This is a genomic window from Mesorhizobium sp. dw_380 (genome assembly GCF_018588885.1).
Taxonomy (GTDB): Bacteria; Pseudomonadota; Alphaproteobacteria; order Rhizobiales; family Rhizobiaceae; genus Mesorhizobium.
In genome coordinates this window covers 1-55,037 of the sequence record NZ_JAFFIW010000035.1, presented here as the reverse complement: position 1 = coordinate 55,037, position 55,037 = coordinate 1, and the positions used below count along the sequence as shown (strand labels likewise).

Annotated in this window: 58 protein-coding genes (1 of these 58 running past the window's edge); 31 read left to right on the top strand and 27 right to left on the bottom strand. The window is 63.4% G+C overall.

Annotation, left to right across the window (positions count from 1 at the left end):
* Positions 1 to 86: the 3' end of an SDR family oxidoreductase gene (locus tag JT360_RS25900; protein WP_214475226.1), read on the top strand. Its footprint begins 799 nt before the window's first position; 86 of the gene's 885 nt are visible here — the last part of the coding sequence; its start codon lies off the left edge, out of view; the stop codon is at positions 84 to 86.
* 18 nt (positions 87 to 104) lie between these two features.
* Here the strand turns inward: JT360_RS25900 and JT360_RS25895 are convergent, their stop codons facing one another.
* The 3 genes from JT360_RS25895 to JT360_RS25885 all read right to left on the bottom strand — a co-directional run bounded on the left by JT360_RS25895 (position 105) and on the right by JT360_RS25885 (position 1,489).
* Complete coding sequence (locus tag JT360_RS25895) at positions 105 to 803, bottom strand: RibD family protein (protein ID WP_214475224.1); 699 nt, start codon at positions 801 to 803, stop codon at positions 105 to 107.
* A 93-nt stretch (positions 804 to 896) separates the two neighbouring features.
* The gene (locus tag JT360_RS25890) at positions 897 to 1,298 is read right to left on the bottom strand and encodes a type II toxin-antitoxin system HicB family antitoxin (protein WP_214475221.1); all 402 of its coding nucleotides are present in this window, start codon (positions 1,296 to 1,298) and stop codon (positions 897 to 899) included.
* A 32-nt stretch (positions 1,299 to 1,330) separates the two neighbouring features.
* The gene (locus tag JT360_RS25885) at positions 1,331 to 1,489 is read right to left on the bottom strand and encodes a type II toxin-antitoxin system HicA family toxin (RefSeq protein WP_214475220.1); all 159 of its coding nucleotides are present in this window, start codon (positions 1,487 to 1,489) and stop codon (positions 1,331 to 1,333) included.
* Positions 1,490 to 1,854: 365 nt separating this feature from the next.
* Here JT360_RS25885 and JT360_RS25880 point away from each other — a divergent pair, with 365 nt between their 5' ends.
* The 3 genes from JT360_RS25880 to JT360_RS25870 all read left to right on the top strand — a co-directional run bounded on the left by JT360_RS25880 (position 1,855) and on the right by JT360_RS25870 (position 5,646).
* A complete protein-coding gene (locus tag JT360_RS25880) occupies positions 1,855 to 2,802 on the top strand; it encodes a substrate-binding domain-containing protein (protein WP_214475217.1) in 948 nt (315 codons plus the stop codon).
* A 235-nt stretch (positions 2,803 to 3,037) separates the two neighbouring features.
* Positions 3,038 to 4,633 carry a sugar ABC transporter ATP-binding protein gene (locus JT360_RS25875; RefSeq protein ID WP_214475216.1) on the top strand — a complete coding sequence of 532 codons (1,596 nt, stop codon included), beginning with the start codon at positions 3,038 to 3,040 and terminating at the stop codon, positions 4,631 to 4,633.
* Positions 4,630 to 5,646 carry an ABC transporter permease gene (locus tag JT360_RS25870; RefSeq protein ID WP_214475214.1) on the top strand — a complete coding sequence of 339 codons (1,017 nt, stop codon included), beginning with the start codon at positions 4,630 to 4,632 and terminating at the stop codon, positions 5,644 to 5,646. Before JT360_RS25875 ends, JT360_RS25870 begins: the two co-directional genes overlap by 4 nt.
* Positions 5,647 to 5,708: 62 nt before the next feature.
* Here the strand turns inward: JT360_RS25870 and JT360_RS25865 are convergent, their stop codons facing one another.
* On the bottom strand, positions 5,709 to 6,071 hold the full coding sequence (locus JT360_RS25865; RefSeq protein WP_250889084.1) for a hypothetical protein: 363 nt from the start codon (positions 6,069 to 6,071) through the stop codon (positions 5,709 to 5,711).
* 164 nt (positions 6,072 to 6,235) lie between these two features.
* Here JT360_RS25865 and JT360_RS25860 point away from each other — a divergent pair, with 164 nt between their 5' ends.
* Positions 6,236 to 6,538, top strand: a complete 303-nt coding sequence (locus tag JT360_RS25860; protein WP_214475210.1) for a hypothetical protein — start codon at positions 6,236 to 6,238, stop codon at positions 6,536 to 6,538.
* 352 nt (positions 6,539 to 6,890) lie between these two features.
* Here the strand turns inward: JT360_RS25860 and JT360_RS25855 are convergent, their stop codons facing one another.
* Positions 6,891 to 7,595 (bottom strand): XRE family transcriptional regulator, encoded by a 705-nt coding sequence (locus JT360_RS25855; RefSeq protein ID WP_214475207.1) that lies wholly within the window; start codon positions 7,593 to 7,595, stop codon positions 6,891 to 6,893.
* A gap of 191 nt (positions 7,596 to 7,786) precedes the next feature.
* On the opposite strand from JT360_RS25855, the gene JT360_RS25850 reads away from it, so the two are divergent.
* Positions 7,787 to 8,017, top strand: a complete 231-nt coding sequence (locus JT360_RS25850) for a hypothetical protein (protein WP_250889083.1) — start codon at positions 7,787 to 7,789, stop codon at positions 8,015 to 8,017.
* Between the two features lie 129 nt (positions 8,018 to 8,146).
* Positions 8,147 to 8,827 (top strand): GcrA cell cycle regulator, encoded by a 681-nt coding sequence (locus tag JT360_RS25845; protein ID WP_214475206.1) that lies wholly within the window; start codon positions 8,147 to 8,149, stop codon positions 8,825 to 8,827.
* 157 nt (positions 8,828 to 8,984) lie between these two features.
* Here the strand turns inward: JT360_RS25845 and JT360_RS25840 are convergent, their stop codons facing one another.
* Both JT360_RS25840 and JT360_RS25835 read right to left on the bottom strand, forming a co-directional pair.
* Positions 8,985 to 9,281, bottom strand: coding sequence for a DUF982 domain-containing protein (locus tag JT360_RS25840; protein WP_502845490.1), 297 nt, complete (start codon positions 9,279 to 9,281; stop codon positions 8,985 to 8,987).
* A 114-nt stretch (positions 9,282 to 9,395) separates the two neighbouring features.
* Positions 9,396 to 9,677 carry a DUF982 domain-containing protein gene (locus tag JT360_RS25835; RefSeq protein WP_214475201.1) on the bottom strand — a complete coding sequence of 94 codons (282 nt, stop codon included), beginning with the start codon at positions 9,675 to 9,677 and terminating at the stop codon, positions 9,396 to 9,398.
* A 110-nt stretch (positions 9,678 to 9,787) separates the two neighbouring features.
* On the opposite strand from JT360_RS25835, the gene JT360_RS25830 reads away from it, so the two are divergent.
* From JT360_RS25830 to JT360_RS25820, 3 genes are all read left to right on the top strand, one after another.
* Positions 9,788 to 10,411 carry a YdaU family protein gene (locus JT360_RS25830; RefSeq protein WP_250889082.1) on the top strand — a complete coding sequence of 208 codons (624 nt, stop codon included), beginning with the start codon at positions 9,788 to 9,790 and terminating at the stop codon, positions 10,409 to 10,411.
* Positions 10,332 to 10,637 carry a hypothetical protein gene (locus JT360_RS25825; RefSeq protein ID WP_214475197.1) on the top strand — a complete coding sequence of 102 codons (306 nt, stop codon included), beginning with the start codon at positions 10,332 to 10,334 and terminating at the stop codon, positions 10,635 to 10,637. Before JT360_RS25830 ends, JT360_RS25825 begins: the two co-directional genes overlap by 80 nt.
* Positions 10,638 to 10,869: 232 nt before the next feature.
* On the top strand, positions 10,870 to 11,463 hold the full coding sequence (locus tag JT360_RS25820; protein ID WP_214475195.1) for a DUF6456 domain-containing protein: 594 nt from the start codon (positions 10,870 to 10,872) through the stop codon (positions 11,461 to 11,463).
* Between the two features lie 59 nt (positions 11,464 to 11,522).
* Here JT360_RS25820 and JT360_RS25815 read toward each other — a convergent pair whose 3' ends face one another.
* A complete protein-coding gene (locus JT360_RS25815) occupies positions 11,523 to 11,849 on the bottom strand; it encodes a hypothetical protein (protein WP_214475193.1) in 327 nt (108 codons plus the stop codon).
* Between the two features lie 162 nt (positions 11,850 to 12,011).
* Here JT360_RS25815 and JT360_RS34130 point away from each other — a divergent pair, with 162 nt between their 5' ends.
* A complete protein-coding gene (locus tag JT360_RS34130) occupies positions 12,012 to 12,947 on the top strand; it encodes an HNH endonuclease (RefSeq protein ID WP_214475191.1) in 936 nt (311 codons plus the stop codon).
* Positions 12,948 to 13,000: 53 nt separating this feature from the next.
* Here JT360_RS34130 and JT360_RS25805 read toward each other — a convergent pair whose 3' ends face one another.
* The gene (locus JT360_RS25805; protein WP_214475189.1) at positions 13,001 to 13,894 is read right to left on the bottom strand and encodes a LysR family transcriptional regulator; all 894 of its coding nucleotides are present in this window, start codon (positions 13,892 to 13,894) and stop codon (positions 13,001 to 13,003) included.
* A gap of 130 nt (positions 13,895 to 14,024) precedes the next feature.
* Here JT360_RS25805 and JT360_RS25800 point away from each other — a divergent pair, with 130 nt between their 5' ends.
* On the top strand, positions 14,025 to 14,774 hold the full coding sequence (locus JT360_RS25800) for an SDR family NAD(P)-dependent oxidoreductase (RefSeq protein WP_214475187.1): 750 nt from the start codon (positions 14,025 to 14,027) through the stop codon (positions 14,772 to 14,774).
* 51 nt (positions 14,775 to 14,825) lie between these two features.
* Here JT360_RS25800 and JT360_RS25795 read toward each other — a convergent pair whose 3' ends face one another.
* The 8 genes from JT360_RS25795 to JT360_RS25765 form a co-directional block, all read right to left on the bottom strand.
* On the bottom strand, positions 14,826 to 16,796 hold the full coding sequence (locus JT360_RS25795) for an acyltransferase family protein (RefSeq protein WP_214475185.1): 1,971 nt from the start codon (positions 16,794 to 16,796) through the stop codon (positions 14,826 to 14,828).
* 750 nt (positions 16,797 to 17,546) lie between these two features.
* Positions 17,547 to 20,129, bottom strand: coding sequence for a hypothetical protein (locus JT360_RS25790; protein ID WP_214475183.1), 2,583 nt, complete (start codon positions 20,127 to 20,129; stop codon positions 17,547 to 17,549).
* The gene (locus JT360_RS25785) at positions 20,122 to 21,690 is read right to left on the bottom strand and encodes a patatin-like phospholipase family protein (RefSeq protein ID WP_214475182.1); all 1,569 of its coding nucleotides are present in this window, start codon (positions 21,688 to 21,690) and stop codon (positions 20,122 to 20,124) included. The genes JT360_RS25790 and JT360_RS25785 overlap by 8 nt, the downstream gene beginning before the upstream one ends.
* 378 nt (positions 21,691 to 22,068) lie before the next feature.
* Positions 22,069 to 22,395 (bottom strand): DUF2306 domain-containing protein, encoded by a 327-nt coding sequence (locus tag JT360_RS33705; protein WP_250889080.1) that lies wholly within the window; start codon positions 22,393 to 22,395, stop codon positions 22,069 to 22,071.
* Positions 22,347 to 22,592 (bottom strand): DUF2306 domain-containing protein, encoded by a 246-nt coding sequence (locus tag JT360_RS33700; protein ID WP_250889079.1) that lies wholly within the window; start codon positions 22,590 to 22,592, stop codon positions 22,347 to 22,349. Before JT360_RS33700 ends, JT360_RS33705 begins: the two co-directional genes overlap by 49 nt.
* Positions 22,593 to 22,718: 126 nt before the next feature.
* A complete protein-coding gene (locus JT360_RS25775) occupies positions 22,719 to 23,024 on the bottom strand; it encodes a hypothetical protein (protein ID WP_214475180.1) in 306 nt (101 codons plus the stop codon).
* Positions 23,025 to 23,278: 254 nt separating this feature from the next.
* Positions 23,279 to 23,950, bottom strand: a complete 672-nt coding sequence (locus JT360_RS25770; protein ID WP_214475178.1) for a GntR family transcriptional regulator — start codon at positions 23,948 to 23,950, stop codon at positions 23,279 to 23,281.
* A gap of 674 nt (positions 23,951 to 24,624) precedes the next feature.
* The gene (locus JT360_RS25765; RefSeq protein WP_214475176.1) at positions 24,625 to 25,656 is read right to left on the bottom strand and encodes a hydroxyacid dehydrogenase; all 1,032 of its coding nucleotides are present in this window, start codon (positions 25,654 to 25,656) and stop codon (positions 24,625 to 24,627) included.
* On the opposite strand from JT360_RS25765, the gene JT360_RS25760 reads away from it, so the two are divergent.
* The gene (locus JT360_RS25760; protein WP_214475174.1) at positions 25,628 to 25,933 is read left to right on the top strand and encodes a hypothetical protein; all 306 of its coding nucleotides are present in this window, start codon (positions 25,628 to 25,630) and stop codon (positions 25,931 to 25,933) included. The two genes, JT360_RS25765 and JT360_RS25760, sit on opposite strands and share 29 nt — an antisense overlap.
* A 145-nt stretch (positions 25,934 to 26,078) precedes the next feature.
* Here JT360_RS25760 and JT360_RS25755 read toward each other — a convergent pair whose 3' ends face one another.
* Positions 26,079 to 27,293, bottom strand: coding sequence for an FAD-dependent oxidoreductase (locus tag JT360_RS25755; protein ID WP_214475172.1), 1,215 nt, complete (start codon positions 27,291 to 27,293; stop codon positions 26,079 to 26,081).
* 91 nt (positions 27,294 to 27,384) lie between these two features.
* On the bottom strand, positions 27,385 to 28,908 hold the full coding sequence (locus JT360_RS25750; RefSeq protein ID WP_214475170.1) for a glucosamine inositolphosphorylceramide transferase family protein: 1,524 nt from the start codon (positions 28,906 to 28,908) through the stop codon (positions 27,385 to 27,387).
* A gap of 20 nt (positions 28,909 to 28,928) precedes the next feature.
* Here JT360_RS25750 and JT360_RS25745 point away from each other — a divergent pair, with 20 nt between their 5' ends.
* The 4 genes from JT360_RS25745 (at position 28,929) to JT360_RS25730 (ending at position 33,113) form a co-directional block, all read left to right on the top strand.
* Positions 28,929 to 29,111, top strand: coding sequence for a hypothetical protein (locus JT360_RS25745; RefSeq protein WP_214475168.1), 183 nt, complete (start codon positions 28,929 to 28,931; stop codon positions 29,109 to 29,111).
* Positions 29,112 to 29,263: 152 nt separating this feature from the next.
* Positions 29,264 to 31,321 carry a GumC family protein gene (locus tag JT360_RS25740; protein WP_352128393.1) on the top strand — a complete coding sequence of 686 codons (2,058 nt, stop codon included), beginning with the start codon at positions 29,264 to 29,266 and terminating at the stop codon, positions 31,319 to 31,321.
* Between the two features lies 1 nt (position 31,322).
* Positions 31,323 to 32,678: a VpsF family polysaccharide biosynthesis protein gene (locus tag JT360_RS25735; protein ID WP_214475163.1), complete on the top strand. Its 1,356-nt coding sequence runs from the start codon at positions 31,323 to 31,325 to the stop codon at positions 32,676 to 32,678.
* A 147-nt stretch (positions 32,679 to 32,825) separates the two neighbouring features.
* Positions 32,826 to 33,113: a GIY-YIG nuclease family protein gene (locus tag JT360_RS25730; RefSeq protein ID WP_214475161.1), complete on the top strand. Its 288-nt coding sequence runs from the start codon at positions 32,826 to 32,828 to the stop codon at positions 33,111 to 33,113.
* A gap of 134 nt (positions 33,114 to 33,247) precedes the next feature.
* On the opposite strand, the gene JT360_RS25725 is transcribed toward JT360_RS25730, so the two are convergent.
* Positions 33,248 to 33,415: a hypothetical protein gene (locus JT360_RS25725; RefSeq protein WP_214475159.1), complete on the bottom strand. Its 168-nt coding sequence runs from the start codon at positions 33,413 to 33,415 to the stop codon at positions 33,248 to 33,250.
* Positions 33,387 to 34,550, bottom strand: coding sequence for a DUF1972 domain-containing protein (locus JT360_RS25720; RefSeq protein ID WP_214475157.1), 1,164 nt, complete (start codon positions 34,548 to 34,550; stop codon positions 33,387 to 33,389). The genes JT360_RS25725 and JT360_RS25720 overlap by 29 nt, the downstream gene beginning before the upstream one ends.
* A 320-nt stretch (positions 34,551 to 34,870) precedes the next feature.
* Here JT360_RS25720 and JT360_RS25715 point away from each other — a divergent pair, with 320 nt between their 5' ends.
* The 4 genes from JT360_RS25715 to JT360_RS25700 are packed head-to-tail and all read left to right on the top strand — an operon-like array spanning position 34,871 to position 39,826.
* Complete coding sequence (locus JT360_RS25715; RefSeq protein WP_214475155.1) at positions 34,871 to 36,034, top strand: glycosyltransferase; 1,164 nt, start codon at positions 34,871 to 34,873, stop codon at positions 36,032 to 36,034.
* Positions 36,031 to 37,338 (top strand): polysaccharide biosynthesis protein, encoded by a 1,308-nt coding sequence (locus JT360_RS25710; RefSeq protein ID WP_250889078.1) that lies wholly within the window; start codon positions 36,031 to 36,033, stop codon positions 37,336 to 37,338. Before JT360_RS25715 ends, JT360_RS25710 begins: the two co-directional genes overlap by 4 nt.
* 9 nt (positions 37,339 to 37,347) lie before the next feature.
* Entirely contained in the window at positions 37,348 to 38,565 is a 1,218-nt protein-coding gene (locus JT360_RS25705) for a GNAT family N-acetyltransferase (RefSeq protein ID WP_214475153.1), read from the top strand.
* A 37-nt stretch (positions 38,566 to 38,602) separates the two neighbouring features.
* Positions 38,603 to 39,826: a GNAT family N-acetyltransferase gene (locus JT360_RS25700; RefSeq protein WP_502845489.1), complete on the top strand. Its 1,224-nt coding sequence runs from the start codon at positions 38,603 to 38,605 to the stop codon at positions 39,824 to 39,826.
* Between the two features lie 70 nt (positions 39,827 to 39,896).
* On the opposite strand, the gene JT360_RS25695 is transcribed toward JT360_RS25700, so the two are convergent.
* On the bottom strand, positions 39,897 to 40,211 hold the full coding sequence (locus JT360_RS25695; RefSeq protein ID WP_214475246.1) for an EthD family reductase: 315 nt from the start codon (positions 40,209 to 40,211) through the stop codon (positions 39,897 to 39,899).
* Positions 40,212 to 40,478: 267 nt separating this feature from the next.
* On the opposite strand from JT360_RS25695, the gene JT360_RS25690 reads away from it, so the two are divergent.
* Both JT360_RS25690 and ligD read left to right on the top strand, forming a co-directional pair.
* Positions 40,479 to 40,703, top strand: coding sequence for a hypothetical protein (locus JT360_RS25690; protein WP_214475151.1), 225 nt, complete (start codon positions 40,479 to 40,481; stop codon positions 40,701 to 40,703).
* Between the two features lie 250 nt (positions 40,704 to 40,953).
* The gene (gene ligD / locus JT360_RS25685) at positions 40,954 to 43,452 is read left to right on the top strand and encodes a DNA ligase D (protein ID WP_214475149.1); all 2,499 of its coding nucleotides are present in this window, start codon (positions 40,954 to 40,956) and stop codon (positions 43,450 to 43,452) included.
* A gap of 81 nt (positions 43,453 to 43,533) precedes the next feature.
* Here ligD and JT360_RS25680 read toward each other — a convergent pair whose 3' ends face one another.
* Positions 43,534 to 43,821 (bottom strand): GIY-YIG nuclease family protein, encoded by a 288-nt coding sequence (locus tag JT360_RS25680; RefSeq protein WP_023767193.1) that lies wholly within the window; start codon positions 43,819 to 43,821, stop codon positions 43,534 to 43,536.
* 313 nt (positions 43,822 to 44,134) lie between these two features.
* Between JT360_RS25680 and ku the strand changes: the two genes are divergently transcribed.
* The 6 genes from ku (at position 44,135) to JT360_RS25650 (ending at position 50,625) form a co-directional block, all read left to right on the top strand.
* Entirely contained in the window at positions 44,135 to 45,040 is a 906-nt protein-coding gene (gene ku, locus JT360_RS25675; RefSeq protein ID WP_214475147.1) for a non-homologous end joining protein Ku, read from the top strand.
* The gene (locus tag JT360_RS25670) at positions 45,037 to 46,164 is read left to right on the top strand and encodes a tetratricopeptide repeat protein (RefSeq protein WP_214475145.1); all 1,128 of its coding nucleotides are present in this window, start codon (positions 45,037 to 45,039) and stop codon (positions 46,162 to 46,164) included. The genes ku and JT360_RS25670 overlap by 4 nt, the downstream gene beginning before the upstream one ends.
* Entirely contained in the window at positions 46,161 to 46,847 is a 687-nt protein-coding gene (locus JT360_RS25665) for a hypothetical protein (protein WP_214475143.1), read from the top strand. Before JT360_RS25670 ends, JT360_RS25665 begins: the two co-directional genes overlap by 4 nt.
* A gap of 55 nt (positions 46,848 to 46,902) precedes the next feature.
* Positions 46,903 to 47,556, top strand: a complete 654-nt coding sequence (locus JT360_RS25660) for an alpha/beta hydrolase family protein (RefSeq protein WP_214475141.1) — start codon at positions 46,903 to 46,905, stop codon at positions 47,554 to 47,556.
* Between the two features lie 152 nt (positions 47,557 to 47,708).
* Positions 47,709 to 48,479, top strand: coding sequence for an exodeoxyribonuclease III (locus JT360_RS25655; RefSeq protein ID WP_214475139.1), 771 nt, complete (start codon positions 47,709 to 47,711; stop codon positions 48,477 to 48,479).
* A gap of 451 nt (positions 48,480 to 48,930) precedes the next feature.
* A complete protein-coding gene (locus tag JT360_RS25650; RefSeq protein ID WP_214475137.1) occupies positions 48,931 to 50,625 on the top strand; it encodes a peroxidase family protein in 1,695 nt (564 codons plus the stop codon).
* A 291-nt stretch (positions 50,626 to 50,916) separates the two neighbouring features.
* On the opposite strand, the gene JT360_RS25645 is transcribed toward JT360_RS25650, so the two are convergent.
* Together JT360_RS25645 and JT360_RS25640 are read right to left on the bottom strand one after the other, a co-directional pair.
* Positions 50,917 to 51,129, bottom strand: a complete 213-nt coding sequence (locus JT360_RS25645) for a hypothetical protein (RefSeq protein ID WP_214475136.1) — start codon at positions 51,127 to 51,129, stop codon at positions 50,917 to 50,919.
* Between the two features lie 763 nt (positions 51,130 to 51,892).
* A complete protein-coding gene (locus JT360_RS25640; protein ID WP_214475134.1) occupies positions 51,893 to 52,216 on the bottom strand; it encodes a hypothetical protein in 324 nt (107 codons plus the stop codon).
* A gap of 292 nt (positions 52,217 to 52,508) precedes the next feature.
* Between JT360_RS25640 and JT360_RS25635 the strand changes: the two genes are divergently transcribed.
* Positions 52,509 to 52,754, top strand: a complete 246-nt coding sequence (locus tag JT360_RS25635) for an exopolysaccharide production repressor protein (protein ID WP_214475244.1) — start codon at positions 52,509 to 52,511, stop codon at positions 52,752 to 52,754.
* Between the two features lie 64 nt (positions 52,755 to 52,818).
* Here the strand turns inward: JT360_RS25635 and JT360_RS25630 are convergent, their stop codons facing one another.
* Positions 52,819 to 53,094 (bottom strand): hypothetical protein, encoded by a 276-nt coding sequence (locus JT360_RS25630; RefSeq protein ID WP_214475132.1) that lies wholly within the window; start codon positions 53,092 to 53,094, stop codon positions 52,819 to 52,821.
* Between the two features lie 563 nt (positions 53,095 to 53,657).
* Between JT360_RS25630 and JT360_RS25625 the strand changes: the two genes are divergently transcribed.
* Positions 53,658 to 53,960, top strand: a complete 303-nt coding sequence (locus JT360_RS25625; protein ID WP_214475131.1) for a DUF1236 domain-containing protein — start codon at positions 53,658 to 53,660, stop codon at positions 53,958 to 53,960.
* A 106-nt stretch (positions 53,961 to 54,066) separates the two neighbouring features.
* Here JT360_RS25625 and yghU read toward each other — a convergent pair whose 3' ends face one another.
* Positions 54,067 to 54,933 (bottom strand): glutathione-dependent disulfide-bond oxidoreductase, encoded by an 867-nt coding sequence (yghU, locus tag JT360_RS25620; protein ID WP_214475129.1) that lies wholly within the window; start codon positions 54,931 to 54,933, stop codon positions 54,067 to 54,069.
* Positions 54,934 to 55,037 lie beyond the last annotated feature (104 nt).

The following is a 55,037-nucleotide window of genomic DNA, read 5'->3' as shown; positions in this document are numbered from 1 at the left end:
CCTCCAGCGCGCTGACCCAGGCTCGGCTCGGCTGGCACCCGACCGGCCCGACGCTGATCGCCGACCTCGACGCCATGCGATACTGATGCACGTGCAAAGCGGCTTCAGCCAGGGCTGACCGCATAGCGCAAGTGGACGAGCCCATGCGTCAGGGCTTCGCAGCTCTTGAGAGACAACTGCATCTTGCCCGCCAGGCCGCTTTCGCCGAACTCGACAAACCCCTGGTTTGCCGCTCGTCCGTCAAGCGCGGGGGCAACGAGAAGACTCAGCTCATCGACGAGGCCGGCCGCGAAGAAGGAACCGTTGATGCCGGCACCGCCCTCGAGCAGCAGCCGGCGGATGCCGAGTTCGCGGCCGAGCACCTCGAGCATGGCGGCGAGATCGATATCAGTCGTTTCCGCGACGATATAGGACACGCCGTCGGCGGCGAGCTCGGCCAGGTGGCTGTCGGCAACGTCGCGGGCGAGCAGCACCACGACATGATCGCCGCCGATGTCGGGTTTGGCAAAGTGGAGCTTGCCCGAGGCATCGAGGGCAACCGCATAGGTAGCTGCGCCGCCTTGCGCAAAGTGATACGGCCGGTCGACCTTGCCGGCATTGGCCGGTGGGTGCGCGCCGGCCTTGCTCATCTCGGCCATGGTGACGCGTCCGACGATCCAGGCATCGCCCGCCAGCTCATTGTGAATGTGCTCGTAGAGGCTCGACCATTCGGCCCGGGTTCCGTCCGGGCTTGTGGTGTAGCGGCTCGGATGGAGACTGCCGTCGAGCGACGCCAGCATGTGGCAGATGACTTGTGGCTTCATGGTTATCTCCGGCTCATCGGCTTGGAAGGTTCAGGCCCCATTCCTGCGCATGCCGTCTTCTCTCAAAACAGAGGTCACTTTGTTCGACCTGCATCAGGCCGTTTCAAGCTCCATCACCTTTTCAGCCGCCTTCGCGAGAAACCCGGATCGAGTATAGCCATGGGCTTCGGCAAAGGCATCGATCCGTTGGAGAACGTCGTCCGGCAGCGTCACGTTGATACGCACAGTTTTCCTGGCCTCGGTCTTCACCGCGACCAGGATTGCAACACCGTCACGGTTGTCAGCGTCCGCCATCACAGCCTCTAAACTGGAAGGCTCCGGAACGGCATCGCCATCCTCGACCAACCCTTCGATGTGGAGGGCGAGGGCCTCTTCAGCCATGGACCGGGCGTCATCGAGATCCTTGCCGGCGGTGATCACGCCGGGGAAATCAGGGAAAGACACACCGAAGTCGCTGCCGGCATCCTTATGGATAAGTCCGATATACTGCTTCATGTCCGTCACCTCAGTTTCAGTCCAGATTGCTTTTAGCTGCTGCGTAGAGTGCCTATCGGGATATCGCGCCTGGGATGAGGCACGGTGACCCGTCCTGGCTTGCCGCGGTGTTTGAATTGCGCATGACCCTTTCGGGCAACCTCGAACCAGCCGTCAGCTTCCAGCAGGCGAATAATGTCGGCGCTACTCATGTGTATTTATACACATTGACGGGCAGGCTTTCAACAGAAATGGGAAAGCCAGCGAAAGCCGACAAGTCCGTCAGGCTGGCGCAGCGTCGCGTCTCTCAGGCAGGGCAGGACGCCCCAATCAAAAATCCGGCAATTCCGATAATGGGCCGCCCAACTCTGTTATATCGATGTTGCACAAATGGTTGACCCTGGGTTAGCATCCCAATGCTGATGCCGATGGGAGGCAGGTTTGCAACGGCGATCAGCTGGAGCGGCATGCGTGTCGAACGCAAGGAGGATGCTCCAACACTTTGAACTGACGCATGATCCTTCCTGAAACCGTCCCGGTTTCCGGGGCCGTGCGTTCTTGTGGAGGAGGATCAACCATGAACAGACGTGAATTCCTGCTGTCGTCCGCGGCCTTCGGCGCCATGATGCTTGCCGCACCCTCGGTGTTTGCGCAGGACAAGCTCACCATCCTCGGATCGGTGCCCAATCTCGGCTTTCCGTTCTTCGTGCACATGCTGAACGAGATCAAGGCCGAGGCCCAGGCCCAGGGCGTCAATTTGACCGAGAGCGACGGCCAGAACTCGGCCACCAAGCAGACCGCCGACATCGAGGCCGCACTTGTGCAGAAGGTCAACGCTATCGTCATCTCGCCGCTTGACGTCAACGCGCTGGCGCCGGCGATCGAGGAAGCGGTCAAGGCGGGCGTTCCCGTGGTGACGATCGACCGCCGCGTCGAGGGTGTCGCGGGAATCCTGGCCCATGTCGGCGCCGACAATGTCAAGGGCGGCGAGGCGGAGGCCAAGGCCATGGTGGCGGCGTTTCCCAACGGCGCCAAGCTGTTCCACCTGCAGGGCCAGCCCGGCGCCGGCCCCGCGATCGACCGCAACAAGGGCGTCCACAATGTGCTCGATCCGTTGAAGGACAAATATCAGATCATCTTCGAGCAGACCGCCAATTTCGCTCGCGCCGAGGCGCTGTCGGTGACGGAAGCCGGCCTTGCCGCCAACGGCAAGCCGGACGCCATCATCTGCGCCAATGACGACATGGCGCTCGGCGCGCTCGAAGCGTGCGCCGCGCGCAACTTCACCGACGTCAAGATCTATGGCTTCGACGCGCTGCCGGAAGCGCTGGTCGCGGTCCGCGACGGCAAGCTCGCCGGCACGGTCGAACAGTTCCCCGGCCAGCAGTCGCGCACCGCCGTGCAGATCGCCGTCGCCTACGCCAAGAACAAGACCGAGCCGAAAGAGAAGCTGGTGCTTTTGACGCCGATCGTCATCGGCAAGGACAATCTCGACAAGGCGGAGAGGCTGAGCGAGACGAAGTAGAACTTGGCGGGGAAAAGCTCATTGGCAAGGCTGGCGGGACAGCGCCCCCCTCTGGCCTGCCGGCCATCTCCCCTTCAAGGGGGGAGATCGGCCGTTGTCTCCGCTTTCGCCAATTACCAGCCCTGCAGAAAAGGCGCTGCCGGCAAAACTGCCAATCTCCCCCCTCGTGGGGGAGATGTCCGGCAGGACAGAGGGGGGCGCTGTCCCGCGACTTACTACAATCCGGGAGCCACCCTTGCCAGCTGAAGCCGCACCCGTCCTGCTTGCCGTCGAGGGGCTCACCAAGCATTTCGCCGGCGTGACCGCGCTCAGCGATGTCTCGCTCGATATCCACCCCGGCGAAATCCTCGGCCTGCTCGGCGAGAATGGCGCCGGCAAGTCGACGCTGCTCAAAATCCTGTCGGGGGTCATGCCGCCGTCCAGTGGGCACATCGTTTTCGACGGCACCGATTACCAGCCGTCGAGCCCGCAGGATGCCAAGCGGCTCGGTATCGTCACCATCTACCAGGAACTCAGCCTGATCCCGACGCTGACGGTGGCGGAGAATATTTTCATCGGCCGCGCGCCGACCGGGCCGCTCGGGCTGGTGAGCTGGCGGCGCATGGAGCGGGACTCCCGCGACATCATCGCCCGCGTCGGCCTTTCCATCGATCCGATGACGCCGGTCTCGGCGCTGTCGGTGGCCGAACAGCAGCTGGTCGAGATCGCCCGCGCGCTGTCGCTGAAAAGCCGGCTGATCATCATGGACGAGCCGACTTCGGCGCTGACCGAGACCGAGGTGCAGCGGCTTTTGTCTATCATGGACCGGCTGCGCCGGGACAAGGTCGCCGTCATGTTCGTCACCCACCGGCTGGAGGAGGCCGTCGCCATCTGCGACCGCATGACCGTGCTGCGCGACGGCCGGCTGGCCGGGCATCTCGACCGCCAAGGCGGGCCGATACAATTGCCGCGGATCATCGAGAAGATGGTCGGCCGCGCCGCCTCCGAGCTCTATGCGCGGCCTGTGCTGCGCGCGGTCGCCGGCGATGTCGTGCTGTCGGTGCGCGGCTTGCGCACCGTGCGTGATCCCGAGGCGCCGCATGCCATCGTGCTCGACGGCGTCGACATCGATCTCAAGGCGGGTGAAATCCTCGGCGTCGCCGGCCTTGTCGGCTCCGGCCGCACTGAACTGGCGCGCGCCATTTTCGGCGCCGACCGCATCGCGGCGGGCACCATCACGCTCGACGGCAGGCAAATCGCGCCGGCCTCGCCGGCCGATGCCATCGCGCTCGGCATCGGCCTGGTGCCGGAGGACCGCAAGCACCAGGCGATCTTTGCGGCACTCGGCATCCTGCCGAATTTCTCGGTCGCTTCTCTAGGCCGCTTCAGCAACGGCTTCGGCTTCATGGCCGAGCGGCGCGAGCGCGACGCGCTTGCCGGTTTCAGGAAGATGCTGTCGATCCGCATGGCTTCGGCCGAGCAGGCGATCGAGGGCCTGTCTGGCGGCAACCAGCAGAAGGTGATCCTGGCCCGCTGGCTGGCGCGCGATCCGAAAGTGCTGATCGTCGACGAGCCGACGCGCGGCGTCGATGTCGGCGCCAAGGCTGAGGTGCACCAGATCCTGGTGCAGCTCGCGGCGCGCGGCATAGCGGTGATGATGATCTCGTCCGAACTGCCCGAAGTGCTGGCGGTGTCGGACCGCATCGTCACCATGCGCCGGGGCCGCATCACCGGCGAGATGCCGGGCGTCGAGGCAAACGAGGAAAAACTGATGGAACTGATGGCGCTCGACAAGCAGGATACCGAGCGGCAGGATTCAGGGCGGCAGGACGCAGAGGGGCAGGCACGATGAGCATCGCCGAGGAGCAGAACCAGCGCGGCGGCGCGACGATCGCAAGGCTCTTGATGAGTTTCGGGCCGCTCATGTTCCTGGCGGCCCTGGTCGTCGTCTTCACCGTGCTGAAGCCGAGCTTCATCGACCCGATCAACCTGTTCAACATCACGCGGCAGATCTCGATCACCGGGCTGATCGCGCTCGGCATGACCTTCGTCATCCTGACCGCCGGCATCGATCTGTCGGTCGGCTCGCTGCTCGCCTTCTGCGGCATGGTCGCGGCCGTCGTCGCCAAGGGCGGTGCGGCCAACACGCTGTCGCTGTCGACCTCAGGCACGCAGGGCTATGGCTGGTTCGCGGCACTGCTCGCCGCCGTCATGGTGGGGGCGGCGGCCGGCGGCGTGCAGGGGCTCGCCATCACTAGGCTGAAAGTGCCGCCCTTCGTCGTCACGCTGGGCGGGCTGACGGTGTTTCGCGGGCTGACGCTGACCATCTCCAATGGCGGCCCGATCTCGGGCTTCGACGCCTCCATGCGCTGGTTCGGCACGGGGCTGATCGGCCCGGTGCCGGTGCCGGCGATCATCTTCGCCATTGCCGCGATCCTGTGCCACATCGTGCTGCGCTACACCCGCTATGGCCGTGCCGTCTACGCCGTCGGCGGCAATGCCGAGGCGGCACGGCTGTCTGGCCTGCGCGTCGACCGCATCCTGATCTCGGTCTATGTCATCGTCGGCTTCTTCGCCGGGCTCGCCGCCTTCGTGCTGTCGGCCAGGCTCAACTCCTCGGAAGCGGTCGCCGGCATCGGCTACGAGCTGACGGTCATCTCGGCCGTCGTCATCGGCGGCACCTCGCTGTTCGGCGGCATCGGCTCGGTCGGCGGAACGGTGGTGGGCGCGGCCCTCATCGGCGTGCTGCAGAACGGTCTGCAGTTCAACAATGTCTCGTCCTACACGCAAAGCATCGTCATCGGCCTGATCCTGATCCTGGCGGTGGCTTTTGATCGGTGGCTGAAGTCGCGGGTGAGAAGGTGAGTTCTTCCTTCCCCACAAGGGGGAAGATCACCCGCAACGCCGTTTGCCAGAAGCCGCCCGCCTCAGGCTGCTTCGAGCGCCCACAGACGATGGCCGTAGCGGCGCAGGAAGCGCGCCAGGAGCCGTTGCTGCCTGGCCCTGACGAGGTCGGGCAGGCGCCGCTCCTGGCGCCAGCGCGGCATGTTGCGCCAGCAGGCGATGAAGCGGGCGGTATCCTCGATGGCCTCCTCCGCCGACAGCGCCGGGCCGATCGCTGCCAGGAACAGCGGCTCTGACTGCTTCAGTTCATCGATGACGGCCTTGCGCCTGAAATGGTCGTGGCGGGCCTGCGCGATGCCGCTGCTGCGGATCGCCTCGAAGGCTTCGAGCAAAGCGGGGCTGTCGCCGGTGTAACCGCAGGCGCGGGCGAAATCGGCGGCATCCATCGTTGCTCCCGGATCTGATGACTCATGCTTGCGAGTACATATAAGCATAACTCAAAAATATAGAGAAGAGAAACTTTTGGCAGAGTGTTGAAACTGCGACTCGACTCCCGGGCCAAAACACAGGAATATACGAACAAATCAGGAACAAAGAGCGAGGAGGGGCGATGGCATTGCCGGGCAGGGAATCAGTGATCGCGCAGGTCGCATCGATCTCCGTCGAATGCGCCGATTGCGGCCGCAACAGATGGTGGCGGCCCGATCAGCTGAAGCGGTTCGGGGTGAATGGCAACACGCCGCTGGCGGCGCTTTCGGGCCGCATCGTCTGCTCGGCCTGCCGCGCCGACGGGCTGCCGGGCACGGCGATCTCGATCCAGGCGGCGTTCATCGACGAGCGCCAGCGTGTGCGCAGCGAGGCGCAAATGCTGAGCGACCGGGCGGTGCCGCTGGAGGGGGCGCGGCGGGCTTGATCAAAAGGACGTGCTGTCGCGGATGGTTTTCGCTGACATCGCGACCCCAGCCCCTTCTCCCCGTCACTATACGGGGAGAAGGTGCCGGCAGGCGGATGAGGGGCAGCGCTGATTCGGCAGAATTGAACTTCTATTCTGATGGTCTGGGAGAGAGTTACCAATTTTAGTTATTTTCTGCGAAGTGTGGCATTCGAGACGCTACTTACCGAAATCTTAGCGCTGCCCCTCATTGTCCTACCGGACATTTCTCCCCGTATAGAGACGGGGAGAAAGTAGGCTGTCCCGGATGGTTTCGTCAGCTATCAATGTTGTAAGAACGCCGGCGGGGCGCTGCATCGGGAAAAGCGCTCCCTCAATACCCCAGCAGTTCCTTCAGCGGAATCACCCGCCAGACGTGCTTGATCGCGTAGCGGTTGAAGGTCAGCGTCTTGGGCGGATTGTACTGTTCGACCACCAGTTCGGCCGCCGTGCGCTTGACCAGCTTCTTGATGAAGGCCTTGCCGTTGCGCTCGTTTTCTTCCGGGAAGGTCTCGATCACCACATGGTCGCCGGGCACGGCGTCGCGGCCGCCGCAATAGATCAGGTCGCCGGGTTCGTAGCGCGGCACCATGGAATCGCTGAGCACATGCAGCGCGAACACTTTCGGCAGGTTGCGGACGCCAGGCGGGCGCTGGACATAGCCGGCGGGCTCGCCGTTGAAGGTGAAGTCGCCGTCGTCGCCGCCGACCGCGGCGCCCAGCACCTCGACATCCATTGATCCTGCGGGCAAGGGGCCGGCATCGGTGACGATCTCGGCATCGGCGACCGGACCGGCATCGTCGAGGAAGACGACCTCGCCCCTGCCGAGCGCGACCGGGTCGACGCGCAGGAAGGCGGCGGTCTTCAGCAGGTTCTCGGTCTTGGGCAGGTTGCGGCCGGTTTCCCAATTGCCGACGGCGGCGACATCGGTGTCGTTGTGCTCGGCGATGTGGCGCATGACCAGGCCGCGCTGCTTGCGCGCCTGGCGGATCGCCGCGCCGACCTTGATCGACAGTTCCGTTTTTGCCATGGCGCCCATGTGAGCGATGAAAGCTGCTCTCGTCTATGAAAGAATGGCTTGCATCTATTTTTGAGTTATGCTTATATCTGGCCATGCAGAACCTGTCCAGCCTTGATGGCGCGGTAGCGCCGGCCTCCTGTGAGGCGTCCCATTCCCTTCCGTCCCGGTCGTCCTCCTCCCCGGCCGGGACGAAGCCCGAGGCTCCGTGCTTGACCGCACCAGCCCCGGGTCCGGTCCGCCCGTCACCGGCGACCGGAACGGCCGGAGCCGCCGCTCCCCTCGGCTCCGGCCCCCAATTCGACCGGTGCATCCGCACGCAGGACGGCACCGTCATCTTGTTCGAGCCTGCAACGGGCAGGGCGGTTTCCGCCCCCGACAGGAAGTCGGCGCAGGAGCGGCTTGCGCGCCTCGCCGCCGGGCAATCGATCCGCTCCGGCTGATTGCGGCGAGAAGCCGGACTCCGAAACACACTACCTCGACGGCGGCCCGGTGGCCGCGCCCTGACGCATGGCCGACGGCGCGCGCTCTCGAAGCGCGGCCGAAGGCGCACCCTTGGATGGAGCCTGGACATGGCGGGATATAGCGACGCCGAATTGCAGGAGATCGCCCGCTGGCTGAGGGACGGGCTTTCGGCCTCGAGGATCGCGGCGGCGTTCAGCGCGCTGCGTGGCAGCCCGGTCTCGCGCAACGCCATCATCGGCATCGTTCACCGCAACGCCATGCTGGGCGCGATCGGCTTTGCCAATGGCAAGGGAGGACCGCCGGCCACCGCCAAGCGGGTGAAGAGCAAGCGACAAGGCCGAAGGCGGACGAAGAGCAGCGCCAATGGCAAGGCTGCCGCCGGAAAGCTCCTCGAAGCGGGTGCTGCCGAGGGCATCGTCGCCGCTCGCAAGAACAAGGCCCGGCCCAAGCGCGATTCGTCGCCGGCCTGGCTGCCGCCGCGCCTGTTCGTGCGCGAGATGGGCGTGCTGGTCGCCGACGGCGAAGCCTATCGTTTCAAAGTGCCGGCGCCGCAGCGCGGGCCGATCGGCCGCCAGCCGCATGGCGTGGCGATGCGCTTCATCGACTGCCTGTTTTCCCGCTGCCGCGCGCCGCTCGACCTGGCGCTGGAGGAAGATTCCGAGAACGATGCGCCGGGCGGGCGGCCTGATGCCGACATGCTGTGCTGCGGCATGCGCACCAGGGCGCTGAAAAGTTATTGCAGCTACCACCAGGCGCGCTTTCAGCGCCGGGTTTTCGAGGCGGTATAGACGAGAGCTCCCTTCTCCCCGTTCACGGGGAGAAGGTGCCGGCAGGCGGATGAGGGGCAGCGCGAGTTAACAGGATTAAACGTCGGGGATGGACTTGGACAGGCAAATGCCATTTACCGAGACGCAGGCGAAACGGGGAGAAAGGACCCTCACATCCCTATTTCGGCGCCTGCCGGCCCTCTTTGGGCATGCGGCTGTGCGTCGTCCTTTTCTCGAGCCTCATGGCCGGGCCTCCGGCCTCGACCAGAATGCCGGCGACGCGGGCAAAGCCGGTGAAGACTTTGATCGCGTCGGATTCCGATATCTGCGCCGCGATCGCCGCGCTGCAGGCGTTGAGCGCGCTACGGTAGACGTGGCCGCGCCGCTCGATCGGCCAGCGCTGCAGGAAATCGGCGGCGTCACTGACGCTGTCGATCTCCTCGACTTGCTCGTCCAGGCATACTTTGAGCGGCACTCCGGTTTTCATCGTACCCACTGCGTTCACCTTCGGTCGGGGCGCGGCTTTCAAGCCGACGCTCATAAACGCGCGAGGCCGGCCGGCGGTTGCATCGCCGTCGTCGCGCCCGCTTTACGGGCTGGCGGCGGCGTCCAGCCAGTCATGCGCGCGGCTTCTCGGCTTGACCACCAATATGCCCTGTTGCCGGGCGGCCTTGCTGAATGCTTCGAAGGCGGTGCGCGGACAGCAACTGCCCTCGATCGCAAGCCTGACCAGCCGGGCGGCATGGAGATAGCTGGGCGCGGTCTTGTCGGGCCATTGCTGCCGCAGCGCCGTCTCGGCTTCGGCCACGGAGCCGACCAGCATCGTCTTGTTGTCGCAAAAGCGCAGCGTCACCGGCATGAAGGCCGTCATCGGCGAACCTCCCTTTTGCATCGACGCGTCATAACGTGCGGGCGTGCGGCTGGTTCCATCAACCCGCCCGTGGGCGCGGCGCGGAGCGTGGCATGAGCGAGCGGCCCTTCATGCAGCTCTACGTCTCCGATTTCGTCGGCGACACGCTGCAGCTCTCCACCGAGCAGATCGGCGCCTACATGCTGCTTTTGATGGCGATGTGGAACGCCGGCGGCCGGCTGCCCGACGACGATGCCAAGCTCGCGCGCGTGGCGCGGCTTTCACTCAAAAAGTGGCGCGCCATCGGCCCTGATCTCCTGACCTTCTTCGAGCGCGAGGCGGGCGAGATCGGCCACAAGAGGCTGACCAGGGAACTCAACAAGGCGCGGGTCAAAAGCGAGGCGAGGGCGGCCGCCGGCTCGCGCGGCGGCGCCGCCACCGCGTTGAAAACAAAGGCGCATTCCCAGGCAAATGCCGGCACTTTGCCGCGGCATTTTCCAGACTCCAGAAACCAGAGTGAAAAAGCTTCCGCTTTTTCCCGGGAAAATGCTCAGCATTTGTCCCTCGCGGGTAAAAACAGAACAGACCCCATTTTTTCGGGGAAAAAACCCGGCTGGCAGCGGCCGAAAACCCACCTGGACGCCGCCAATGCCATCATCGAGGAGATCCGCACCCATGACCGCAGCCGAACTGCAGCAGGCGACCAAGGCGCTGGCAGCGATGTTCTCATGCTTCCCGCAATCCGCCCTGACTGATGTCGAGATGCAGATACGCGGCTATCTCAGCGCCGTGCGGGAGGCCGAGCTCTGCGACCTGCAGGCCGCCATCCAGCGCTTCGTGCGCGGCGAGGTGAGGAGCGGCAACGCCCAGTTCTGCCCGTCGAGCGCCCAGCTCTGCATCGAAGTGCGCGAGAGGCGCACGATGCGCGAGCTGCTGGCGAGGCGCGCTGCCAGTGCAACTGTGAGGCAGATGACGGGATGATCATCTCCGACAGGTCGGCAGGACAGCGCCCCCCTCTGGCCTGCCGGCCATCTCCCCCTCAAGGGGGGAGATTGGCAGCTTGGCCGCCACGCTTCTCCTACGACGTCTGCGATTGGCGAAGGCCGCGATCCCTCGATCTCCCCCCAAGAGGGGGAGATGCCCGGGCAGGGCAGAGGGGGGCGCGAAGGATCGCCAGCCTCTCCACCAACACCCCAACCCAAGGAGCCGCTCCATGCCCAAAAAAACCAAAGCCGCCAAGCCACAGGCGCCGAAGCTGCCGAAGGGCGAGGCCGAGCAGGTGCGCATCCGCCGCGAGATCGGCCATGATTTCGCGCTCAGGGATGACGCCTTCGGCCGCAAGCGGCTCGCCGCCGGCACGCTGGAAGCGCGGCGCGTCTACGAGGTGTCGAATGACGGCTACACATCCACCGGCGGCATTGTGCGGGTGCGCAATGTTGACCCGCTGCTGGGCATCACCTCGCTGTCGCGCCAGCAGCGCGAGGCCGGCCAGCGCTACCGCGAGGATTTCCAGTGCAGCCAGCAGGCGAGCGTCAAGCCGATGCGCTGGACCGAGCGCGTCGACGGCAGCCGGATGGGCGGCGGCATCGCCGACAGCGTGCTCGACGCCGGCCGCGCCTACGCCGCCGCCACCAGGGCGCTCGGCCACTGGGAGGTCGCCGCCGTGGTGCAGAAGGTCTGCTGCGCGGGCGGGTCGATCAAGAGCCTGGCCGAACAGACCGGCGAGGGCAGGGATGTGGTGACGAAGCTGCTGAAGGTCGGGCTGGATCTGCTGGCGGTGCACTATGGAATGATGATGGGGCGGTGAGAGCGCGGCGCAACGATCCGACCGGCAGATGCCGGCCGGATCAGTTTCACAAGGTCAGGTCAGCCGCAGACGCGGATTTCCTCAGTTACTCTGTGGTGATAGCGCCAGTGCGTGACCAGTTCGACGCGGCAACGGTGGTGCCGGTGGTACCGGTGGTACCGGTGGTAATAATACGGCCTGTAGCCGTTGTCGTAGTAGTCTTCGTCGTAGGGGCTATAGATGTAGCGACTGCGATAGCCACCATAACCATCGTAATAGTCGTTGCCGTAATAGTCATTGTAGCCGCCGCCGATGCCGATAAAAACATGGCTGCGTGCGTCAGCGGGGGCGATCATCGCCGCCGCCGAAGCAATGGCGATAACCGAGACAAGTAGGAGCTTCTTCATCGCTACCTCCTTTTCAAGGTTGACCTAATATAACTCCCGAGATGCGGCCTCGTTCCATGGAGTTGCAAGGTGCGGCGTAGCGTGCGGACATCGGGAGGCGACGGCTCGCGCGTCGTCCAAAGTATCGCTAAGCTGATCTCTTTGCATTTCCGGGATGGAATCGTGAAAGCCGTTTTCGATGTGAAGCCGGGCTCTGGCTATGACGATGACATCACTCGCCGCTATCATTTTCCCGCGCGCAGCAACTATCTGGAAGCGGCGCGGAATGCGGTTGGCGATTGGGTGCTGTTTCGCGAGCCCCAGCGCAATGGCGGCCGCCGCGCCTATATCGCGACTGCGCGTGTGACCGGTGTCGTGCCAGACCCTGAACGAGCAGACCACTACTATGCCAATGTCGCAGACTATCTCGAATTTCCGACGCCAGTGCCCTTCATCCGGGATGGCCGCTATGCGGAGGCATTGTTGCGCGAGGTTCTCGACCCCACCCGCGTAGGTCAGGCAGTGCAAGGCAAGTCGATGCGTCCGATCTTGAGCGAGGATTTCGACGACATCGTCTTAACCGGCCTTAGCGAACCGCTGGATCCTGCCAACGCCAGAAGAGTCAGTCCCGATATGTTGCCGTTCGATATTCCGTTGCTGATGCAGCCTGACTCTGCTGGACAGTCCGGTTTTGCCGAAAAGGTGGATCGTCAGGTCGAGCAGATCCTGCTGAACCGCAAAGTTCGTGACGCAACTTTCCGGCTGGAGGTTTGTCGTGCCTATGAAGACAAATGCGCCGTCACCGGCCTGCGCATGATCAATGGCGGCGGTCGAGCCGAGGTTCAGGCAGCCCATATCAAGCCAGTCGCGGTCGGCGGACCAGACATTGTCCAGAACGGCATCGCGCTGTCGGCGACCGTCCATTGGCTGTTCGACCGGCACCTGATTTCGATAGACGAGAACCATCGGCTGCTGGTCGCGCATAACCGGGTGCCTAGCGAATTGAGAAATCTGTTTCGACCGGAATCGCAAGGATTGCACCTTCCGTCGGATCGGAAACTGTGGCCACATCCGGCATTCTTGGCCCATCATCGAGAGCAATTCGCTGGCGTGCACTGATCCGCGAGCGCCGCTATCCGGACCACCTCTCCGTGAACGGAGAAGGGGGAGTTCTACCTCCCCAACCTCCCCATCTGCTTCGCCAGAAACTCCACGAACAGCCTTGCCCGCACCGGCAGCTGCCGGCCGAAGGCATGGACGATGTGGACCGGCATGGCCGGCATCGGCACTTCGGGCAAGACGAGAACCAGGCGTCCGGCGTCGAGGTCTTCCTGCACGGCGAAGCGCATGAGGTGGGCGATGCCGGTGCCGGCAAGGGCGGCATGGCGGATGGCGCCGCCGTCATCGGTGTCGAGGCGGCCGTCGGGTACGATTCCGCTGCCGTCGGCGAAGGTGACGGGCAGCGGGCGACCGGCGGAGACATAGCGGATGAAATCATGGGCGCGCAAATCCTCGATCGAGGCTGGAAAGCCTCGACGCTGGAGATAGGCAGGGGCGGCCACCAGCACGATCGGCAGGCTGGCGATGCGGCGCGCGGTCAGCCCGGTATCCGCCAGCACGCCCATGCGCACCGCCACATCGTAGTTCTCGCGGATGAGATCGGCGTGGCGGTCGGTGACGCTGAGCTCCAGCTTCACATCGGGCTGTTCGGCCAGGAAGCGCTCGGCCCATGACGCGATCAGGCTCCGGCCGAGTTCGACAGGGGCGGTGACGCGCAGCAGGCCGCGCGCCGTGCCGGTGCCCTGCACGATATCCTCGGCATCGTCGAGCGCCCGCAGCAGCGGCGCCACGCGCTCGTAGTAGGCAATGCCTTCGCTGGTCAGCCCCAGCCGGCGCGTCGAGCGCTGGATCAGTTTTGCGCCGAGCCGACGCTCCAGCTTGGCGACGCTCTTCGATACGGCCGATGGGCTGGAGCCGATCAGCCGGCTGGCGGCCTGGAAGGAGCCGGCATCCACCGTGCGCACGAAGGCGACGAGGCCGGAGGTCTTTTCAAGGATGGTGGTCATGACGTCGACATCGCATGTTGAGGCGGACCGATTACGGAATTCCAGGCAAAAAAGAACGGCCTGAAGTCAGGCTAACACGCTTTTTCGGCAAGCTTAAATACCGCTCATCATCATCACACGGAGAAAATGGATGAGCAGTTTGAACGGCAAGGTCGCTATCGTCACCGGCGCGTCGAAGGGCATCGGCGCGGCTATCGCCAAAGGGTTGGCGGTGGCGGGGGCAGCCGTGGTGGTCAATTACGTCTCGTCACGGGAGGGGGCCGAGCGCGTCGTCGCGGCCATCGAAGCAGCCGGCGGCCGGTCCGTCGCAGTGCAGGGCGATGTCGCACGGGCGGCCGATGTGCGCGGCCTGTTCGAAGCGGCGAAGGCCTCGTTCGGCGGCGTCGACATCCTGGTCAACAATGCCGGCGTGTTCCGCTTCGAGCCGCTGGAAGCGGTCAGCGAGGCCGAATTCCACCGGCAATTCGATACCAATGTGCTCGGCATTGTGCTGGCCACCCAGGCGGCGGCCAGGCATTTTGGGCCGGAAGGCGGCAGCATCGTCAACATCAGCTCGGTCGCCAGCTTCAATCCGCAGCCCAATTCGCTGGTCTATGCCGCCACCAAGGCGGCAGTGGATTCGATCACGCTGTCGATGGCGCGGGAACTCGGCCGCCGCAATATCCGCGTCAACTCAATCGCGCCGGGCGGTGTCGACACCGAAGGGCTGCAGCGCGTCGGCATCGTCGGCAGCGAGGCCGAAAAGGCATTGGTCGCGATCACTCCGCTCGGCCGCTTCGGCCAGCCGGAGGATGTCGCGAAGGTGGCGGTGTTTTTGGCGTCGGACGAGGCGGCGTGGGTGAGCGGAGAGCGGATCACGGCGTCTGGCGGGTGGCGATAGAGGCGTGGTTCTCCTTCTCTCCAACCGGGTAAGAAGGTAAGCTAAACCCTCCTAAAACAGCGCCTTCTCCAGCGGTTCTTCCAGCGTCTGCGCAAAGGATGTCGCCAGATGGTGGCGGTCGCGGAAGGCGAGTTTGCCTGAGATGAAGACGTGGCATTCTGTCGGGCCGCAGAAGCGGTCGGTGAGGTCGACATAGAGCGTGTCGGGCACGCTTTTCACCACGGCGCGTTCGGTGGCGGCGACATCGTCATTGGCGGCCTCGACCCTTGGCGTGTCGCAGCGCGAGGGCGCCTCGCGCCACCAGAGCGCGCGCGCCACGCAGGAATCGGCAAAACTGTCGCTGATCGGCGTGTCGCGGATGACGGCGGTCTCGACGCCGGCGTGGCTGAAGGCCTGCAAGGTGGAACGCAGGCCGGCCTGCCAGCGCGCGACCTCGGCCTTGCGGACGGCGGCGGGCATGTCGCGCGTCAGATTGCCGATCGAGAATTCCGAGATCACAACCAGGCGCGGCTTGCGGCGGATGATTTCCGCTATCGCCTGCTCGCGCCAGGCGTCGCATTCGGTGTAGTCGCGCTTCAGCACCGTGTTGAAGGTCGAGAGCCGCGAGGCGCGGCATGAGGATTTGAGATAGGTGACCACTTTGGTGTCGTTGCGCCTGGCCGCCTCGACCAGCGGCGTCGACCAGTGGTCGGCATGCGAATCGCCGAACAGAACGATGGTGCGGGCGGCCTCGGCCGGGCCGAACATGCAGGGTTTCGGCTTCACCGTATGGAAGTCGAGCAGGCAGTTCTTGTCGATGGCGCGCGCGGTGGAGGGCTGCTCGGCGGCCTCTTCGATGCCGCGCTGGGCAGGGTCGATGTTGCGCGTGGCCAGATGCGCGTTGGCATAGGCCGCCGCCACGCCCATACCCGTCAGCCCCAGCGCGGGGGCCAGCGCGCGGGCGCCCGCCGTCAGCCAGCCGAAACGCCGTCCAGGATTCTCGATCAGGTGATAGCTGAGCACCGACAGCGCCAGCGCCAGCGCGCCACAGCCGAAGCGCTGCGAGGCGCTGAGATCCGGCACCAGCATTTGCGCGTAGACGATCACCGGCCAGTGCCAGAGATAGAGCGAATAGGAGAGCGCGCCGATCCATTGCAGGGGCGGCAGCGAGAGCGCGGCGGCGGGCCTCAAGGTCTGCCAGCCGATCGGGCTGGCTTCGTCGTTGTGCTCGCCGGCGCCGCTCAGCAGCACCAGCACCGTGCCGGCAACCGGCAGAGCCGCATACCAGCCGGGAAAGGGCAGGTCTTCGCTGAGCCAGATGTAAGCAGCCGCGATCAGCGCCAGGCCGAGCCAGCCCTGAGCGGCACGCAGCCACGAACGCTGGTGCCGCCAGGCCACCGGCACCAGCGTCGCCAGGCCGCCGGCGGCGAACTCCCAAGCGCGCAGCGGCGAGAAGTAGAAGGCCCAGGCCGGCGACAGGCTGGTCAGCCACAGGCAAGCCGCGAAGGAGGCGAGGCCGGCCACGCCGATCACCGTCGCGGCCATGCGCCGGCCCGGCCGCAGCCAGGCGGCGAGCAGCAGCAGCGCCGGCCAGACGAGGTAGAATTGCTCCTCGACCGACAACGACCAGAAGTGGATGAAGGGATTGCTTAAGGCGTCGCTGGCGAAATAGTCGAACGACCAGCGCAGCAGCCACAGATTGATGGCGTAGGCCGAGGCATACATGGCGCCGCGCGAATAGAGCGCCTGTTCCTGCGGCGCCAGGATGAAATAGCCGGCGGCGAGCGTCGCCAGGATGACGAACAGGGCCGCCGGCAAAAGGCGCCGGGCGCGGCGGGCGTAGAAGCGCCAGAGGTCGAGCCGGCCGGTCTCGGCGATTTCGCGCATGAGGTGCGTCGAGATCAGCCAGCCGGAAATGACGAAGAAGATGTCGACGCCGGCAAAGCCGCCGGGGAGTGCTGCGAGGCCGAAATGGTAGGCAACGACGCCGCCGACTGCCAGCGCGCGCAACCCCTGTATGTCTGGCCGGAACGATGCCGCCACGAGGCCTCCTTCGTGCAAGCCCAGCCCGCCAGCCCAGCCCGATGCAGTGTCGGCCGGGTCGGTCGATATCGCAATGCAACAAAATTATCGCAATGCAACATGGCCAGAAAAAGGAAGCGGTCGGGAAGGCGGATGCGCTCGACGCGCTCGGTGGGACGGTGATGCCGGCGGGCGATCACGGAACCTTGTTCAGTCGTGGCTTGACACGCAAAGGCTTCCGTAGCGAGTTGCGCGCGGGGCAATCTTGGGCATTTGGGGGCATTCCATGAAGAAGATTTACGAAAAGCCGGTTCTGGTGAAGCGCGAGAGGCTGTCCAGCGTCGTCGCGATCGTGGCCTCCGGCCCGTTCTGAGCCGGCGCAACTCGGCACTTTCGCCGGTGCCTGTGCATCGGCGTGCGGTGACAATGCAACACGGCGACGTTTCCAGGCGCGGTCACCACATCGGGGTCGCGGCTTGACGCGATGCGGCCATGGTGCAATCTCGGCGCTGGGCAAGGGGATATCATGAAGAAGACCTACGAAAAGCCGACGCTCAGCAAGCGCGATCAGCTTTCCCGCGTCACCGCGGTCCCCGCTTTGTCGGGAACCTGAGCCGGCGGGAAGTGCCCTGATCGACGTCAAGTTGGCAAAACCGTCGCCTTTCGGCGTCGGGCTGGCCGATTCCATCGATTTTGATCGCCATAATCGGACTGAGCATTGCAGCGACCAGTCAGGGCAGCGAGGACCGCCAGTTTCCGCGGCGGCGGGCGCTAGCCGGCCTTGGGGCGACGGCATTGCTCTGGCAATTCGCCGTCAATGGTGACAGCGGCGGCACGCGCCAAAAAGTCTATTGGCACCGGTTTGCCAGCTTTCAAGAGCTGCGCATGCCTGTTCACAAGGCCTGCTGCCATCGCACCATAGGTTTTGAACAGGAAATTATCGCGCACCGTGTCGGCCTTCACCTGCGCCCAATTGCCGAGTGTCTTTGGCCCCGGCCTGTTCTCGATGTCAATCAACGCGGGATCGACATCGAGCGCATTGATGGCGGCGATACGCCGGCCTTCCGCCAGGAAGAGGTTCAAATTCTGCCTTTCCTCATTCGTGTGTGCCGCCAGCCAATCTTCGCTCGCATAGCCTTCGACGCTCAGCTTCAATCTGGGTGCGCCGGCGGCTATTGCGGGTTTCATGCAGCTTGCGAGGTAGGCGCCATAATTGTGCAGTGTGTCTCGCCACGTCCCAGTGCCGAGCGGGTCGTTCAGGCCGCTGGCGCCGAAGTAGAAAGCCTTCTCCACCGTATCGATGCCATTTTTGCCCCAAAACGCAGTGTCATTGCTGCCGGTAACCGGATGGAGGAACGGAACGTTTATCCCGCCATTGCTAATGTCGTAGAGCATCGTGACGATAGTGGGGCCGGCCTGCGTTTCGGGCGAAACGTAGACGGCAATGACAACGGGCGCCGCCGAGGCGCTAGGGCCTGGATTGGCCGGCAAGGCAGGAATGTGCTCAGCGACAGCTTGCAGCCCCAGCTTGAGGCTATCTGCTAGGTTGTTGGTGGCGGTAGCCAGACCGGCGAGGGATGCCGGATCAATCTGCCCGGCGCCAAGCTTGCCGGCGAAGGCGTCGAGCCCGGTCTTGATGTTTTCGGCCAGTGTGTTGGTGGCGTGTACCCATGCCGTCTGATCCTGCGGCTTCGGTTCCGGGCGCCGTTCGTCGCAGCGTGGAAGCTCCGGCTTCGCGGCTGCTTCCGACGGCTCGATGCGCAACACCAGAGACTTGGCGATCTCGGTCACCGGGTTGCCATCACGGGTCTCGACAAAGTAGCTGCCGCCGGTCGCCATAAGGACACGACCGTGTTCGAGCACGCAGGAGCCGAGTTCGTCGCTTCGCGAGATGAAGGCGAAGGACTGGTTTCTGCCAAAGTCCAGTGTGCGCGAACAATAGGATAAAAGCACCGGAATAGCGGCTATCGCCAAGAATACTATGGTATTGTTGAAGCGCATCCGGCTTATGTGTTTCGGCCATTTTTTCTCGCTGACGCTGGCAAGATCGTTGCCGAGCGAAGCCTGCCCACTGCCACCAGGTTTTGCGGAGTTCTTAGTGTCAAACCGGTCCCATGCAATCTTGCTGAACTTGAAATAGTCGTCGGACCCGCGACCTGTCGCCTTGGCAACCGGCTCGTCATACCGCCCTGATCCTGGCGGCACTTCGTCCGCCTTTTCCAGTACGCTGCTATAAAGCGTCGCCCGTAGATCGCTCATGATGGACGCGCGAGCGGTGTTTCCGAACCTGATCGAAAACAGATAGGCGACCACGGCGGCAACGGCGGCGGCGGGAATTACCCAGTTTTTGAGGGCCAGGTTGTTGTCGAACAGGATCAGGATGATGGCGACTGCTAGCGCCGCCACGACACCCATGAAAAGGATCTGAGGGCTGGCGAACAACCCTTGCTTCTCGATGCGCTGCGCATGGGGCCGGGTGGCATCCTTGTAAGCATCGACGGACGCCTCGGTGTAGAACTCGCGCCCTACTCGTCCAGCATATCGCTGGGCATAGTCAAGGAAATTCCAATAGCGGCGAAGGAACTTTTCGGCGTTATCGAGCAGGCTGATGTCTCCGAGCGGCGGCTGCAAATCCGAAGCGACTGGCTTGTCCCTGCCTTTTGTCGTGGACAGAGTTCCGCGCCACTCTCCCTGTGTCGATCTGAATTCCTTGATCGCCTCCAGCATCTCGTCGATTTCATTCTGGTCCTTATCGAACAGCCGGGAAGCCTCGTTGAATTCGGCCCTGACCCGATCGAAAAGGCGCGCGGCGTTGGAGTGATAGGTAACGATATCCATCTCCTCGGCGATGCGCTTGGCGCTAGTATGGTCGAGCAGGCGGTTAACCTCCTTAACGGTATCACCGCTGGAAATGCCGACCATCTTGATATTGGCCAGAGCTGTCCATTCGCTCTTCAGATCGTACTTGCCGGTGGCCTGCGGTGCCGCCAGCGAGTTCGCCTGTTCGTCGTAGAAGATGGCGGGATTTTCCTGTCGGCTGGCCAGTTTATACACGGTGTGGAAAAGCTTGCCGGCGGCCTCCTCGAATTCCATAATTTTTTTCGCAAGTTCTTCATCGGCCTTCTTCAAGTCGGCGTTCGCGTTCTTCAGCCGCTGCTCCATGGCATCGGATCCAAGATCGTCATTGGCCTGTTCGCCTTGGCCCTGTGGGTCCGGCGGCCGACGGAGAGACTGAACCGTGTTTGCCTCTTTTCTGTATTTGGCAAGCAACGGCTCCGCCGCGACAACAATCTGATGCAGCAGTTCCAAGGGGGTGGGGTCTTTCTTTGAATTGGTTTCTGTGGTGTCAGCCATTCTTGTTCTTCCCCTTCAGGTCTTTCTCCAGGAAATCCCGGGCTCGTTCCAGGCCCATCACGAACAGGTCCATCATGTCCTTCTCGTCCATGACGAAGTTGAGCCAGTTGCTGTCCTTGACGTTGATGGCCGCGAGGCGGAACGGGAATGACGGCGGCATCGAGTAGCGCTCGCTGCCTGGGCTCGTCTGGCGCTTCTCGAACAGTTCCTTGCGGCGTTCGAGCGTCTCGATGGCGTCGCGATCGCGCTGGTTGCGGACCATGAATGCCACCACGCTGATATCGTCGGCCAGGCTGCTCAGCCGGGCACGGCGGCGATAGGGTTTTGCCGGGGCGGTGTTCATCAGCGGTACTGCAATGGTCGGCACGTTGAGAAGGATGGTGCTGAAGGCATCGACGGGCAGGTTGGAAAAGATGCCGCCGTCAAGAAATGCGACCTCGTCGATATGGGACAATTCTCGCTGTTTGCTCGCGTCGGCAAGGTTGTCGAACTTCTCCTCGATGAATTTCTCCCATTTCTCACCCTTATTGACAGTAAAGACAGCTGGCTCGAAGAAGAACGGGATCGACATCGACGCACGCACCAAGGCTGCCGGCGAATTGGCGCCGGTCTGGGCCGACAGATATTTGATGTCGTCAGGAAACTGGAACTTGACGCCGATCGGCGTGCAGGCTGCCATAATCTGCAGCAGATCTCGTCCTCCCAGAGTAACTTCTTCTAGCGACGACAGTGGCGTTTTTTCTCCTTGGGTCTTTTGCTTGGCGTTCTTTATCGCTTTGTTCAGCTGCTCGGCAATATTTCTCAGCCGGTCGAAGAGATCGTTGACCGTCCGCAATCCACGTTCGGCCAGTACGCTCCGCAACCAGTCCTCAAAGGCGTTGCCGGAGTTGAGGCCGCGTGTATGCAGGATCTGCCGAAATGCGCCGAGCCAGCCCGACCAGGACGAGGGCAAATAGGAATACCGTTTGAGCAATATCTGCTTGATCAGCCGGCGGGTCCGATAAGGCCCGTCGATGAAGGTGGCCATCGGCATGGCGCCGACGATCTCCACCACCTTCTTGTGGGTCGGGCTGAGCAGGTCATCGCCGCGCACGGCGGCCATGCCCATGGCCATGATGGCGCCGGCCGAAGCACCGGCGATGCCGACGAAGCGGACACCAGCTTGTTCCAAACCGGTGACGAAGCCGGCATGGGCAAGCCCCAGGACACCGCCACCCTGCAGGACGATGTTGGCGATTCTGAAGACCTTCCCGGCATTGGATTGGCCGGCGGGCATTTCACCAACGGCAAGGTCCCCGACGCCATCAGGCGCCTTGGCGGCCTCAAAGAGGTTCAACCCATCGGCATCACTGGGCGCCTTGTTTTCGGTGGCGGCCGCTCTTAGCCAGAAAAAGTCGTCCACTTCCGGTTGCCGAGCGAGATTTTCTATCTCACCCAACAATCGCATGACGTCCGGATGATGCCAGACATCCAAGGTCATTGGTTTCGCCCCCGCGAACCCCGCGACTGTCGCGCTGCGTTGCCGAAGACCCCAACCTTCGGAACTCACGCCGGGGCGCACCATCATGGTGCCGTCATCCCCTGCTGGTTCAGCCTTCCAATTCAGTATTTTGTTTAGGCTGAGCTTTATTAGGGCGCCATATTGTTTTCGCCGTCAAGTTGTTTCTGACGTCGACTTGGACATTGCATGAAAAGCATCGCGCGCGCGTGCATTCATTCCACGCGCTGGAGATGTCCCGGTGGCTATTAGCCGGTAATTGTAGCGCGCAGGCAGATATGGTCGCCATCACATGGTCAGCTTCCGTCTGGCGTAGCCGATACTGCAAGCAAAGCCTGAATTGAACAGTATTGATCCGATACAAAGGGTCCGCCCCGGTCGCCGGTTCGCGAGCCGATCAGGGCTGCAAAATTACATTGCGGCGCAACGAGTTTCGCGGGGTCAGGCGCTACGGAATGCTTTCGAGCGCGCGATCGCGGTCCTTGCGCTGCGCGCGGCGTAGAGGCCTGCGCCTGCCGCCACGACGACCAGGGCGGCGAAGATCGCGAGTTTCCATGGCGTCGCGCCCTGCGGGCCGAAGGCGACAAAATACATGGTGCGACCGGGAATGAAGGTCAAAAGCCCGGTGATGACGAGACCGAACATGTAGGTGCCCTGCATGATGCGGCGGTGTGCGGCAATGTTGCCGCCGCGCGCGGTCCGCACGCCGCGCCACAGCATCACCAGCACCAACAGCGACAGAAGGTGGATCGGGCTGAACGGCCCCACAGCCGGATCGTCCAGATGAACAGGCCGGAGACCGCGACCGTCGCCATCAGCGCCACCCAGGCGCGGCCGAGCGCCCGGTGCAGCCGGTCGCCCTTGCTGCGCCAAAGCTGCGCGGCGCCGAGTAGCAGCGCGGCGACGGCGATCACCGCATGGAGCTGGATGACGGGCGAGGCGTGGAGCAAAGGGCTGAGCGACATCGGTGTTCTCCGCGAAGTCGCGGATTATGGCCGACGGGGCGCTGGAGCGGCAAGAAGGGCCGGCCGCACCAGCCGCAAAAAACAGCCCCGAATAGGGCTGTTTTCATGGACGTGGCGATGACGCGTTTACTTGCTGCCGCCATTCGCCTTCACGCTGCTGCAGAATTCCGGATGGCTGTTGGCGGCATTGGCGTTCTTGGCCTCGTCGGCACAAGCTGTCATCATCATCTTCTGGTCTTCGGGCGTCAGCGCCTTCCAGGCTCTGATGAACTCGTCATTGCCGCGCATCTTCTTCATGGTGGAGTCCGTGTAGAAGGGTTGCATCTTGGCCGGGTCGTCGAGAGCGGATGTGCCAGTGCTGCCGGCGGCGAGAGCCGAGCCGGCGGCTATCGAAAGCGCAATTGCGCCCAAGCAGATCATCTTGGTTTTCATGATAGGATCCTTCCCTGTTTTTTTGACCGCCGAAGCAAACGATCAGCTTTTGAACGGCCCAGAGTCGGGGAAGTTCCAGTTTATCATCCCAAGAAAGGTGGGACCGGCAGAAATATATTCTCGTGAAACCTTGAAACTTTCCACGAAGCTCTTCGTTGCCTTGATGGTGCCCTCGCGAGTCGCGCGAGGGGAGCCTTTTGTTGGCAATCGTTGCAGAGGACAGCGCGGTGGCGTTGTCCGCGCGGCATCCGGGTTTAGCCGCCCGCGCCAGCCGCCGTTCCTATCTCCTGGAGATAGAAATCCTTGCTCGGCTGCAGATGGTCGACGCAGAGTTGCGCCAGCACCCAATTGTCCCTGCGCTTCAGCGCCTCGATCATCATCCAATGGTGTTGCCGCGAGACGTCGAGCTTATCCCTGTCGGCCAGCGAATTGGCCCGCACCGGCAGGCTGAGGCGCATGTAGTGTTCGATCGAGGAGACGAGATAGGCGTTGCCGCAGGCCGAGAACATTGTGAGGTGGAAACGGTCGTTGGCCTCGTGGATGCCCCTGAGATAGCCGCGGTCGACATGACCGCTGTAGACGCGGTGAATGTCAGTCAGTTCGGCGATCAGCGCGTCGCTGACCGGCAGGGGGATCATCAGCGCCGCCTGGCGTTGCAGCATTTCGCGCACTTCGTAGATCTGCCGCACCTCCTCTGGGGAGAGCCGGCGCACCATGGCGCCCTTGTTGCGTTCGCGCGTGACGATGCCGAGTTTTTCCAACTGGTAGAGCGCCTGGCGGATGGTGTGGCGCGAAACCGGAAAGCGGGCGAGCAGCACGTCCTCGACCAGGCGCGTGCCGGGCGCCAGCCGGCCGAAGATGATGTCCTCCTCCAGCGCATGCACAGTGTCGGCTTCCTTGCCGCCATAGTCGAAGGTGTTGAGCATCGCGAACCCTTGTTGCTCTCAGTCCAATTTCATGTCGGCAGGCCGATCTTTATTGCGAGGAATGCCACTCTAGCGCTCGCACAAGGCTGGCCACAAGCTGGTCGAGGCGCGGGTCGTCGAGGCTGACGACACCGGACATCTGCAGGCCGCATGGCCGCTGACCGGCCGTCTGAGATTCGCGCCGCGCGCAGGCCGACACGGAAAGGCCCGCCACCGACGCGACTCGTGACGGGCCTTCTGGAGTACGCCGGGCTTAAGACCGTCCGGCCATTTTCAAAACTTTTCAGAGGGATGGTTGTTCCATCACACCACCTCAGAAAAGCGGGCTGGTCAGGCTATCACCATGCGGTTCAGTCCGCGCACTGCGAGATCGGACACGCAATTGCGGTAATCGACGACAGTTTCTGGCGCTTCAGAAGCGACGGCTTCACATAGCTTTTCTTCATTTTATTCCCCTTGCCCCATACATTGGCCAGTGCACGTGACGCCAGGGAATGCCTGTTGTCAAAGCGTTTCGGTCCCTGAAATCCCCAGCTATTCGCTGTTTTAGGACAAGCTGATGCCTAAATCCCACAAGATGGGGTCCAGAGCCGGATTGCACGACGCAAGGGGCGGATCAACGGTTGCGCCCTATCGTTGTGCCGCAGCCAAAACGCCGCCAAGGTTCCGTGGCCTCAATTCCTGTCGGCCGGCTTCGAGCGCATGCGCGAGACCGTCTCGCGCTCTGCCCGCTTGGAGCGCAGCGGCGGCAGGCCGCGGTCGATCAGGTCCATGTCCTCCAGCACCATGTCGCCCATGCGCTTGAAGGCGATGTCGAGCGCGCCGGCGCGGTGGGCCGAGCGCAGGAAGCCGGGCAGGGTGCGCACGGGATGGTCCAGCGCCAGCGGCTCCTCGGGGAAAACGTCGCTGGCGGCGACGACGTGGCCGCTTTTCACCGCCGCCATCAAAGCGGGGAAGTCGACCACGCCGGCGCGGCTGAGCAGGATGAAGGCGGCGCCCTTGCGCATCTTCGCGAACGCGTCCGCGCCGAGAAAGCCCTGGTTCTCAGAGGTCACCGAGGCGACGACGAAGACGAAATCACTTGAGGTCAGCACCTCGTCGAGCGAAGCCGGCTCGACGCCATTGTCGATCAGGATCGACGGCGGCAGCCAGGGATCGAAGACTTTCGTGCGGGTGCGAAAACCGGTCAGCAGCCGGTTCAGCGCGCGGCCGAGATCGCCGAAGCCGATGATGCCGACATCGGCGCCCGACAAGAGCCGCGCCGTCTGGTTGCCGTCGCCGCCCCACAACTCCTTGCCCTGGCGGAAGGCGAGGTCGGCATCGACGATGTCGCGGGCAAGGTTGAGCGCCATGGCAAGGCCAAGCTCTGCCACCGGCTCGGCGAACACGAGGCCGGTGGTGACGACATGGATGCCCCGCGCAAACAGCGTCTCATAGGGCATGTTGTTGACGAGGTTGGTCTCGACATTGAAGACACAGCGCAGCGCCTTCATCTTGTCCAGCGTTTCCGGCGAGATCGGCGGCTGGCCGATGATATAGCGGGCTTCAGTCAACACATCTTCCGGCAGTTCCGCGACGCCGTCAGCCGTCGTCTCGACGATGCGGTAGTGGGCCTTGAGGCGCGCCAGTTGCGGTGGGGTGAAGATCAGCTCGAGCGTGCGTGGTTCCGGCGCGCTGATGACCAGCGGCAAGGCATTGTTCGACATGATGCTTCCTCCCGGCGCGATCTTCATCGCGTTTCTCGGCAACGATTTATTACTGAAGGGGCCCGGCATTGGCCAGTTCGAAATTCCGGCCGCATCCTGCGCGAGGAGGCGAGGAAGGCGGGACTGCAGCTGGGGTCATGGGCTTTTAAGCTGCGCAGCCGGACGTTGCACACTTTTAAGCTGTGCAGCCGGACGTCGCACAATTGACATATGGCAGCAAATTGGCTCTTTTAGCCCGGTATTCAACGAGGAGGGCATGTACATTGAAGAAATATGAGAAGCCAACATTGCAGAAGCGGGACAAGCTTTCGTCCGTCGTGGCGGCTCCGTCGTCATTCCAGACGCCAAGTTGAGCGGTTGAACGTCTGACGGGTTCGCCCGGTGAGGCAAAAGCAATAAGGCGCGGTCGGTTGATCGCGCCTTTATTGCATCTCGGCCACTGTCGCTGGCCGTTGTCCGAAATTGCGCATCTTGCGGCCGATGATCATCAGCTGGCGCGCCGTGTTGTTGCGCAGGCGGCGCACGCGCCATTCCAGTCCGGTGCCGATGGTGATCGCCCTGGCATACTGGCTCGCTCGCATGCCGTCCTCGTCCGTGGCCGCCTTGACCGGGTCGTCATAGAAGGCGCTGATCTTGTCGGCCGCCATGCCTGGTGTTTCGAACCAGCGCGGGATGTGAACCGAGTGGAGCTGATCGACATCGGTCATCACCCGCGCGATGCCGACGCCCGGCGTCGGGCACGTCGTGCAGAAGGCGTCGCCGATGAAGACGACGCCGTCACGGCGATGCCCTTCCGTCCTCGTCAGGTCGATCGGCCTGATCTCGACAGGTCCGCTGATCTTGAAGTTTCCGCACTGCGCCGCGATCTCGGGCATCATTTCGCAAAGCATTTTCTGTGGATCCTGACGGAACGCCTTGGTCCATGCCTCGCCAGCCTGCCGGTATCCGAACATGTTCGCACGCATGGTGCCTTTGATTGGAAATACGCTGATGTAGGCGATGCGGTCTTCGGGGCGCCTGGCGAAACAGGTCACGGTCTGGTAGGTGCATTCGCTTGGCGAGACGGCAAGATCGAAGCCGATCGAAAGTGAGTGGGCCTTGGAAATCTCGACGCGGCGGACGCCGATGGCGCGACGCACCGCCTCGCTATGGCCGGTGGCCACCACAAGCAGCCGCGCTTCGATGATGGCGCCGGTGTTGAGGACAAGCCGCTGCTTGTCCGGCCCGGTCGTGATCTCTGCGACCTTGCCCACGGTGACCGGTACCTGGGGCGGCAGGGCCGCGCGCAGACCGTTGATCAGGGCGCCATAGGAGAATCCATATTCGACGCGCCGATCGCGTGAGAACAACTGGCCAAGGCGAAAGACATGGATGTCGTCCATCGGCGTCAGGAGAGGCAGGACGATCGAGTTCAGGCCCAGTTTCTCGAACAGGCGGCCCTGGCCCGTGCCAATCTTCTCGGCCCTGAACTCGTCGGGATGGGTCTGGTGCGGATCGATCAGCGCGACCTTGCGGCCCGCCCTGGCCAGCAGGGTGGCCAATGTCGTGCCGGCCAGTCCCGCACCAACAATCGCCACGTCGACTTCGGCCTGCCCGGCCTCGGCGCCGGTCATCTCGCTATCCTTTATGCTGGTCATCTTTCTTCTCACGATCCGTTGTTGAAATATCTTCCTCCCAATCCTTATCAACCTGAAGCAACCAGTGCGGGTGGCTGATGGTAAGCGTTGTTTAGGTTAATGACGGCCGCCTCTTCTTCCAGCGCGGCGCGATGCCCGAGCCATCGATGAATTCCAGGCCACCCGCCTCGTTGAGCGTGTGCAGCTTGCGCCCACTCCATAGCGCACCAGGGGTTAAGATCGTCTCGACGACCTGCTCCATGCCGTTCAAATCAAGGTGAACAACGCGTGCGATGCCAAGGGCCGCGCCATAACTCCTGCGGCAATCCTGCACCGGACGTAGCAGCTGGCCGTCGTGCTCGACCATGCGGCCGGCCGGTCGCGCCGAGGCGATGTCGATCAATACGGGATTTCTGGGGTGCGGCGTCCATGGCCCGCGAAAGTCCGGCGCCGACCACAGATGCAGCGCGTCGGAGAACGCGCCGCCACCGTCCCTGACCGTGGCGAACAGCCACCAGCGACCGCCATGCTCGACCAGGGTGGCGTCGCTGGCGACAACACCGGACAGCAGCGTCGCTTCCTTGACCCATCCGCCGGGGAAGGCGGTGGCGCGGTAGAGGTCGACCGTACCGTTGGCGCAGCTTTCCGGCACCATCCACACCTCGCCGTCGCGCTCGAAGACGAAGGGATAGGAGAGATGATAGGGCAGGTCGAGCACCGGCTCCGGGCGGCCAATCGGTCCCGACGGGCCGAAAGGTACGGCCGATATGATGGCCCGGCCCAGCCGGTGGATATAGTCCTCCACGAACAGCGTTACCTTCCCTTGATAAAGGATTGGAAACGGATCGGCATAGAAGCGGCTGCCGTCGTCGCGCAGTTCCTGCCAGCCCGATGCCGGATGCGCGCGCAGGTCGTAAAGGTCGCGGCCATCGGTTCGGCGCCAGCCGACTTTCCAGTGCGGGGCGTTGTAGCAGAGATGGTAGATTTTCTGGACGATCCGCCGCGCCAGCGCCTTGCCGGCCCTGACGCCAAGCTTGGTTGTGGAGGGCATTGCCGGCGGGGCGACGGCTTGCGCCGGCTCTGGCAGGACGGGCAAGGCGGCGCGCGCCGCGCGTGTCATTGCCGGGAGGATCGGGGCCGCCAGGATCAGGCTTGCCGTGCGCGCCAGCATGTCCTGGAAGGAGGCAAGCGCGATGCCGCCATATTCGGTGCCCAGGCGTCCTTCGGCAATGGCGGCGCCGTTCTCCTCGATGCGGGCAATCGGCGTGCGGCCGTCGAGGATCAGTGCCAGCAAGACAGCTTCGCCAGCGGCGCCGTCATAGGTCACGCGCCAGACGCGCGTTCCGTCCAGGCTCACGTCGCCGCAGAGGTCGATCACCAGATCCGGTGAGGCGGCCGGCCGCGTTGGGTAGGGCGCCAGCGCCGAAAGCGGCAGGCGCTTGGCCACCCCGTTTGCGGGCAGGCCATGGATGGCCGTTTCAAGTTGGAACAGGGCCACGGCGCTGCCTGGAATGCCGCCATCAGCCGGCCTGGCGTCGACGCTGAGCTCGACATGCGGCAGTGCTGCCAGGCGCTGCAGCAGCATCAGGTGAAAAGCACGGAGGCATTCGCTGTCCAGGCGTAGGCTCACTTGCATGTCGCATCCCTTGCGTTCTGATGTTCGGCATCCTGCCGGTGTTCGAATTCTGGACACGGCTGAAGCGCGGACGGATGGGCCGGCGTGAAGTGCTGCCTCATTTCGGTCCGTCTCCTGCCCGCCCGCGCCGCGCCGACACCCCTCATGCGTTTTTACTACGCAAAGTCCGTGCCAAAAATCAGAAGAGCTCCGAACATAATTAACAGTGTTTTAACAGTTGGAGGAATAGCTAGGATGAAGCCGCGATTTAGACTTGCGGACAGATGGAGTGTTGTCGGAGCGACCTTTGCAATCATCCCTGCTCTCGTTGCCGCAACAACATGCTCCGGAGGTGGTCCAATATGCCCCGGAGCCAGTGCCGACGGCGTCCTATGCATCCTCGACCGTCGAGCTGGGTGACCTGAAGCGCATATTGGTGCGCCGCCGTTTCCTGATCTTCGCCACCGCCGCGCTGCTGACGCTTGTGACGCTGCTCTATGGGCTGTTCACCCCGGCGCTCTACAGCTCGGTGGCGGAAATCATCATCGACCCGCAGGACCTGCAGGTGGTCAACAACGACGTCAATCCGAGCCGGGTGCCACCCGATGGCGGCATCACCATGGTGGAAAGCCAGGTCAGCGTCGTCCAGTCGAGCGGCGTGCTGCTCAGGGCTATCAAGGCGACGAACCTGACCGAGGATCCGGAATTCAACGGGCAGGGCCTGGTTGGCCGCCTGCTCGGCGGACTGCTGGGCCCGCGATCGGACGAGAGCGACAAGACGGTGAAGACGCTCGACGCGCTGCGCAGGCAGCTGGCGGTGAAGCGGGCCGACAAGGTGCTGGTGATCGACGTCATCATCACGGCCAAGAGCGCCGACAAGGCCGCACTTCTGGCCAATGCGATCGCGCAGGCCTATCTGGCCGACCAGGCGGACGCGCGCGCCAGGATGGCCAGGGACGCCTCCGATTCCATCACCGCGCGGCTCGATGAGCAGCGCAAGCGCGTCCAGCAGGCCGAAAATGCCGTTGAGGCCTACAAGTCCGCCAACAACATGGTGATGGCGGCGGGCAATCTGGTCAGCGACCAGGAACTGACCGAGATCAACACGCAGCTCTCGGCCGCGCAGAGCCGCACCGCCGCGCTGAAGGCGCAGGTCGACCAACTGCGCCGGTCGGGCGGCGCGCCGGACGCGACCTCGGAAGCGATGCGCTCGTCGGTGATATCGAGCCTGCGGGCGCAGGAGGCGACGCTTGTCGACCAGGTCTCGCAGCTCGGCACCGAACTCGGGCCGCGCCATCCCTCGATGATCGCGGCCCAGCAGCAGCTGCGCGACACGCGCGCGCTCATCGCGCGCGAACTCGGCCGCATCGGCGCCGCCGCCGAGACCGACTACGAGCGGGCGCTGGCCAACCAGCAGGCGCTGGAGGCCAAGGTCGCCGGCATGAAGAGTAAGTCGCTCGACACCGACCAGGCGTCGGTCAGGCTGCGCGAATTGCAGCGCGATCTCGAGGCGGTGCGCTCCGTCTACGCCACCTATCTGCAGCGGGCGCAGGAGACGCGCGAGCAGATCACCGTCAACAGCACCAATGCGCGTGTCATCTCGGATGCCATGCCGGCCCTGAAGAAGAGCTGGCCGCCTCTGCCGCTGCTGTTGTTCGGCGCGATATTCGGCGGCCTGGGGCTTGGCACCGGCCTGGCGCTGATCACCGAATATGTCTCGCCGACGGTGCTTTCGAGCGCCCAGATGCAATCGGCCATCGATGCGCCTGTGGTGGGCGTGCTGCCGGCGAAATCGGCGCGCCGCCGCTGGTGGCCTTTTGGCGGCGCGGCTGCCCCGGCCGGACAGAAGACGGATGCGGTCGCGGGCCTGGCGCTGAGGCGCCTTTTCTCGTCCAGCCGGCGTCCGCCGGACTGGCCGCTGGTGCCGTCCATCCTGGTCACGTCGCCACCGCAGGACGCCGCGCAGCGGAGCAGGGTGGCGCGCCTGCTCGCCAATGCCGCGGCCGCCAGGGGCAGCCGTGTCCTGTTCATCGACACCAATGCCGGTAGCGGCAGCAGGGAGCCGCAGCCTGGTCTCCTCGACGTGCTGCGCGGTGAATATGCCTTCGAGGCGCTGAGCCAATACACGGCCGGCAGCAATGTCGCTGTTTTGGGCAGTGGCCGGCCAAAGGCCGTCTTCTCGGAAGCGCAGGGCGTCTATTTCACCCAGCATATGCTGGCCCAAGCGGGCCGCAGCTTCGAACTCGTCGTCGTCGACGGCGGCGCGCTGGCCGATAATCTCAACGCTTCTCCGCTGGTCGCCATGGTCGACGAGATCGTGCTCGTCGCCACGCTGAACGTGACGCCGATGCGCGATGTCACGGCGGCCTCGCAGGCCATTTCCGTCATGGGGCGCCTGCCGACCGCCGCCTTGCTGGTCGACGAGGCGGCCTGAAATGGCCGCCACCTGGGCTGCCGTCCCGGCCGCCTCGGGCCATGGTGGCGTCGCCTCGGGACGCTCCGTCGACCGGGTGACCCGCTTCGGAGTGACCGTGGCGGTGGCGCTGCTGTTCGGCGTCTCGGGCGGCCTGCTGTGGGTTGTGGGTTATAACTACGAAGGCCTGCTCGGCAGCGCGCTGACCAAGATCCATCCCTCCACCTATCTCTTCGTGCTTCTGTTCGCGTGGCGTGCCTGCCTGTTCGGCAACCCCGTCGGTTATGCGGTCGACGTTGCCGACAGGCGGCCGGCCGCGGCGCTCATGATGGTGACCGCCATCGTGCTTCTGTGCGTCGTGGTGCTGCGGCAACGCCCCGGCATGGCCGGCATGATCGACACCTATGTGGCGCCGTCGCTGGTCGTGCTGATGCTTGGCGAGGATGACGAAAGGGCATTCGCGCGGCTGCGGGCCGTCATTCATGTCGTCATGACGGCGAATGCGCTGCTTGCGCTGTTCGAGTTCGCCACCAAGACGCTGATCTTCCCCTACCGGTTCGACGGCGCGGTGTTCGTCAACGACCTGCGCTCGACCGCACTTCAGGGCCATCCGCTCAGCAATGCCACGGTCACCGCGATCTACGTGCTGGCGCTGCTCTCCGGTTCACGCTCCTTGCCAACGTCGCTGCGGCTCGGGCTGATCGGCCTGCAATTCGCGGCGCTCGTCACCTTCGGCGGCCGCTCGGCGATGGTGGTGACGATCGTGCTCGGCGGTTTCTACCTGCTTATTCTGGGTGTCGGCAAATTGCGGCAAGGACGCGTCAACTTGCTGGGTGCGGCGCTGGGCTTCATGCTTGCCGCGCTGCTGCCGGTCGCCATCGTCCTGGCGGCGTCCTACGGCTTCTTCGATGCGTTGCTGGAGCGCTTCGTGTCGGACAATGGCAGCGCCAATGCCCGCGTCGAGATGTTCGAGCTCTTCAAGCACCTGGAACTGCGCGACCTGATCGTCGGGCCGGATATCGACCTGGTCGAAAGCCTGCGCCGCATCAACGGCCTCGAACAGGGCATCGAGAACCCGATCATCCGCATGGTCATCTACCAGGGCATCGTCTTCACCCTGCTGATGGCGTTCGCCTTCGCACTGTTCATGCGCGAGGTGGCGCGCCACTGCCATCCCGGCATCTGGCTGCCGATGCTTGGATGGCTGCTCCTGCTCAACACCTCGGAAAGCATCGCGTCGAAGACGGCGATCCTGACCAAGGTGGTGGTGATGGCGCTGGCGCTGTACCGGCCGGCAAGGGCGGTGGTGGGGCGAGGGGCACAAGCGGGGCGCGGAGCTGCGAATGACAAGCGAAAGGGCCTGCCCCTTCGCCGTTAGCGTCAGGCTCCCCCGCGCTTCGTCATCCTATGGCGAAGCAAGGAGCGAAGCGACGCGGCGCAGACCATAGGATCCATGCCGTGACGTTGGTCGAAGGATGCAGCGGTCAGGAATAGCCGCTCGAACCTACGCGGGTTAAAGTCACGGATGACTGGGTATGTCTACATGACTGCAAGCCAGAAGCGCGGCACGATCTATATAGGCGTTACCAATGACCTCGGCCGCCGCATCCCTGAGCACAAGTCTGGCCAAGGCGCAGGCTTCACCAGTCGCTACGGCGTGCAGCGCCTTGTTTGGTATGAGGAGTACTTCGACATCACTGACGCTATACAGCGCGAGAAGTCGCTGAAGCGTTGGGCACGCCAGTGGAAGATCGACTTGATCGAAAAGACCAATCCTGAGTGGTTCGAGCTTTTTCGCGGCACGGGATGGTGAGCATTCTGCACCGTTGCGGCGCTTCAACGTCCCGGCATGGATCCTAGGGTCTGCGCCGCGTCGCTTCGCTCCTTGCTTCGCCCTAGGATGACGAAGTCGAGGGAGACGCTTAGGCAAATCCGGCGGTAAGCAATCTACTCCACCGGCATAGCCAACCCAAGTGCCTCGGCGCTCTGCGTGACGGCATCGGCGCGCAGCGCGCCGAATTCGCCCATGCGCTCTGAGGCGCCATGCACGCCGCCGTCTTCAGCACCCGCCGGCGCGGCCGGCCACTCATGCGGTGCCGGGCGATGGACGCGCAAGCGCGTCGGCGGCGCTCATGCCGAGCAAGCGGTAGGCTTCACGCTCATAGGCGACCAGGACATCCTCCCAGCGGAAGGCTTCACGGGCCCGGACCCTGGCGGCGGCGCCGCAGGTCCTGACGAGCGCGTCGTCCTCCATCGCCTGCCGCATCCCCTCGGCGCAGCTTTGCGTGTCGGTGAAGTGGATGGCGGCGGCACCCGCGGTCCACCTGTTGTATGGGTTGTCGTGGGCGATCACCATGTTGCCGGCGGCCAGCGCCTCGACCAGCGAAGGGTTGGTGCCGCCGACCGTGTGGCCATGCATATAGGCGCGCGCGTGATACCTGAGCGCCTTCACCGCCGCCTGGTCGTAGATGGCGCCGGGCAGGACCACGGAGGCGTTCGCCGCCTTGCGGACGGCGACATGATAGGGAATCGCGTCGGAAAGCGTGCCAAGCACCACCAGCTTCATGTCGCGTTTCTGGCTGCAGAAGGCTTCGACGATGGGCAGGATGTTGTTGTCGGGCTCGATGCGCGCGATCGAGATCAGGTACTTTCCAGGCTCAAGGCCAAGCGCGCGCACGGGCGCCTCGGGTGCGTCCGTCACCGGATCGGCGCCATAGGCGATGGTGGCGATGGCGCTGCGCGGCCGGCGCGTTGCCAGATGGTCCGCAATGACAGGATGGTCGGCGACCAGGCGGTGCGAGGCCCAGGCGCCGATCCACTCATTGAGCCAGAACCATGTGCGCGCCGCGCGCCCCCATTTGGGGCGGCGCCACTCGATACCGTCCATGTTGGTGATGACCTTGCGCCGCATCAGCCTGAGCCAGGTCAGGAAGACCGCGCCATTATAGCCAAGCACCAGACAGACGCCGGGCCGCCGGGCAGCGTCGAGCACACATTGCCAGTCGAATTCCAGTGTCGCGCGCGGACCTTTCGAGGCGACCTGGATGTGGATGAGATCGATGCCGCGCCAGGTTTCGACGCGCACCCTCTGGCCGACCTGCTCGACCTCCTCCTGGCAGTAGACGCCGACCTTCCAACCGCGTCCGGCCAGAAAAAGCGCCAGCCTTTCCGCGAAGGTTTCAAAGCCGCCATGCGCCGCGGGAATGCCGCGCGTTCCCAGGATCAAAATGGCAGGCGTCTCTGATTTCATGGCCGGTGGCGCTTTCGGATCGGTTCTGTGTGTATATTAGCTATTACTGTATTATCAAAAGAAGACTGGCAACTTCCGTGCCATCCCACGATTTGCGGTGTGCGGGCGGACGATCATCGCGCCGGGTTGTAAAAAAACGGTGTTGAACCGGGCGGTTGTTTCATTATCGGTCAACCCTTCTGTGTGTAGGTGTATCGAAACGAGGCGTTGCCAGGCGTTTGGGGTCCGGCAACGGACGGATCGCTCAGGCATGGTTCTTGCTACGAGGTTAATGCACGCCACCGCCTAGCGCGATGGCTGCAGCACCGGCGGATACAAAGATGCGGATTGCCTGCGTTCATCAGGGCTATGAACTCTATGGTTCGGACCGCAGCTTCGCGGAGAGCGTCGCTGCGCTGCGCGCCGCGTTTCCGTCCGCCGACATCGAAGTGGTGCTGCCGCGCAGTGGGCCGATCGTGCAAATCCTCGAGGCGCATGCCAGCCGGATCGTCTTCGAACCGCTTTGGGTGCTGAGACGCCAGGCCATATTGAGGCTGGCCACGGTCGAGATGGCACGGCTGCCGGTGGCGGTGCTGAGGGCGTGGCGGCGGCTCAGGGATTGCGACCTTACCTATGTCAACACCTCGATCGTCGCCGATTACGCGCTGGCCGCGCGCCTTCTCCCGCATAAGGCGGTGCTGCACATCCACGAAATTCCCGAAGGCGCCATGCGCAGGATCCTCATCGGCCTGATGCGCTGGAGCCATGCCGATCTCATCTTCAATTCGCGCGCCACCCGCGCCGCGTTCGGCGAGCCCAAATCCGCACGTTCCCATGTCGTCTACAATGGCGTTGCCGGTCCGGCGGCGGCAGAGGCGATGACCTATGACGGCAAGCGCCCGCTGCGGGTGCTGCTGCTTGGCCGCGTCAACCGCATCAAGGGCCAGGAGGTGCTGCTGGAGGCGATCGCCTCGATGCCGGCGGAGCTCCAGTCGAGGATCGAGGTGCGGCTGGTCGGCGGCGCCTTCGAAAGCGTCGAGCGCGAGCGCGCGCTGGCCGAACTGGTCGGCAGCATGGGGCTCACCGAACGGGTCAGCGTCCTGCCTTTCATACCGGACCCTTCCGAGCATTATCGCTGGGCCGACATCGTCACCGTGCCCTCGCGGCGCCCGGAATCGCTCGGCCGCGTCGCCATCGAGGCGATGGCTTATGGCCGCCCGCCTTTGGTGTCGGCGATCGGCGGGCTGGTGGAGGTGGTCAGCGACGGCGAGACCGGCTGGCATGTTCCACCAGGCGATGCGGCCGCCCTTGCCGCGAAATTGCAGGAGATCATCCTCGCCCCTGAGGCCTGGCGCGGTATTGTCGCCGCCGGCCGCAAACGCTACGAGACGATCTTCAGTGAGCCGGTCGCCGCGGCCGCGATCGCCGCGATCGCGGCCGACAAGCTGAAAGCCACCATGGCAAGGCCGGGCAGGGCGGCAACCGCCTGCCAGGCGGAGACATGACCGTGAAACTCCCGATCCATTTGGTCCGGCGCCTCGCGTTGATGATCGGCGGCGAAGCGATGCAGAGCGGCTTCCATTTCGCCCTCAACATCATGCTGCTGCACATGCTGTCGGCGCAAGGCTACGGCCTCTTCGCCATCGCGATGGTGATGGGCGGTGTCGGCATATCCTACATCAGGTCGCTCACCGCCGTCCCCGCGTCGATATGGATGGCCAAAAGCGCCAACAGCGCCGGCGTCGATGCCCATGACGTGGCCTTTGGAACGGCGGCGGTGGTCGTGGCGCTGCTGATGGCCGTCGTCACGGCTGTCCTGATGCGCCTGCTGGGCGACCCAAGCGGCATTGCCGCCGGCTGCTTCGTCGGCGCGTGGTCGCTGCGCAGCCATATGCGCACGGCATTCTTCGCGCGCCGCCAGCAGGTGATCGTCTCCATCAGCGACGCCGCCTTCACAATCTTCGGCACCGTCCTGGCCGGTCTGGCGATATGGTTGGCCAAGGATGCGCTGCAGACCATGTTCTGCGTACTTGCCGCGGCGAATCTCGTCGGCATCTTCGTCCTGGCCCGGCTGGCGGGCCGCAGGCTTCGCATCAGCTTCCGCATGCCGACGCGGCGACGCTACACCAAGCTCTGGCGCCAGCTGAGCTGGTCGGCCTTCAGCGCGACCACCACCAACATCCAGGGTCAATGCCTGGCGCTGCTGGTCGCGGGCATTGCCGGGCCTGCCGCCTACGCACCGCTTGCGGCGGTTCTCTTGCTGTTCGCGCCACTGCGCATCATCACCCTCGCCTTCGTCAACATGTTTCAGCCGGAGCTTGCCAAGCTGATGGGCAACAACGAAACACGCCGCGTCTGGGCGCAGGCGAAAATCTGGTCTATCGTCATGGGGCTCGGCAGCCTCGCCTATGGCTGCGCGATCATGTTTGTCCTGCCGATGATAAAATCCCAGGCTCTCCAGGATGCCTCGGTCGGGTTCATCGGGCTTTTCGTGATCGCGAATTTTGTGCCTATCACCGCCTATGTCATGCCTCGCGTCGTTCTCGAGGTGATGGGCGATTTCCGGATCGTCGCGTTCATCACGATGGGCGGCGCGATCGTCGGGCTGGCGCTGATCGCGATCCTGCTTTCAGTCGCGTCTCCGCCCTGGGCGCTGCTGGGCTCCGCGGCCTCCGAGACCTTCGTGCTCGTGGCATCCTGGTATTTCGCGCACCACCGCATGTGGAACATCGAGCACCCGGACCAGCAGCACTCCAGCCGCCTGGGTTCGTGGCGGCGGGCGATCACGTTCGCCGCGGCGAAACGATAGGAGACGCACGTGACAGGCCAGGCAGTGGGAATTGCTGAGGTGACCGGCTTGCCCGACAGGCAGGTCTCTCATCCAGTCGGCGTCGCCGCGAACGACGCCTACACGGCGCGATTGCACACCAGCCTTGAGACGGTCAGGCCGCTGTGGCTGCGCTTGCAGGCGGACGGTGTGTGCACCGGCCATCAGCATTATGCGTGGGCCGAGGGGATCGTCGGGCAACTGATGCCGGACGGTGCCGAACCCCTCATCGTGGAAGTGAACGACGCTGCGACGGGCGAACCCAGGATGCTGGTGCCGCTGATGCGGCGGCCGGCCTTCGGCCATCGGGTGATTGAATGGCTGAGCTGTGGCGTGTGCGATTATTCGGCGCCGCTGCTGGCGGATGCGAGGCCGTGGACCGCACAATCCGCACAGACGGCCTGGGCCGCGGTGCGCTCCGTGCTGCCGCCGGCGGACCGGTTCCATATCACGGGGATTCCGCGACAGATCAGCGGTGTCGCCAATCCGCTTGCCTTGCTCGCGGCCACGCGCGATTCCAAATACACCTCGTTCGGCATCGCCATCGACGGTGACCCGGACACGGTCCTCAAGCGCCTGTGCAGGCCCTCCTTCGTCAAGGAATTCAACAAGGACTGGCGCCGGCTCGAACGGCTCGGCGATGTGGAACTGGTCGAGGCCGGCACGCCGGCCGAGGTGGAGCGTATCTTCGGCGAACTGGTCCGGATGCGGCTCAGCCGCTTTCGCGAGCTTGGCCGCTTCGATCTGCTGGCGCAGGAGAGAGTCGTCAATTTCTACCGGAACGCCGCTGTTCAGGGCCTGTCGGACGGTTCGGTCCGGCTGTTTGGGCTGCGCGTCGGCGAGGCCCTGATCGCGGTCCAATATCTTCTGGCCCATCAAGACACTGTTCATGCTCTCCTGATAGCAATCGACCAGGGTGCGGTGCCCAATGTCTCACCAGGACTTGCAATCATGGGCAGGTTGATGGGCTGGGCGCGCGCGCAAGGCTTTGACTATTTCGACCTGTCGGTCGGCAACCAGGGCTACAAGGGAAATATGGGCGCCACGAGTTCGGTCCTGGTCGAACTCTGCCAAGGATTCACGATGCGGGGCGGTGTCGCGAGTGCCGGCATCGAGTTCCGCGACCGGATCGAGGCTTTCGTGCGCTCGAACCCAAGGCTGCTCAACGCGGTCCAGGGACTGACGCGGGGCTTGCGGCGCTTGCGCTGAGGACGCTCAGGGCGGGCCGAACGAACGGGAGAAGCATGTGTCAAGCCAGGCAATGAGACCGGCCGTGATGTCGAAAGCATCCGGCGGGCCGATCTCGCCGATTGCCGTGGGCGTGGCCGCCGCCGTGCGCTATACGGCGCGGCTGCACACCAGCTTCGACACGGTAAGGCCGCCGTGGCAGCGGATTGAGGCGAATGGCCTGTGTACCGGCCACCAGCGCCTTGCCTGGGTGGAGGGGATCGCCAGGCGGCTGATGCCCGAAAACGCGGACCTGCTCATCGTCGAGGTCGATGACGCCGCCACCGGCGCGCCTGCCATGCTTCTGCCGCTGATGCGCCGCCGCGCTTTGGGTCACTATGTGGTCGAATGGCTGAGCCGCGGCGTGTGTGACTATTCGGCGCCGCTGCTGGCCGATGCGAGACCCTGGACCAGGCAAAGTGCCGATGCCGCCTGGGCGGCGGTCTGCGCGGTGCTGCCGCCGACGGACCGAGTCCACATCGTGGGGATCCCGCAACAGATCCACGGTGTCGCCAATCCGCTGGCGCTGCTTTCGGTGGTGCGCGACTCCATCCAGATCGCCTCGGGCCTGGCCATGGATGGCGAGCCCGAAACGCTGATCAAGCGCATCTGCAAATCGTCCTTCGCCAAGAATTTCCACAAGCATTGCCGACGCTTCGAACAGCTGGGCAAGCTCGATCTGGTCGAAGCCGACACGCCTGCCCTGGTGGAGGCCCATTTCGCCACACTGCTGGAGCTCAGGCTCAACCGCTTCCGCGAGCTCGGGCGTTTCGACCTCCTGACGCAGGCGCTGGTCGTCGACTTCTACCGCAATGCTGCCCTGCAAGGTCTGTCCGACGGCTCGGTGCGGTTGTTCGGGCTGCGTGCCGGTCAAGCCTATCTCGCCGTCATCTATGTGGTAATCATGAAGGGTACCTTGCACGCCTTGCTGCTGGGGATCGACCAGGACGCGGTGCCCAACGTCTCGCCGGGCCTGACGACGATCGGCAAGCTGATGATGTGGGCGCGCGCGCAAGGGCTCGACTATTTCGACCTGTCGGTCGGCAGCCAGGGCTACAAGCAGCACATCGGCGCCTCGAGCGCGGTGCTGGGCGAGTTGTGCCAGGCGATAACGCTGCGCGGCACGGGCGCGACAGCCTATATCAAGCTGCGCGCAAAGACCGAGGTTTTCGTGCGCTCCAGGCCGGGGCTGTACAAGGCCGTGCATAATGTGATGTGCCGATTGCGGCGGTTGAAGAACTGAACGGACCTCCGCGGCCCCCGAAGCAGCTTCGGGAGCAGAGACCCACAGCCGCGCGCGGCGAAACGACCGCTCACAGCGCCTCGGTATCGAAGAGCAGCATCGCCTGGAGGTCGTCATCGCCGGCAAACTTGCGCCGGTCCGCCGCACAGGCCTTGCCGATCTCGCCGGCAAAGGCCGCGCGAATGGCCTCCAGACTGTCGAAATAGAGGGTCGCGACGATATAGGGCACCTCGCTTTGCAAGACGTTCACGATCGGCCGCCGGCTGATCTCATAGCGCTGCAGGCCGGGAAGCGTTTTGGCCAGCGGCACGTGGATCTCGAAATAGTGCCGGTCGAAGGCCGCCGGATCTGCGGGGGTTTTATAGATGACAAGCATCTTGGCCATGATGGTGCTCCCTGTTGTCTGGTGGTCGCGCTTCGTGAGCGCCGCACCAATGTCGTTCGCCGGGAGCGGATTTCGACAGGGTCTCGTGTTTTGATTCAAGTCGAGGCCCAAGACCGTTCAAAAGCCTGGCAAAATTTGTCCGAACCGCGGCCTGTGGTGGCCATCAACTCGGCAAATTGACAGGGCAGCGCGTCTCGGTCATCCTTGGGCCCAGTCGCCGGGCCGCGGAAGCGGCCGTGTTGTGTCAGGGCGACCGAGGGCAGCGTCATGATCAGTCCCGTCATCGGCCAGAATGCCAAGCGCGCCGCGGTGCGCAAGGCGCTCGACCGCCACAAGGTCTACATCACCGCGCAGAGCTTTTCGGACGGCGCCTACCGGGCGCGCGTGCTGGTCGACGGCGAGGCCTACTGGGTCGACGAATTCCGCCTTGCCCAGCTGCAGCAGGGATTGACGCCCGCCGAGCTCGAGCTGACGCCGGCTGCTGACGATTGAGACCACGTGAAAAATCGCGAGTGGTGCAAACGTAGCGCCCTACGGCGCCCCCCTCTGTCCTCCCGGACATCTCCCCCTCCAGGGGGGAGATTGGCAATTTCGCCTACCGCACTATTCCTTCAACGTCCGACATTCGCGAGGGCCGGCGTGAAGTTCGATCTCCCCCCAAGAGGGGGAGATGCCCGGCAGGGCAGAGGGGGGCGCGAAGGAACGAGGCGATTGTTGGTTTCCGCCAGGCTCGGCTTTTGACATGCCGCCCGCCAAGCTCCGCACCTATCGCGCCAAGCGCGAATTCACCAAAACGCCGGAACCCGCCGGCGGATTGATCACCGCCGAAGGCAACCGCTTCGTCGTCCACAAGCATCACGCCACATCAGACCATTACGATCTGCGCCTGCAGGTCGGCGATGTGCTGAAGAGCTGGGCGGTGCCGCGCGGGCCTTCGCTCAATCCGGCCGACAAAAGGCTGGCGGTCGAGACCGAGGACCATCCGCTCGAATATATCGACTTCGAAGGCGTCATTCCCGAGGGCGAGTATGGCGGCGGGCCGATGATCGTCTGGGACACCGGCACCTGGGCGCCGATGGACGATGTCGAGAAGAGCCTGCGCACCGGTGCCTCCAAGTTCCGGCTGGCCGGGGAAAAGCTGAATGGCGGCTGGATGCTGACCCGGCTGAAACCCAAGCCCGGCGAGGACGCGGAGAAGAAGAACTGGCTGCTGTTCAAGGAGCGTGACCTCGCGTCCGACACCAAGCTCGACATCCTTGAAGCGCGCCCGGAAAGCGTGAAATCCGGCCTGCGCATCGAGGACCTGGTGGCGCCACCGAAGCCGGCCGCGAAGTCGGCGCCGAAGCCCGGTTCGCTGAAGCCCGGCGAACTGCCGGGCGCGGCGAAGGCGCCGGCGCTCAGCCGCATCGAGCCGCAACTGGCGACACAGGTGCCGAAGCCGCCCGGCGGCGAAAGCCTTGCCGAGAATACCAACGAGCTCTGGCTGCATGAGATCAAATTCGACGGCTACCGCACCATGGCCCATGTATCCGACGGTGAGGTGCGGCTGATCACCCGTGGCGGCATCGACTGGACGAAGCGCTATGGCGACCTGCCGCACGCCTTCGCCAAGCTGCCGTGCCGCGAGGCGATCGTCGACGGCGAGATCGTCGTGCTCGACGGCCGGGGTATCAGCCGCTTCGCGCTGCTGCAGGACGCGCTGGCCGCGGGCGCCGGCAGCAAGCTGCATTTCTACGCCTTCGACCTCCTGCATCTCGACGGCTGGGACTTGACGAAGACGCCGCTGATCCGGCGCAAGGCGCTGCTGGCACAACTGCTCGCCGGTCTCGGCGCCAACTCCGCCATCCAGTTTTCCGACCATGTCGAAGGCTCGGGGCAAGGGCTCTATAACAAGGCTTCGGAGCTCGGGCTCGAAGGCGTCGTCTCCAAGCGGGCGACGGCGATCTACCAGAGCGGCCGCACCAAGAGCTGGACCAAGACCAAGGCGCTGCAGAATGGCGACTTCGTCATTGCCGGCTACACGGTTTCCGATGCGGCGGAAGGCCTGGCCGCACTCGGCCTTGCCGAGTTCGAGGATGGCGAACTGCACTATCGCGGCAAGGTCGGCACCGGCTTCGATGCCGGAACCGCCGCCGACCTGCTTGCCCGGCTGGGGCCGCTGACATCGGGTGCGACGGCGCCCGAAGGCGTGCCGCGCGAAATCATGCGCGAGATGCATTGGGTGAAGCCGCTGTTTTCGGCCCACATCCACTATGCCAATCGCACGGCGGACAATGCGCTGCGCCACGCGGTGTTCCGGGGGCTCAGGGATGTCGGGCTGTCGACGCCGGTCTCGGCCAAGCGCAAGCGGTTGATCGCGGAAGCGGACCTTGCCACCATCTGGGTGACCAACCCGACGCGGCGGCTGTTCGGCAAGACCGGACCGACCAAGCTCGACATCGCCGTCTATTACGCGCTGGTCGGCGACTTCATGCTGCCGCACATCCTCGGCCGCCCGGTGTCGCTGGTGCGCTGCCCGACCGGCCTGCCGAAGGACTGTTTCTTCCAGCGCCACGCCTTCACCGGCATGCCGCCCTCGGTGGTGACGTTCCAGGCGACCAATTCCGAAGGCGAGACAAAATCCTATCTCTCGGTCGAAGGCGCCAAGGGCTATCTGGCGCTGGCGCAGTTCGGCGTCGTCGAGTTCCACACCTGGGGCACGCATCGCACCAATCTCGACAGACCTGACCAGATCGTCTTCGATCTCGACCCGGGCGAGGGGATTTCCTGGCGCGAGGTGGTGGAGGCCGCCGTCCACATCAAGGGCGAGCTGGAGGGGCTGGGGCTGGTGCCGTTCGCCAAGACCTCCGGCGGCAACGGCATCCACATCACCGTGCCGGTGACACCTAAGCAGAACTGGAAAAAGCTGCATCAGGCGACCAGCGCCATTTCAACCCATCTGGCGGCCACCGCGCCCGACACCTTCACCACCACCATGGGCAAGGAGAACCGCAAGAAGCGCATCTTCATCGACTATCACCGCAACGCGCGCGGCCACACCTCGGCTGCCCCATACTCCCTGCGCGCCCGCACCAACCTGCCGGCCTCGACGCCGGTGAGCTGGAGCGACCTGGAGGCGATCGATGCGCCGCAGGACCTGAACTATTCGTCGCTGCCGGGGTTATTGGAGACGTCGGGGGATCCCTGGGCGGAGATTGAGGAGTTTGCCAGGGATTTGCCTACCCATCTTTCGTCATCCTAGGGCGAAGCAAGGAGCGAAGCGACGCGCGCAGACCCTAGGATCCATGCCGCGACTTAAGGGCGCCGCGACGGTGCAAAACGCTCACCAACCAGTTCCGCGAAAGAGCTCGAACCATTCCGGATTGGTCGTCTCGACCAGTTCGATCTTCCACTGTCGTGGCCAGCGTTTCAGGGACTTCTCACGTTGGATCGCATCAGTGATGTCGAAATACTCCTCGTACCAGACGAGGCGTTGCACGCCGTAGCGGCTGGTGAAACCTGAGCCCTGGCCGGACTTGTGCTCGGGTACGCGGCGGCCGAGGTCGTTGGTGACACCGATATAGATCGTGCCGCGCTTCTGGCTTGCGGTCATGTAGACGTAGCCGGTCATGTGGCCACGATAGCGGGTGGCGCGATCGACGGCTATTCTGATCCGCCGCATTCTTCGATCGATGTCACGGCATGGATCCTAGGGTCTGCGCCGCATCGCTCCGCTCCTTGCTCCGCCCTAGGATGACGAAGAGATATCATCGACGCTTCCGACAATTTGAATTATCCTCCGCCCGCGACCCCTCCGGCGCCCTAAAACATTTCGTCAGGGATTTGCCGGTATTGTGCTGGGTCGGTGTAGGATTTGCGCAGCCTTGTTCGTCCTGCGGACGAAGAGCGCTGCACGACAGTGCATGGCCGCGTAGGAGTGTATCATGGCGCCCAGGGCAAGTTGGAAAGGTTACCTCAAGCTCAGCCTCGTCAGCTGTCCGGTGCGGCTATATCCCGCCACCAGCGCCAGCGAGCGCATATCGTTCAACCAGCTGCACAAGAAGACCCACAACCGCATCAACATGAAGCCGGTCGACCCCGAACTCGGGCTGGTCGAGCGCACGGATCTGGTCAAGGGCTACGAGTACGAGGACAAGCAGTACATCATCATCGATGATGCCGACCTCGATGCGGTCAGGATCGAATCCAACCATACGATGAACATCGAGGCCTTCGTCGACGAGGGCGAGGTCGATGTCATCTATCAGGACGCGCCGTATTACCTGGCGCCGGATGGCGCGATGGCGGAGGAGACCTTCGCCGTGCTGCGCGAAGCCATGCGCAAGTCCGGCAAGCTCGCCATCGCGCGGCTGGTGCTGTCCAGCCGCGAGCGCGTGGTGACGATCGGCGCACGCGAGAACGGCATGTTCGTGTGCACGTTGAGGAACCCGAACGAAGTGCGCGGCACGGCTGAATATTTCGGCAACATCCCGGCCGGCAAGCCCGACCCGGAAATGCTCGAACTGGCCGAAGCGCTGATCAAGCAGAAGGAAACCACCTTCGACCCGAAGAATTACGAGGACCGCTACGAGATCGCGCTGATGGCAATGATCCGCGAGAAGCTCAAGGGCCACAAGCCGATCATAGCGGCCGCACCGGAGCGCGGCAATGTCATCAATTTGATGGATGCGCTGAAGGCTAGCCTGTCGCAGTCGAAGCCGCCGGCCAAGTCGAAGAGCAAGGCCGACGAGGCGCCCGCCAAGCCCGCCAAGAAGGCGGCAGCGGGTGGTGCACCTGAGAATCCGCTGAAGGCCAATCTGCTGAAGGCGGTCGGCAAGAGCAAGAAATGACGGCACGAGCCGTCCTGATCCAGGGCGCCGTGTTCGGCACGATCGGCGCGCTGGCGGCGTTTCCGCTGCGGCTCGCCGCGCGCGAGGTCGAGCGCCAGCACGGCCAGCTCAGGCGCGGCATCACCAGGCGCACAACGCATGTCGTGTTCGGCCGGACAATTTTGGCCAGGGCCGGGGTCGGTAAAAACGGCGATGCCGAGATCGAGCGCCGCGTTGCCGCCGAGCGCGCCGCCGGGCGTACGCTGATCAGCGAGAACGGCTTTTTGCGCCTGCTCGGGCTGATGAAGGCGCCGGAAGCATCGTCACTGTCGCGGCAATCGCTGATCGAGCAATCGCGGCTCTCCGGCGCCGACCTCGACCTGCTGTCGCTGTTCGATGCTTTCGAGCATGACGGGGAACCCTATTCCTTCCGCGACCTGATCCTGGCGCGCAAATATGCGGGCCTGGTGGCCGGCGGTGCGACATGGGGGGCGATCGCGCGCTCGGTGCACCGCTCCGGCCCGGTTGCCTCGCTGACCGCCAAATCGCTCAATGTCGGTTCCCAGCACGGCCGGCCCGACGCCATCTATCTCGAAGGCGGCCAAAGCGAGCTCGACGGTCAGTTGCTGTTCGATCTGGGTGCCGCCGCCCATGGCGACGACACGCTGGAAGACTTGTTCGCCGAGGCGGAAGCGGCGGAGGAGGGCGGCGACCATGATGGGGCGGCCGCGCTCTACCAGCGCTGCCTGGCCATCGACCCGACCGACGCCATCGCCGCCTTCAACCGCGCCAACTGCCTGCGCGCCGGCGGCCACGCGGCGGATGCCGCGCACGACTATATCAGCGCCTTAAAACTCGACCCGGCCTTCGTCGAAGCCTGGTTCAACCTTGCCGGACTGATGAGCGAACAGGGCCGCGACGCCTCGGCGCGACGGCATTTGCAGAAGGCGATCGGGCTCGACAAGACCTATGCCGATCCGGTGTTCAACCTCGCCCGGCTGGAATTCGACGCCGGACACCTGCTGGAGGCGCGCCGGCTCTGGGCGCGGTATCTGGAACTCGATGCGGAATCGGAATGGGCTGGCGTGGCGGCCAGGGGCGTGCAGTTCGTGGATATGCAACTGGCTCAGAAATCAGCATCGTGACTGACATGCTGGATGCAAAAACCATTCGAAGGAGGGTGGTGGAAGAGTTGCATGCTCGCCTTGGCGAAAGGTGGCTCAAGCCGGACGGCGCCAAGTTGCTCATCGCGTCCACGGACAACCTGACCGATTTCAGCGTAGAACTGGAGTGTTACACGGACCGCCGGTACGGCGAATATGATTGCTCGCTTGTGGCGGTGTTCACGTGGAAGAAGTTCGCGAAGTCCGACAAGGATTTCTTTGCCTGGTACGAGATCAAGGATCCGAGCTCGACACAATTCAGGACGCAAAGCTCCCGGCGATTGAGCAAATCGTTTCTGAGAGTAGGATTCGATGCCATCGACGGGGATTTCGTCAGGGGTCGTGGCACTTTCTGGGTGGCTAACGAAGCCGATCTCGCCATGTTCGTAACCCAGTGCGTCAACGATTTCGACGGTAAGGTCGGCGCATGGATCAGGCGATGGTTCACCTGGGCGTCGGCGCTCGACGTGATGGACGGCAATTCGCAATTGTGCGGCGCGTGGCGAGACACCGCCTATTTCTGCTTGCTCGAACAGGCTCACGGGCGTGAAGCTGCTTGCAAGTGGATAGGCGGTATCGACGCGACGGGCTGGCCCGGATTGCTCGCCGCGCGCGTGGAATATCTGCAATCGCAGGTTTGCGGCGCGGGTGCCGCGCAAGCATAATCTGGCGGCATGATTCAAGAAGGATTGGTAGGCTCATGCTTCGAAAGGCCGTCCCATGACCACCTTCCTCTTCGACGGTCCCGACACCGCCCAATCAACTATCCTGCTCGCCCACGGCGCCGGCGCGTCGATGGACTCTCCCTCGATGACCGCCACCGCCAAGGCTCTTGCCGCCGCCGGTTTCCAGGTCGTGCGCTTCGAATTCCACTACATGGCCGCCCGCCGCTATGGCCACCGCAAGCCGCCGCCGCGCGCCGAGACGGTGAACCCGGAATATGTCAAGGCAATCGCCGACCTCCGGGCGAAAGGCGTGACCGGCCAACTGATCATCGGCGGCAAGTCGATGGGCGGGCGGGTCGCCTCGATGGTCGCGGACGAGATGTTCGCCAAGGGCGAGATTTCGGGGCTGGTCTGCCTCGGCTATCCCTTCCATCCGCCTGGCAAGCCTGACCAACTGCGCACCAAGCATCTGGCCGGGCTGAAGACGCCGACGCTGATCTTCCAGGGCACGCGCGACGAGTTCGGCACCAGGGACGAGGTGGCGGGCTATGGGCTGTCCGATGCGATCGAGGTGATCTGGCTGGAGGATGGCGACCATGATCTCAAGCCGCGCAAGGGCGTTTCGGGGTTCTCGGCAGCCGATCATTTGAAGACACTGGCGGAGACGGTGAGGGCCAAGCTGACGCAACCATCGACTTCGTCATCCTAGGGCGAAGCATGGAGCGAAGCGACGCGCGCAGACCCTGGGATCCATGCCGTGACTTTCGAGAGCAGCAACGGGGCAAAAATCTGCACCGCTGCCTTCCATCGCAGGCGTCACGGCATGGATCCTCGGGTCAAGCCCGAGGATGACGACGCGCAATGAAGATCGCCACCTTCAACATCAACAACATCAACAGCCGGCTGGAAAACCTTTTGGCGTGGCTGGCGGTGGCAAAACCCGATGTCGTCTGCCTGCAGGAACTCAAGGCGCGCGATATGCAATTTCCGCGCTCGGCGCTCGCGGCGGCCGGCTATGGCGCGGTGTGGAGGGGCGAGCCGACCTGGAACGGCGTTGCCATACTCGCGCGCGGCGCCGAACCCGTCCTGACCCGCGATGCCTTGCCCGGCGACGATGCCGACAGGCAGAGCCGCTACATCGAGGCGGCGGTCAACGGCATCGTGATCGCTTGTCTTTATGCGCCGAACGGCAACCCGCAGCCGGGGCCGAAATTCACCTATAAGCTCGCCTGGCACGCGCGGCTGGAGGCGCATGCCGAACAGCTCCTCGACACCGGCCTGCCGGTGGTGCTGGCCGGCGACTACAACATCGTGCCCGAGCCGCGCGATATCTACCCCACCCGCTCCTATGACGACAATGCGCTGGTGCAGCCGGAAAGCCGGGCCGCCTTTGCCGCGCTCATCGAGCAGGGCTGGACCGACGCGCTGCGCAAGACGCACCCGAAGGAGACGCTCTACACCTTCTGGGATTATCGCCGGAACCGCTGGCCGCGCGACGCGGGCCTGCGGCTCGATCACATATTGCTGTCGAAGACGCTCGCCCGCCGGCTGACCGCGGCCGGCATCGATCGCGACGTGCGCGGGCAGGACGGCGCCAGCGACCATGCACCGGTCTGGGTGGAGTTGAGGTGACTCTGCACGAATGTCCGCCTGCGGCACAGCTCCGTCGCAGGCAAGAGAACACCACATTGCTTGTACCGGCATGACAGCTTGAACTGAATGGCGCCTTCAGCTGTTTGCCTGCCGAAGACAGGCTTTGAGAGCCCTTCCGCGGGAGCTGCCGGGAATTCAGCGTTGTTGGCAATGTTGACAAAAAACAATGATTTCTAGCGGTTGGAGAAATCATTGGATTTGTTCAGTGTGGTTCTCTTGTTTATTTGTTTTAGCGATAGCTTGACATTTGTCTTTGTTTACAGTTTTGTAAATATAGGTGAAATCCAACTCTTCAACTTCTATTTAAAAGCACGCCCGAATTGTCTATTTGGGAATTCATCAAATACTATCGTCAGGTCGCTTCATGTGCGTGGTGTCGCACTCGCGTCCGGATCTTGCCTGTCAAAGACACGTTTTGCGGGGGGCAGCCATGAAATCCAGTTCAGCCAAAAGTTCGTTTAGCCCACACGGAGGCGGCATCAGAGGCGCTGATGTCCCCCGCCGGTCATCTCTGTTCGAAGGCCGCTTCGGCCGGATGTTCAGGGAGCTTGCTCCAGCCGTTCATTCCCAAGCCGCTCTTGTCGCGTTGGGAGGCGAGATGACGGCCGACCCGGAGAAAACCGCGGACAACAGGCCCATGGCCGCGGTCGAGACGGATAAGCATATTCAGGATGACGAGGAAAATACCGGCATTGCGGCCGGATATACATATCTCGGCCAGTTCATCGACCATGATATCACTTTCGACCCCTCCTCCTTGCTGATGCAAATGAACGATCCGGACAGCTTGGTGGATTTCCGGACGCCTCGCCTCGACCTGGACAGCGTCTACGGTCGTGGTCCGGCGGACCAGCCCTATATGTATATCGACGGAAAATTTCGGCTGGGAAAACAACTTCATGAGCTGAACAAGCCTTCGACGTCGCGTGATCTTCCGCGCTACCGTGATCCGGAAAATCCCAAGTCCGCCGCACGCGCGCTGATCGGGGACAAGCGCAACGACGAGAACGTCATCGTCTCGCAGCTGCACGGCATATTCATGCGGTTGCACAACCGGCTGATGGACGAGCCAAAGTTGAAGGGAGCCTCGTTCGAAGAAGTCCAGCGCATGGTGCGCTGGCACTATCAGTATGTGGTTCTCAACGACTTTTTGCCGCGTATCTGCGGTGCTGAGTTGATTGATGAAATACTCCCTCACCGTAGGTCGATTGCCAATGCCGCCGACAAGAAGCCCAAGCTTCAGTTCTTCCATTGGCGCAACATGCCCTACATGCCGTTGGAATTTTCAGTGGCGGCCTACCGGTTTGGTCATTCGATGGTGAGGCCGATCTATCGGCTGAACACCGAATTGCATGGCGGCGATGATCCAATGTCGGCAACAGTTGACGAGAAGGCTCGCGGACTTGCCGGCCGCTTCTTCATATTCGCGGGTGTCGCCCACAGGGGTTTGAACGGCTTCGACGAATTTCCAACCCAATGGGCCATCGATTGGAGTTTGTTCTTCGACATTGACGGATCGGGTAGAAAGGGTGGCCCGCATCGGGCCCAGCCGGCCTACAAGATCGACACGTCCCTGGTGAACCCCCTTGGGTTCCTCCCGGAGTTTTCAAAAACGGTGCCGGCTTCGCCACCTCTCACTGTGGAGCAGTTGCAAGCCACGCCGATCGATCCGAAAAACGACCCAGCCAACCTCGCTGCCCGGAATCTGCTTCGGGGGCTCGCCTTGCGCATGCCAAGCGGGCAGAGCGTGGCACGGGCGATGGGTGTGCCGGTCATTCCTGATGCCGATCTGAAGATAGGAAAAGCCGTCCTCGACGAAATGAAGGGTGCCAAGAGCATAATCGATATCGACGGGGAATTCGCCGACAATGCACCGCTTTGGTATTATTTGTTGGCGGAAGCGCAGCACCACTGGTTCAAGCGCGCTTCGCAACCGGGCAGCAAGGGTGATGAGGAGCCGGTCCATTTGGGCCCGGTGGGCGGCCGTATTGTTGCGGAAACGTTGGTCGGCTTGGCCTATGGAGACGGTCATTCGTATCTGATCCAGGATCCGAACTGGGAACCCCCTATCGGAGGCAGATCCCTGACCATGGGACATCTCATAAAATACGCGCTTGGTGGCTGAACCGCAGCTGCTGGTGTGTGAGAGATCGGTTCTTCGGAGCGATGGCGTGGTGCTGTTTGCTGGGCGCCGTAGTGAGCGGGCTCGAGAGCCGGCGCCAGGCGTTTGCCATGGTCGACGCGGACGGGGGGCGCATTGTTGGGATGGCTTGGGACGTCCGCGTCAACCAGGGCGGCTCGTACCGCCGCATGAACAGCATTGCACATCGGCCGCTGATGGAAACTTCCGCGAAAACGGAATAGGCGAGGCTAAATTGCGGATGCCATACTGCCTACCATGCCACGCATAGCGACGTCATCGGTCAATCGGCCCGCGATCGCCCAACTGGGCCGATCGGGCCGGCACGGAGGAGAGAGCGTGTCGATGGGAGGGCTGCTCGCCGAGATAGAGCGCACCGCCAAGGACGAGGAACACAATCGCCACCGCCGCCAACCCGACCGTTAGCACGGCAACCGCCGTGCCGGGGCCATGGCCTGTCTTGATGATGGTGGACCGATGGTGCGTCACGCTGTCCTCGCGAGAAGAGTCCGGTTCTGGAGACTTGCGGCAAACGACGGCAGGGGCCGGATGTTCCCGGAGAGAGGGACTCCTTGGCCTTTTGCGTTTCCTTGTAGGACCAAGGTCTTGGGTGTTGGACGCAAAGGTCCGGGTGGACCCGTTCGGTTCTGGCAATGTCCATTGGACGTTCCGCGATTTAGCCAATTGCAATATAGCGCCTTATGCTGTCGAAGGACGAAGGTGGGCGCCGGGACGGGACAAGATGGCGGCGCGCGGCCTCCATTTCATCGGTCGATGGAGCCTTCGGCAGCGGATCCGATGGAGCCCCGTGCAGGCCGGACGACGATGCGAACACGCTCTTGCCAATCGCCGGGAATTCGACCTTGCAGGGCTCGTGGGCGGCTGAGCGATATCGCGGCTTCTCACGGCATGGCAAAGCCGAATTCGGTGCCTTCGCAACCGCCACCGTCGATTCGGTATCGTCCATGCCGGCGCGCGAGACCGACGTCTCCTGGAAAGTCGCGGCGACATCGAACCGCTTGGTTTTCCTTGTAGGACCAAGGTCTTAGGGGTCAGACGCAAAGGTCCGGGAGGCCCCGTTCGGTTCCGGCAATGTCCATTGGACGTTCCGTTATTTTAGTCAAACGAGATATAATGGTGCGGCCAAGCCGGAGGTCAAGGCCCGGCAAAAATATAGCCGACAAAGCTTTTTTCGCGGCTATCGCGGCGGGGAAAACAGCATTGTCGGGAGGAAGTCAAAACAGCCCTCCGCTCATGTCTCGTCGAACCCGCCCTCCCGCCTCGTGCGGCGGGCGATCGCGGCTTCTTCCTCGTCTTCGGGCAGGGCCTCGTCGCTGTCCTGATAGGGGTTGTCGTCGTCTTCCTCGGGAAGATCGCCCTCCTTTTCCAGATCATAGGCGAACTCCCCGTCTTCCGGCACCGGTTCAGGCAGGATATCGGCGCCCCGTACGGCATCCCAGTCCTGCCGCTGGATGGCCGGGCCTTCATCTTGCGCGTTGTCATTGTCGAGTTCGAGATCCGGATCGATTTCCCGCATCTCGTCAATCTCGGTGCGTGGTTTGTTGCGCGGTGCCATGGTTGCCTCCTGGAAAGACTGGAAGCGAAACTCGGGCTGAACGCGTTTGTTCCCGCGTCGGCGGGCAGGGACCCGCGCCAGGCATCGCGGGCGGCTTGCGGTCAAGCCTGCCACCACCAAAGCGCCGCGATCACCGCGATCCGACCAAGCCGACGCGCAACGAAATTCGAGAGCTGCCGGCGCGATGATCGAATACTTGCGCAGTTGCTAAAATAATGAAACGTTATGGGTGGATATTGGGATCCGGGCAGGGAGTCGCTTGGGCCGGGACGGGTTCGGCGATCAGGGGTCGATGTATTTTGGGCAGTTTCTCGTGGGGATGTCAGCCACATCAGCCGTTGTCGCGGTCTGGACCTACCTGGCTACAGGTTCTTTCTGGGCGGCATTTGCCTGGACGGTGGTGAGCCTGCTTGTCTTGCAGGTCGGCTACTTCGTACTCGTCGTGAGGCTGATCTACAGGCGCGCACAAGACGTGGCGACGAACCAGGATCCTATCGAGGCCGTCCCACCGCTGCATCGGGACGGTGTCCGGTTTTGACAACTGGATCTTAAGCGCCGGGATGGCGGCCCTCGCGGCCCGCCATCCCCTGGCGTGGACGATGTCAGGCGTGGCCGGCCAGCGCGTTCAACTTCGCGCAGAATTCGGCATGCGGCTTGCTCATCGCCGCATCCTGGCATTCCTTCATCATGGCCTTCTGGTTCTTCTTCGACATCTTCGCCCAGACCTTTTTCATATCGGCATCGGCCTTCATGGTCTTCATGGACTTGTCGGTGAAGAAGGGGGCCATCATCTTCGGCTCGTCGAGAATGCCGGCCAAGGCAGACCCCGCAATCACGGTGGCAGCCAGAACTCCCAAGCAAACAGTTTTGATCTTCATGAGCTATCCTCCCCTGTTCCTGCCGCCGGATTGGCGGCATCATCATCAATACCACCGGCGCAGGTCAATTTAGAGTGATCTAATATTACGGAGCGGTCACGTTTCTGTGAGCACATCCTTGCGTATGGCAAACAGGCAGCTCGGGGATTGGAACCAGATGCCAGCAGAGGCGTTTTGCGACGGTGACCGGTGAGGCCGCCACCTCCGCCGGCCCCTTTTGGGTCCGTCCTGCTTCAGGCAGGGCGGGCCTTTTCGGACCCCGGCAACAGCGCCGGGTTGCGGCTAGACACGATGACGGGTCGAACTCCCCTTCAGCCTTCAGAAAGAGTGTTCCGATGCCTTTCCGAAGCAAGTTGATTTCTTGACCAATTCTCAGGCGACATAGCCAGAAATACAATTGATCGATTGTCCAAAAGCATATCTGACGTTCTCTTTTGCACACCGGAACAATCGAAACCGGTATTTTCGAAAACTTCTCGAAATTCATTCAGCGATCGACATGGAACCTCGCGGCGATGGCCGAGTTTTTCCTGAGGGGCCAATAGCCAACCATGGAGGTTGTCATGAAACATTATCTTTCGACGAGTGCGGCGGCCGCGATCGTCCTGATGGGCGGAATTGGCGCGGCTCTGGCGGATACCGTCGTCGTGCAGCCGCAGGATGAGACGGTCGTTCGCGAATACATCACGAGAGAGCCGCTGGCGTCGGTGAATCTTCTGGGCGTCGAACTCAAGCTCGGCTCGTCGGTGCCGGACAGGGTCGTACTGCGCGAAGTGCCCAATGTCAGGTACCGCGTCGCCGTGATCAATCACCAGACTGTCCTGGTCGATCCCGACACCCGTCAGATCGTCGAGGTGCTGCACTGATCCGTGGCCTTGCCACGGCAGCCGGTGCGACACCAACTGGCCTAAAAAAGCCCGCCACGGTTCGTGTCCGTGGCGGGCTTTCTTTTGAATCCGGCGTTGCCGTTGTCTATTCGGCGGCCAGCTTGTCCTGCGTCCTAGTGTCGAAATCGCTGGCGTCATGACGCTCGTGCAACTGCATGGCCGGCTCGCCGAAGGCGCGATTGACCATTCGGCCGCGCTGGACCGCCGGGCGCGCGTCGATCGCCTTCGCCCAACGCTGCACATGGCTGTATTCCTGCACTGACAGGAACGTGGCCGAATCATTGTACATGCGGCCGAGCGCCAGCCCGCCATACCAGGGCCACACCGCCATGTCGGCGATCGAGTAATCCTTGCCGCCGAGATATTCAGTTTCGGCGAGGCGACGGTCGAGCACGTCCATCTGGCGCTTCACCTCCATCGAGAAACGATCGATGGCGTATTCGAATTTTTCCGGCGCGTAGGCGTAGAAATGGCCGAAGCCGCCGCCAAGATATGGCGCCGAACCCATTTGCCAGAACAGCCAGGACAGGACCTCCGCGCGGGCCGGCTGCTCGACAGGCAGGAATTCGCCGAACTTTTCGGCGAGATAGACCAGGATCGAGCCGGATTCGAAGATGCGGATGGGTGTCTTGCCGCTGCGGTCCATCAAAGCGGGGATCTTGGAGTTGGGGTTGACCTCGACGAAACCGCTGCCGAACTGGTCGCCATCGTTGATGCGGATCAGCCAGGCATCGTATTCGGCGCCCTCGTGGCCGCGCGCCAGAAGCTCCTCCAGCATGACAGTCACCTTGACGCCATTCGGCGTCGCCAGCGAATAGAGCTGCAGCGGATGCTTGCCGACGGGCAGTTCCTTGTCATGCGTCGGTCCGGCGATCGGCCGGTTGATGCTGGCAAAGGCGCCGCCGCTCGGCTTGTTCCAGGTCCATACTTTCGGCGGGGTGTACTGGTTCATCTCGAGGCCTTGTCTTTGGGGCTTGTGGAAAGGATGGGCGGTCCGTCTACAGCTAGGGCTGTTGGTGGCAAAGTTCAACTTGCGTTGAACTATTATCGACGCCG

Bases quoted from the DNA above. Each gene is read 5' to 3' on its own strand.
- yghU (WP_214475129.1), bottom strand. From the start codon at position 54,933: ATGAACCAGTACACCCCGCCGAAAGTATGGACCTGGAACAAGCCGAGC.
- JT360_RS25630 (WP_214475132.1), bottom strand. From the start codon at position 53,094: ATGAAGATCAAAACTGTTTGCTTGGGAGTTCTGGCTGCCACCGTGATT.
- JT360_RS25750 (WP_214475170.1), bottom strand. From the start codon at position 28,908: ATGCAAGTGAGCCTACGCCTGGACAGCGAATGCCTCCGTGCTTTTCAC.
- JT360_RS25790 (WP_214475183.1), bottom strand. From the start codon at position 20,129: ATGGCTGACACCACAGAAACCAATTCAAAGAAAGACCCCACCCCCTTG.
- JT360_RS25755 (WP_214475172.1), bottom strand. From the start codon at position 27,293: ATGACCAGCATAAAGGATAGCGAGATGACCGGCGCCGAGGCCGGGCAG.
- JT360_RS25805 (WP_214475189.1), bottom strand. From the start codon at position 13,894: ATGACCACCATCCTTGAAAAGACCTCCGGCCTCGTCGCCTTCGTGCGC.
- JT360_RS25640 (WP_214475134.1), bottom strand. From the start codon at position 52,216: ATGGCACCGCGCAACAAACCACGCACCGAGATTGACGAGATGCGGGAA.
- JT360_RS25830 (WP_250889082.1), top strand. From the start codon at position 9,788: ATGCAGCTCTACGTCTCCGATTTCGTCGGCGACACGCTGCAGCTCTCC.
- JT360_RS25825 (WP_214475197.1), top strand. From the start codon at position 10,332: ATGACCGCAGCCGAACTGCAGCAGGCGACCAAGGCGCTGGCAGCGATG.
- JT360_RS25670 (WP_214475145.1), top strand. From the start codon at position 45,037: ATGACGGCACGAGCCGTCCTGATCCAGGGCGCCGTGTTCGGCACGATC.
- JT360_RS25885 (WP_214475220.1), bottom strand. From the start codon at position 1,489: ATGAGTAGCGCCGACATTATTCGCCTGCTGGAAGCTGACGGCTGGTTC.
- JT360_RS25760 (WP_214475174.1), top strand. From the start codon at position 25,628: ATGACCAGCGGCAAGGCATTGTTCGACATGATGCTTCCTCCCGGCGCG.
- JT360_RS25650 (WP_214475137.1), top strand. From the start codon at position 48,931: ATGAAATCCAGTTCAGCCAAAAGTTCGTTTAGCCCACACGGAGGCGGC.
- JT360_RS25715 (WP_214475155.1), top strand. From the start codon at position 34,871: ATGCGGATTGCCTGCGTTCATCAGGGCTATGAACTCTATGGTTCGGAC.
- JT360_RS25890 (WP_214475221.1), bottom strand. From the start codon at position 1,298: ATGAAGCAGTATATCGGACTTATCCATAAGGATGCCGGCAGCGACTTC.
- JT360_RS25635 (WP_214475244.1), top strand. From the start codon at position 52,509: ATGTATTTTGGGCAGTTTCTCGTGGGGATGTCAGCCACATCAGCCGTT.
- JT360_RS25695 (WP_214475246.1), bottom strand. From the start codon at position 40,211: ATGGCCAAGATGCTTGTCATCTATAAAACCCCCGCAGATCCGGCGGCC.
- JT360_RS25625 (WP_214475131.1), top strand. From the start codon at position 53,658: ATGAAACATTATCTTTCGACGAGTGCGGCGGCCGCGATCGTCCTGATG.
- JT360_RS25855 (WP_214475207.1), bottom strand. From the start codon at position 7,595: ATGGGCGCCATGGCAAAAACGGAACTGTCGATCAAGGTCGGCGCGGCG.
- JT360_RS25710 (WP_250889078.1), top strand. From the start codon at position 36,031: ATGACCGTGAAACTCCCGATCCATTTGGTCCGGCGCCTCGCGTTGATG.
- JT360_RS25895 (WP_214475224.1), bottom strand. From the start codon at position 803: ATGAAGCCACAAGTCATCTGCCACATGCTGGCGTCGCTCGACGGCAGT.
- ligD (WP_214475149.1), top strand. From the start codon at position 40,954: ATGCCGCCCGCCAAGCTCCGCACCTATCGCGCCAAGCGCGAATTCACC.
- JT360_RS25680 (WP_023767193.1), bottom strand. From the start codon at position 43,821: ATGACCGGCTACGTCTACATGACCGCAAGCCAGAAGCGCGGCACGATC.
- JT360_RS25655 (WP_214475139.1), top strand. From the start codon at position 47,709: ATGAAGATCGCCACCTTCAACATCAACAACATCAACAGCCGGCTGGAA.
- JT360_RS25775 (WP_214475180.1), bottom strand. From the start codon at position 23,024: ATGAAAACCAAGATGATCTGCTTGGGCGCAATTGCGCTTTCGATAGCC.
- JT360_RS25820 (WP_214475195.1), top strand. From the start codon at position 10,870: ATGCCCAAAAAAACCAAAGCCGCCAAGCCACAGGCGCCGAAGCTGCCG.
- JT360_RS25845 (WP_214475206.1), top strand. From the start codon at position 8,147: ATGGCGGGATATAGCGACGCCGAATTGCAGGAGATCGCCCGCTGGCTG.
- JT360_RS25730 (WP_214475161.1), top strand. From the start codon at position 32,826: ATGACTGGGTATGTCTACATGACTGCAAGCCAGAAGCGCGGCACGATC.
- JT360_RS25815 (WP_214475193.1), bottom strand. From the start codon at position 11,849: ATGAAGAAGCTCCTACTTGTCTCGGTTATCGCCATTGCTTCGGCGGCG.
- JT360_RS25870 (WP_214475214.1), top strand. From the start codon at position 4,630: ATGAGCATCGCCGAGGAGCAGAACCAGCGCGGCGGCGCGACGATCGCA.
- ku (WP_214475147.1), top strand. From the start codon at position 44,135: ATGGCGCCCAGGGCAAGTTGGAAAGGTTACCTCAAGCTCAGCCTCGTC.
- JT360_RS25770 (WP_214475178.1), bottom strand. From the start codon at position 23,950: ATGCTCAACACCTTCGACTATGGCGGCAAGGAAGCCGACACTGTGCAT.
- JT360_RS25865 (WP_250889084.1), bottom strand. From the start codon at position 6,071: ATGGATGCCGCCGATTTCGCCCGCGCCTGCGGTTACACCGGCGACAGC.
- JT360_RS25690 (WP_214475151.1), top strand. From the start codon at position 40,479: ATGATCAGTCCCGTCATCGGCCAGAATGCCAAGCGCGCCGCGGTGCGC.
- JT360_RS25735 (WP_214475163.1), top strand. From the start codon at position 31,323: ATGGCCGCCACCTGGGCTGCCGTCCCGGCCGCCTCGGGCCATGGTGGC.
- JT360_RS25745 (WP_214475168.1), top strand. From the start codon at position 28,929: ATGTTCGGCATCCTGCCGGTGTTCGAATTCTGGACACGGCTGAAGCGC.
- JT360_RS25880 (WP_214475217.1), top strand. From the start codon at position 1,855: ATGAACAGACGTGAATTCCTGCTGTCGTCCGCGGCCTTCGGCGCCATG.
- JT360_RS25660 (WP_214475141.1), top strand. From the start codon at position 46,903: ATGACCACCTTCCTCTTCGACGGTCCCGACACCGCCCAATCAACTATC.
- JT360_RS25720 (WP_214475157.1), bottom strand. From the start codon at position 34,550: ATGAAATCAGAGACGCCTGCCATTTTGATCCTGGGAACGCGCGGCATT.
- JT360_RS25860 (WP_214475210.1), top strand. From the start codon at position 6,236: ATGGCATTGCCGGGCAGGGAATCAGTGATCGCGCAGGTCGCATCGATC.
- JT360_RS25765 (WP_214475176.1), bottom strand. From the start codon at position 25,656: ATGTCGAACAATGCCTTGCCGCTGGTCATCAGCGCGCCGGAACCACGC.
- JT360_RS25800 (WP_214475187.1), top strand. From the start codon at position 14,025: ATGAGCAGTTTGAACGGCAAGGTCGCTATCGTCACCGGCGCGTCGAAG.
- JT360_RS25835 (WP_214475201.1), bottom strand. From the start codon at position 9,677: ATGACGGCCTTCATGCCGGTGACGCTGCGCTTTTGCGACAACAAGACG.
- JT360_RS33700 (WP_250889079.1), bottom strand. From the start codon at position 22,592: ATGTCGCTCAGCCCTTTGCTCCACGCCTCGCCCGTCATCCAGCTCCAT.